41 protein-coding genes and 1 pseudogene (1 of these 42 only partly in view) are annotated in these 40,395 nt (G+C 60.7%); 25 read left to right on the top strand and 17 right to left on the bottom strand.

All coding sequences use genetic code 11. From position 1 onward, the window contains the following. From D2V07_RS13035 to D2V07_RS13000, 6 genes are all read left to right on the top strand, one after another. Window positions 1-2,059, top strand: a 2,059-nt coding sequence (locus tag D2V07_RS13035) for a pilus assembly protein TadG-related protein (RefSeq protein ID WP_325049019.1), incomplete at its 5' end; no start/stop codon positions are given. A gap of 5 nt (window positions 2,060-2,064) precedes the next feature. Continuing rightward, on the top strand, window positions 2,065-2,574 hold the full coding sequence (locus D2V07_RS13030; protein ID WP_119584765.1) for a TadE/TadG family type IV pilus assembly protein: 510 nt from the start codon (window positions 2,065-2,067) through the stop codon (window positions 2,572-2,574). Continuing rightward, window positions 2,571-2,981 (top strand): TadE/TadG family type IV pilus assembly protein, encoded by a 411-nt coding sequence (locus D2V07_RS13025; protein ID WP_119587433.1) that lies wholly within the window; start codon window positions 2,571-2,573, stop codon window positions 2,979-2,981. The genes D2V07_RS13030 and D2V07_RS13025 overlap by 4 nt, the downstream gene beginning before the upstream one ends. A 468-nt stretch (window positions 2,982-3,449) precedes the next feature. Beyond that, window positions 3,450-4,502: a hypothetical protein gene (locus D2V07_RS13015; protein ID WP_119587431.1), complete on the top strand. Its 1,053-nt coding sequence runs from the start codon at window positions 3,450-3,452 to the stop codon at window positions 4,500-4,502. A 1,101-nt stretch (window positions 4,503-5,603) separates the two neighbouring features. After that, window positions 5,604-6,590, top strand: a complete 987-nt coding sequence (locus D2V07_RS13005) for an IS1595 family transposase (protein ID WP_119587429.1) — start codon at window positions 5,604-5,606, stop codon at window positions 6,588-6,590. Continuing rightward, window positions 6,587-7,513 (top strand): IS1595 family transposase, encoded by a 927-nt coding sequence (locus D2V07_RS13000; RefSeq protein WP_119587428.1) that lies wholly within the window; start codon window positions 6,587-6,589, stop codon window positions 7,511-7,513. The genes D2V07_RS13005 and D2V07_RS13000 overlap by 4 nt, the downstream gene beginning before the upstream one ends. 463 nt (window positions 7,514-7,976) lie before the next feature. On the opposite strand, the gene D2V07_RS12995 is transcribed toward D2V07_RS13000, so the two are convergent. Genes D2V07_RS12995 through D2V07_RS12985 form a run of 3 tightly spaced genes read right to left on the bottom strand, consistent with a single transcriptional unit; the run spans window position 7,977 to window position 10,773 of the window. Further along, complete coding sequence (locus D2V07_RS12995; protein ID WP_119587427.1) at window positions 7,977-8,489, bottom strand: hypothetical protein; 513 nt, start codon at window positions 8,487-8,489, stop codon at window positions 7,977-7,979. Further along, window positions 8,486-9,223 carry a hypothetical protein gene (locus D2V07_RS12990; protein ID WP_119587426.1) on the bottom strand — a complete coding sequence of 246 codons (738 nt, stop codon included), beginning with the start codon at window positions 9,221-9,223 and terminating at the stop codon, window positions 8,486-8,488. The genes D2V07_RS12995 and D2V07_RS12990 overlap by 4 nt, the downstream gene beginning before the upstream one ends. Further along, the gene (locus tag D2V07_RS12985) at window positions 9,220-10,773 is read right to left on the bottom strand and encodes a hypothetical protein (RefSeq protein WP_147366974.1); all 1,554 of its coding nucleotides are present in this window, start codon (window positions 10,771-10,773) and stop codon (window positions 9,220-9,222) included. Before D2V07_RS12985 ends, D2V07_RS12990 begins: the two co-directional genes overlap by 4 nt. Window positions 10,774-11,486: 713 nt before the next feature. Between D2V07_RS12985 and D2V07_RS12980 the strand changes: the two genes are divergently transcribed. The 6 genes from D2V07_RS12980 to D2V07_RS18400 all read left to right on the top strand — a co-directional run bounded on the left by D2V07_RS12980 (window position 11,487) and on the right by D2V07_RS18400 (window position 15,711). After that, window positions 11,487-12,380 carry a 3'-5' exonuclease gene (locus tag D2V07_RS12980; RefSeq protein ID WP_158586837.1) on the top strand — a complete coding sequence of 298 codons (894 nt, stop codon included), beginning with the start codon at window positions 11,487-11,489 and terminating at the stop codon, window positions 12,378-12,380. Window positions 12,381-12,444: 64 nt separating this feature from the next. Beyond that, window positions 12,445-12,981 (top strand): hypothetical protein, encoded by a 537-nt coding sequence (locus D2V07_RS18590; protein WP_158586836.1) that lies wholly within the window; start codon window positions 12,445-12,447, stop codon window positions 12,979-12,981. A 208-nt stretch (window positions 12,982-13,189) separates the two neighbouring features. Beyond that, on the top strand, window positions 13,190-13,882 hold the full coding sequence (locus tag D2V07_RS12970) for a hypothetical protein (RefSeq protein WP_147366972.1): 693 nt from the start codon (window positions 13,190-13,192) through the stop codon (window positions 13,880-13,882). A gap of 2 nt (window positions 13,883-13,884) precedes the next feature. After that, window positions 13,885-14,682, top strand: coding sequence for a hypothetical protein (locus tag D2V07_RS12965; protein WP_119587421.1), 798 nt, complete (start codon window positions 13,885-13,887; stop codon window positions 14,680-14,682). A 279-nt stretch (window positions 14,683-14,961) separates the two neighbouring features. Next, window positions 14,962-15,414, top strand: a complete 453-nt coding sequence (locus D2V07_RS12960; RefSeq protein ID WP_147366970.1) for a hypothetical protein — start codon at window positions 14,962-14,964, stop codon at window positions 15,412-15,414. Next, on the top strand, window positions 15,415-15,711 hold the full coding sequence (locus D2V07_RS18400) for a hypothetical protein (RefSeq protein ID WP_147366968.1): 297 nt from the start codon (window positions 15,415-15,417) through the stop codon (window positions 15,709-15,711). Window positions 15,712-15,960: 249 nt separating this feature from the next. On the opposite strand, the gene D2V07_RS12955 is transcribed toward D2V07_RS18400, so the two are convergent. Both D2V07_RS12955 and D2V07_RS12950 read right to left on the bottom strand, forming a co-directional pair. Next, window positions 15,961-17,847 (bottom strand): AAA family ATPase, encoded by a 1,887-nt coding sequence (locus tag D2V07_RS12955; RefSeq protein WP_119587419.1) that lies wholly within the window; start codon window positions 17,845-17,847, stop codon window positions 15,961-15,963. A 270-nt stretch (window positions 17,848-18,117) separates the two neighbouring features. After that, window positions 18,118-18,699, bottom strand: coding sequence for a hypothetical protein (locus D2V07_RS12950; RefSeq protein ID WP_119587418.1), 582 nt, complete (start codon window positions 18,697-18,699; stop codon window positions 18,118-18,120). A 130-nt stretch (window positions 18,700-18,829) separates the two neighbouring features. Between D2V07_RS12950 and D2V07_RS12945 the strand changes: the two genes are divergently transcribed. After that, window positions 18,830-19,162: a hypothetical protein gene (locus tag D2V07_RS12945; protein WP_147366966.1), complete on the top strand. Its 333-nt coding sequence runs from the start codon at window positions 18,830-18,832 to the stop codon at window positions 19,160-19,162. 111 nt (window positions 19,163-19,273) lie between these two features. Here the strand turns inward: D2V07_RS12945 and D2V07_RS12940 are convergent, their stop codons facing one another. Together D2V07_RS12940 and D2V07_RS12935 are read right to left on the bottom strand one after the other, a co-directional pair. Continuing rightward, entirely contained in the window at window positions 19,274-20,914 is a 1,641-nt protein-coding gene (locus D2V07_RS12940) for a recombinase family protein (RefSeq protein ID WP_119587416.1), read from the bottom strand. A 46-nt stretch (window positions 20,915-20,960) separates the two neighbouring features. After that, window positions 20,961-21,599 (bottom strand): annotated as a pseudogene (locus D2V07_RS12935) (magnesium chelatase domain-containing protein); the annotation flags it as partial. Window positions 21,600-21,725: 126 nt separating this feature from the next. On the opposite strand from D2V07_RS12935, the gene D2V07_RS12930 reads away from it, so the two are divergent. The 6 genes from D2V07_RS12930 to yihA all read left to right on the top strand — a co-directional run bounded on the left by D2V07_RS12930 (window position 21,726) and on the right by yihA (window position 25,854). Then, entirely contained in the window at window positions 21,726-22,463 is a 738-nt protein-coding gene (locus tag D2V07_RS12930) for an alpha/beta hydrolase (protein WP_199698793.1), read from the top strand. A gap of 70 nt (window positions 22,464-22,533) precedes the next feature. Further along, window positions 22,534-22,668, top strand: a complete 135-nt coding sequence (gene rpmH / locus D2V07_RS12925) for a 50S ribosomal protein L34 (RefSeq protein ID WP_119587414.1) — start codon at window positions 22,534-22,536, stop codon at window positions 22,666-22,668. Window positions 22,669-22,827: 159 nt separating this feature from the next. After that, window positions 22,828-23,208 carry a ribonuclease P protein component gene (gene rnpA, locus D2V07_RS12920; RefSeq protein ID WP_119587413.1) on the top strand — a complete coding sequence of 127 codons (381 nt, stop codon included), beginning with the start codon at window positions 22,828-22,830 and terminating at the stop codon, window positions 23,206-23,208. Further along, window positions 23,205-23,447 carry a membrane protein insertion efficiency factor YidD gene (yidD, locus tag D2V07_RS12915; RefSeq protein ID WP_119587412.1) on the top strand — a complete coding sequence of 81 codons (243 nt, stop codon included), beginning with the start codon at window positions 23,205-23,207 and terminating at the stop codon, window positions 23,445-23,447. The genes rnpA and yidD overlap by 4 nt, the downstream gene beginning before the upstream one ends. Before the next feature lie 17 nt (window positions 23,448-23,464). Then, the gene (gene yidC / locus D2V07_RS12910) at window positions 23,465-25,216 is read left to right on the top strand and encodes a membrane protein insertase YidC (protein ID WP_119587411.1); all 1,752 of its coding nucleotides are present in this window, start codon (window positions 23,465-23,467) and stop codon (window positions 25,214-25,216) included. Continuing rightward, a complete protein-coding gene (gene yihA / locus D2V07_RS12905; protein ID WP_119587410.1) occupies window positions 25,213-25,854 on the top strand; it encodes a ribosome biogenesis GTP-binding protein YihA/YsxC in 642 nt (213 codons plus the stop codon). Before yidC ends, yihA begins: the two co-directional genes overlap by 4 nt. A gap of 199 nt (window positions 25,855-26,053) precedes the next feature. On the opposite strand, the gene D2V07_RS12900 is transcribed toward yihA, so the two are convergent. Further along, window positions 26,054-28,372 carry an EAL domain-containing protein gene (locus D2V07_RS12900; protein ID WP_119587409.1) on the bottom strand — a complete coding sequence of 773 codons (2,319 nt, stop codon included), beginning with the start codon at window positions 28,370-28,372 and terminating at the stop codon, window positions 26,054-26,056. Between the two features lie 185 nt (window positions 28,373-28,557). Between D2V07_RS12900 and D2V07_RS12895 the strand changes: the two genes are divergently transcribed. The 4 genes from D2V07_RS12895 to D2V07_RS12880 are packed head-to-tail and all read left to right on the top strand — an operon-like array spanning window position 28,558 to window position 32,029. Further along, complete coding sequence (locus D2V07_RS12895; protein ID WP_119587408.1) at window positions 28,558-29,223, top strand: glutathione S-transferase family protein; 666 nt, start codon at window positions 28,558-28,560, stop codon at window positions 29,221-29,223. Beyond that, window positions 29,184-30,389 carry a succinyl-diaminopimelate desuccinylase gene (gene dapE, locus D2V07_RS12890; RefSeq protein WP_119587407.1) on the top strand — a complete coding sequence of 402 codons (1,206 nt, stop codon included), beginning with the start codon at window positions 29,184-29,186 and terminating at the stop codon, window positions 30,387-30,389. The genes D2V07_RS12895 and dapE overlap by 40 nt, the downstream gene beginning before the upstream one ends. Beyond that, window positions 30,386-31,621 (top strand): dicarboxylate/amino acid:cation symporter, encoded by a 1,236-nt coding sequence (locus D2V07_RS12885; protein WP_119587406.1) that lies wholly within the window; start codon window positions 30,386-30,388, stop codon window positions 31,619-31,621. Before dapE ends, D2V07_RS12885 begins: the two co-directional genes overlap by 4 nt. A gap of 9 nt (window positions 31,622-31,630) precedes the next feature. Beyond that, window positions 31,631-32,029 (top strand): GFA family protein, encoded by a 399-nt coding sequence (locus D2V07_RS12880; RefSeq protein WP_233548399.1) that lies wholly within the window; start codon window positions 31,631-31,633, stop codon window positions 32,027-32,029. Here the strand turns inward: D2V07_RS12880 and nth are convergent. The 4 genes from nth to dapB are packed head-to-tail and all read right to left on the bottom strand — an operon-like array spanning window position 32,026 to window position 35,168. Continuing rightward, entirely contained in the window at window positions 32,026-32,676 is a 651-nt protein-coding gene (gene nth, locus D2V07_RS12875; RefSeq protein ID WP_119587404.1) for an endonuclease III, read from the bottom strand. The genes D2V07_RS12880 and nth overlap by 4 nt on opposite strands. A gap of 41 nt (window positions 32,677-32,717) precedes the next feature. Further along, entirely contained in the window at window positions 32,718-33,248 is a 531-nt protein-coding gene (locus tag D2V07_RS12870) for a hypothetical protein (protein ID WP_119587403.1), read from the bottom strand. Further along, a complete protein-coding gene (locus D2V07_RS12865; protein WP_119587402.1) occupies window positions 33,245-34,411 on the bottom strand; it encodes a M48 family metallopeptidase in 1,167 nt (388 codons plus the stop codon). Before D2V07_RS12865 ends, D2V07_RS12870 begins: the two co-directional genes overlap by 4 nt. Before the next feature lie 25 nt (window positions 34,412-34,436). Further along, on the bottom strand, window positions 34,437-35,168 hold the full coding sequence (gene dapB / locus D2V07_RS12860; RefSeq protein WP_119587401.1) for a 4-hydroxy-tetrahydrodipicolinate reductase: 732 nt from the start codon (window positions 35,166-35,168) through the stop codon (window positions 34,437-34,439). Window positions 35,169-35,203: 35 nt separating this feature from the next. On the opposite strand from dapB, the gene D2V07_RS12855 reads away from it, so the two are divergent. Both D2V07_RS12855 and D2V07_RS12850 read left to right on the top strand, forming a co-directional pair. Continuing rightward, complete coding sequence (locus tag D2V07_RS12855) at window positions 35,204-35,905, top strand: NAD-dependent deacylase (protein ID WP_119587460.1); 702 nt, start codon at window positions 35,204-35,206, stop codon at window positions 35,903-35,905. A 37-nt stretch (window positions 35,906-35,942) separates the two neighbouring features. Beyond that, entirely contained in the window at window positions 35,943-36,398 is a 456-nt protein-coding gene (locus D2V07_RS12850; RefSeq protein WP_147366964.1) for a hypothetical protein, read from the top strand. 125 nt (window positions 36,399-36,523) lie between these two features. On the opposite strand, the gene D2V07_RS12845 is transcribed toward D2V07_RS12850, so the two are convergent. From D2V07_RS12845 to rpsT, 5 genes are all read right to left on the bottom strand, one after another. Continuing rightward, a complete protein-coding gene (locus tag D2V07_RS12845; RefSeq protein ID WP_147366963.1) occupies window positions 36,524-36,988 on the bottom strand; it encodes a hypothetical protein in 465 nt (154 codons plus the stop codon). Window positions 36,989-37,124: 136 nt separating this feature from the next. Then, window positions 37,125-37,904 (bottom strand): HesA/MoeB/ThiF family protein, encoded by a 780-nt coding sequence (locus D2V07_RS12840; RefSeq protein WP_119587398.1) that lies wholly within the window; start codon window positions 37,902-37,904, stop codon window positions 37,125-37,127. 63 nt (window positions 37,905-37,967) lie between these two features. Continuing rightward, the gene (locus D2V07_RS12835) at window positions 37,968-38,390 is read right to left on the bottom strand and encodes a DUF1330 domain-containing protein (protein WP_158586834.1); all 423 of its coding nucleotides are present in this window, start codon (window positions 38,388-38,390) and stop codon (window positions 37,968-37,970) included. A 22-nt stretch (window positions 38,391-38,412) separates the two neighbouring features. After that, window positions 38,413-39,873 (bottom strand): chromosomal replication initiator protein DnaA, encoded by a 1,461-nt coding sequence (gene dnaA, locus D2V07_RS12830; protein ID WP_119587396.1) that lies wholly within the window; start codon window positions 39,871-39,873, stop codon window positions 38,413-38,415. A 475-nt stretch (window positions 39,874-40,348) separates the two neighbouring features. After that, window positions 40,349-40,395 carry the 3' portion of a 30S ribosomal protein S20 gene (gene rpsT, locus D2V07_RS12825; protein ID WP_119587395.1) on the bottom strand. It continues 214 nt past the right edge of the window, so the window shows 47 of its 261 coding nt (coding positions 215-261); its start codon lies beyond the right edge, outside the window — the gene reads right to left on this strand; it ends in the stop codon at window positions 40,349-40,351.

Below are 40,395 nucleotides of genomic sequence, written 5' to 3'. Positions count from 1 at the left end.
AAAAGGCGTCAGAATGCGCGCGAGTAACAAGATCAGACAGTTCCTCGGCAAGCTCATCGCTTGTACGCAGGGCGGCGTCACGACGCTTGCCACTCTAGCTCTTCCCGTTCTTATCGGGTCCGCCGGACTGGCCGTCGACCTGAACCGCGGATACCAGCAGCGCATCATCAACCAGCGTGCTGCTGACCTGGGCGCGCTGGCCGCGGCGATTGCTTTCCAGAACACCAGCGATGCCGCGATCCTGACCCCAACGGCTCGCGATGTAGCGGTTGCAAATGGTCTGGTCGGTGCGACTGTTGTCGCAACGCTCGTCAACGATTTGCCCAACGCCGGCGACCAATCCGTGCGCGTCACCGTAAACGAACTGGTGCCTTACACCCTTGCGAGCGTTCTCGGACTGTCGGGTTCCTTCGACGTGGCTGCAGAATCCATGGCAAGCCTTTCGGGCGGCACCAGTTTTGCGGCACCCTGCTACCTCGCTCTCGACGGTGGAAAGGCGGCCATTTCGGTAACCGGCGGCGCCTCGATCGACGCACCGAACTGCTCGATCGCGGCGATTGGCGAGATCGAGAACAAGGGCCAGCTGATCCGCGGCGCCGATATCATCTCTGGCAGCAGTGACATCTACGTGAACCACGGCGAACTCGACGCAGCAACCCTGCGGTTTGCAGGCAGTTTCAACAAGCCGGGCTGGAACAACGCCGTCCCTCCGCCAAAGGATTGGATCAACGAGGCGACCCCTCTTTCAGACCCTTGGGCGAATAATCCCGATCGCGTTGCCGCGATGGCACTGCTCGGCAATTTCAGCAGCCCGCCGGCGCTGAGCGACCCGTCGACCCCCAACGGCAGTGACTGGAAGTTCACCTGGAACCCCAGCAGCGCGGTTTCAGCTTACCGGCAGGGGACCAGCGGCAATTACATCGTCCCTGCCGGGGTCTACAATATCAGGAAGTTCGAGGTCGCAGGCGGAATCAACGTGACGTTCGAGAACGGCTCGATCATCCGGGTGCGCCAGGGCGTTTCCATTGGCGGTGGTTCGAATGTCAATTTCGGCGACAGCGATGTCTATGTGAACGGCGGCTTCGACAGCGGTTCGAACGGCGTCACATTTGGCAACGGTGCGCTCTGGATCGGAAGTGGCCAGGTCCGCTTCCAGGGCACCAACCGCAAGGGTGATGGCGATGTGCTGATCAATGCGGACGTCAGCCTGGGCGGTGGCCAGCACCTCCTCGTCGGAGACGGCAACCACTATTTCGGCGGACTCGATATCGGGGGCGGCGGCACTGCGCGCCTTGGTGCAGGTGATTTCGTTGTTGCCGACGGCATCCGCATCAGCGGAAACAGCGAACTGGCCATTGGCGATGGTGACATCATCGTGGGCCCCGGGAACGGCAATCGCGCCATCTTTCTCAGCGGCAGCGCGCGGTTCTTCATGGGCGACGGGCAATTCAGCGCCAATGGCGATATCGATACAGCGGGCGGCAGCCGCCTTGCTTTTGGCCGAACGCCAAATCATTACATCAACGGCGATATGAAGATCGCGGGTTCCGTGCTTTTCGGTGCAGGCCGCTACACAATCAACGGCGATTTCGAAAACGGCACCGGGGGCACCACCTGGCCCTACACCTCGGGGTTGACGGGCGAAACTTACGGTAGCGTTCTCGAAGGCGAGAGCGTCTCCGGTTTCGACATGGCGGGCATCAATGTCACCTTCGTTCTGGCAGGCACGATCAAGCTTGCTGGCGGGGCAAAGACGAAGCTCGAAGCAGCGAACTACACGCAGGCCGGCGGTTTCATTTCGGAACTGCTGCTGACGACCGAGAACGATGACGATGCAAACTGGACGGGCGGAAGCCTGAGTTCGTTCGCCGGAACACTGCATCTGCCCAATGCGCAGGTCAAAATGGCTGGTGGCAACAGCACCAGCACAACGAAGTGCATGACTCTCATTGCCAACACGATCCGCGTCAACGGTGGCGCCGCGACCGGCTCTGCCTGCACGATGATGGAAGACCTCGGTGGTGGCGGCAACAACACAAGAGTCAGGCTGATAGGATAGATCCCATGCGCAGTTTCTCTCTTTCGACCATACGGCGCAACGAAGATGGCGTGGCCACTGTGGAGTTCGCCCTCTGGGTCACCGGGTTCTTCATGATCGTCATGGTGGCGCTTGATTTCGGAATGTTCTTCATCGAGCGTGGCAAGGTCAACGAAGCCGTTGCGGCATCTGCCGTTGCGTCCTTCGAGGAAGCGGACAACGTCAACTTCGGTGTTCTGCCGAATTATGTCCGCAGTATTGCCGATAACCAGGCCATAACGGTTGCCATGTCCTGCAACGGCGTGGCCAACAGCTGCACGAACCTGAACCGCACGTGCGCGTGCCTGAAAACCGATGGAACCTATGTCGCAGCCGCCTGCGGCAACATCTGCACCGGTCCTGATGTTACCGGGGGATCGACAGCCGGCTATTATCTGACGATCGAAGCGGACCAAGGGTTCAATCCCGTCGTCTTGCCAGCTGGCCTGCTGTCCGACACATCGGTGACGCAGCAAGCCACGGTGCGGCTGCAATGAGCTTCATACGAAGACTTCGCGACGACGCGCGAGGGGTGTCGACCATCGAGTTCGCCCTGCTCGCGCCGGCATTCCTGACGCTGGTATTCGGCACGATCGAGGGCAGCCGGATCGTGTGGACCAAGAACACGCTGGATGAGGTGGCTTTCGCAACAGCGCGGTGCATGTCGGTCAGTCTGGAGTGCGAAACCGAAACGGAGCAACAGGATTTCGCTGTCGACCGCGCGGCCTCCTACGGGATCGCGATCGTGGCGGCAGACGTGACCGCCACAGCCGATGCGGACTGCAACGGATTTCCTGATTCGAGCCGCATCACGATCACGCACGATTTCAATTCGGTGATGGGTGGTTTCATGCCGAGTATGGCCGCCGATCTGGAGGCCGATAGCTGCTTTCCGCAGCTTTAATTGCTCAGGACCAGTTCCCAGCAGACTACGACACGATATTGCGCAACCAAGACATCCGGACTTCGGGCTTGGCCAGATCCCAGCGCCAGAGCTCGCCCATGGTGACGGCAGTATGAACTTGTTCGAGCTTCCGGCCCGATCGTTTCATCGCCGAATCACCGCCAAAATAATGCGGCGATCCGGCGGTGCAAAGGCGCGATTGCCGTCGAGCAGGGCACGCTGCGCATCGGCTCCAACTACTGCCATGGTCTTCTCGAGCCTCTCCATGATCTTAAAAGCATGGTCGCTCCGGCGCGCGAGAATTGCGCGATTGGTTGGCCGCGTACTGCTGTCGCGCGCACGAAAGACGCGCCCGGGGTTCCGCATTTTATGTCAATCTGACCCGCGAAGTAGTGAAGCTTAAAGGATTGTAACCGATAACTCTTTTTCGAAATTTGATGGGTCTCGTCACCTGTTAAGGAGGAAAAGATGTCAGAAGCTCAATACGGTAAATACAGGATCGTACACGGAGATGTAAGGCTCGAGGATCCGACCTACGGACAGGTAGAGCGTAATGCCTATGTCGCTGAAGTCATCGAGCTCGCGAACTTTAGACTATCAGAGCAAGGATGTGATGATCTGAGACCCCTGCAAATGGTGCCAGCACGTGCCGACGACGATTACTTCCACTTCCTGCATATCGGATCATCCAATACGGCCGCTGGGCAAAATGGAGCCTTTCACTTCGGGCTACAGCGAAGGGACCCGAAACTTCCGCCCGAGGAGGTTGCTGAGCGCCTTGCCCAAGCTGCGACAACCTATCTGTCGCGCCGGGATGAAATCGTGATCCAGGCGAACGAGGTTTTCAGCGAGATTTCACAGTACGAATGGCCAGAAGGTTTTATTATTCACGAAGTCGCCGCGCTGATGGATTGCTCCGAAAAGCCACGCTTCTCGGCCGAGCTATCAATGCTCGAGTTCGACCTCGTCGAATCCAGAACTCGCCGTACCGGACATAATGTGCGGTCTCTCCTTCAAAATCTGGAGAGGGCCGCAGAGATGCACGAGCGTCGGCTCGCCGCATTGGCGGAAAAGTTGGAAGCGGGTTGTGACTTGTTCATAGAGGAAACGGCTAAGCACCTACTCGACTATTACGATCTGACGGTCGAGAAGGTACTGGAGGTGCTAAATGGCACGCACTGGATGGACATCTACGACGAGCGCGACGATGCAAAGTATACGGTCGCAACTGTTCACCTTCAGGACGGCACGCTCATGGCTGACATGCGTGACGGCAGCAGCTCATGGGAGCTGCGCGGTGACACATTCGTGCTTGCAGATTCGGTATCGCTTCCCGAGACGGTTCGTCACGGATTGTGCGGCCAGCCGCTGTCGAGGCTTCTACGGACCGGCAACATGCTCGAGCATCTGACGATCGAAAGCCTCGATAGCCAAGAAGGCGAAACCAGGTACATTGAACTGGCAATCCCGAAGAGCGCCGTAGTATTGGAAAAGGGTACCCGTTTGTCCAACGCGGCATAGCGTCGAAAACGGCTCCAGTTCATCTACAGGGGCCGCTTCGAACCACCGGATGGCAGCCAACACCTTCGGCGCTTCTGAAGAGTCAATCGCCGGCGCGTAGGATCCCAAGCACCGGGTCGCTGTAAGCCGAAAGCAATCCTCCTTGGTGACATTCTCCGAGGCCATCGTTCTCACCGGAGGCCCAGAAGTGCCGACCACCTTGGCGCATGCCCGATACGATGGTTTTACGACCGTATCGCAGCACCTGGTCGCTAGCGCCAGCGGCGCGCTAACAAGAACACTACGCACGGCCAGAACACCGTGTTGGCAATATCCCGGATTGGCTCAAAAGCACCTGTCGAAGGACCATACAGCCAGTCGACCAATTCGTTAAGCACTGCGAACGCCGTGACCAGCGCCAGCGGGATCGGTGATCGGAACTTCCTTCTCAGTATCAGTGATGCTGCCACGAAAATGAGTAATCCGGCATGGACGTGGAGCAGTTCCTGGCTTGCGCCTGTCCAAGTTTCGATCGCGCGCTTGGCCTCGCGGTACGATACGCCTACGCTGTCAAGGTGTTGCGTTACTATCATGGCTCTCGCAGCATGTCTCCGGGCTGGTCTGCCTATGCTGGGCGATTTCCACTAGTGCCAGAACAAATCCGCAGGTCGATCTTTCAGATTGTCGAATTTATCCTTGTTAAGCCGAAGGCGGCTTCACAGGCGCCAGTCTTGCGAGTTCCTACGTCGGATAATTTGCCGGTGAGTCACCTCTTACAGCACCCAGCGTTCGCACTGGCCTAGCGGGGAAATACCCGGTCGAGGCCTATCGGCCGATCTGGAGATCAAGCAGGCGGCCTGAGCGACAACCGGGGATTAGTTTAACTCACTCGCCGAACTGATCAGTAAGCGGGTCAACCTCACACCTCAATCTTCCGATGCCGCTACAGCTAACTGGGAAGCATAGCGAGAGCGCCTAGAGATCGTTTCGAGAACTGAAACTGCTGGCGGTGAAGACCTATTGATTGGCGCGGCGTGAGATGGATGCGGTTGCTACTCCATCTTCTGCGAACAGACCGATGACTACTTGACCTCTGCGCCCCCGCAGTGCTCCTTCCGTTTCATGGCTGCGCTGTTCGACCTTGGCTATGAACCATCCGAATACAGGTGCGAGCGCTCGAGTTACCGGGGGACGAGCATCCAAACCTTCCATGCAGCGTTCCCCGACAATGAAGCGTGCCTCGCACACATCTTCAGGACACGCTTTGGCGATAACCCCATCTGCAAGCGATGTTTGAAGCCGAGCCTCTGGTACCGCATCGCAGGAACGAAGCGCTTTCAGCATCCTTGCGGGCAGGGCATCTGGCCGCTCAGCGGGACGATCTTCGAGCGCTCGAACATCCCGCTGCAGCTGTGGTTCTACGCCATGCTGCATTATGCCAATTCGGCCTCCGGCATTCCCACGAATTTCCTAGGTCGCCACCTGGGGGTGAGCCACAAGGCTGCTTACCGCATGGCAGATCGTATTCGTTTGCACATGGCCGCCCTCGACTACAAAGAGCGCGTCGGAGAACAGGGGAAACCGGTCGAGATACGCATCGAATATCTCGCCGGTATGCGGACCACAGGGTACCCTGTCCGTGGCTCAGCCAAAGCGGTGCTCGTCGGAGATCGCCACACAGTGCAATCTACCCTGATTGGACGAGCGCGCCGCCATGTCCTGAAAAAGATCATTGCCGACAAGCTTGCTCACGGGGCTATCCCGGTGACAACCTGTTCCTATACCCATGCGGTGCTAACCGAATTCGGTACCCGGCGGTCCGGCGCGGAACTCGTGGATGAATTTCTCGATCCTTCGACGAAGACGAACTCCATTCGCGGCTTTCTAAACTATGCCAAGCGCCCGATGCATGATGTTTACAGGCGCGTAGATTACACCAACCTGTGGAAGTACCTCAAGGAACTCGAGTTCAGCTTCAATCGCCGTTGGCGATCACAGGAAATCTTCATCGATATTGTCAGCGCTTTTCCGCATTTGACCCCCGATCATTGCCGTGAACTCGAGGTCTGGTCATCACGCTCAGATGTGGCTGCGGGCTCTCCGGCATGACTTTCGCGGGCACCAGTGTCATGGAATTTTTCGAGCGTTTCCCCGACGAGCAAGCCTGCCTCGAGCATGTCTTTAACGTCCGCTTCGGAGACCATTCACCGTGCCCCAACTGCGGCGAGGTTGGGGGCTGGGCTCCCATCAGGGGGACAAAGAAGTACCTGCATCGCTGCCGAAGGCATGTCTCCGTCCTGCAAGGCACGATGTTCTACCGGTCAAATCTCTCTCTCATGGCCTGGTTTTACGCGCTTCTGCTGTTTGCAAATTCTTCGACGGGCATGCGAGCGAGTTTTCTTCGGCGTCATCTCGGAATAGGCGTCAAGAGTTCGCACCGCATGTCCAATGCTATCAGGGCGCACATGGCGGCATTCGAGCCATGTCGTCAGGTCGGTGGGCCGGGTAAGCTAGTTCATATTGATGAAGCCCTGATCAGGCACGTCACGAGCGGAGTCAGACAGACGCCCCACATTGTCCTTGGCATCGAATGCGAGGGGGAAGTCGTAAGCGGTTTGATCGCGGATAGGAGCTTGGCCTCCATCACAGCAGCCATCAACGCCTTAGTGCGCCCAGATTCGATCATCGTGACCGACTGTCATCTCGCCTACAGTTCACTTGCTAGCGGGGGCTGGGAGCATATACCCATCAACCACGCACGTGCGTTTCACAACTTTGCCGGTCTGACGAATAATCCGATCGAGGTTTACTGGAGTGTTTTGAAGCGTACCCTGCGTCTCTACAACCGGATCGCCCCCCATAATCTTTGGCGTTTTCTCGCAGAGATCCAGTTCCGTTATAATCGCCGGAAGGCGAAAAGATCGACCTTTCTCGAGCTTGTCGGGGCCTTTCCGCCAATCGCTGCAGAGCGAGGCGCAGCCGTCCAGGAAACGTTCGACTGGTCACGCTGGAGGAGGGTGGCGGATCGGTGAGGCGGCTATCGTCTGGTGTAAATCAGGCGCTGCACCTTCTGGAAAACTGATCAACCGGCTTCATCGGCGATGGAAACGTCCGAAAGCTCTCAAATTCGCGATATTGCCGTTCAGCCCTATATTATCATGGCTATGGCGGCGGTCGACCGCATTCACCGATCCGTGCCCCAATAGCTCTCGGCGACAGTCGACGCCTTTTCCTCTGCAGCCAGTGCAGGCATCTACCAGCACCAGTAAAGACCTCAGATCACTGAATAGCGCTAGTGCGAGTATCGTCACATGACATCGTCAAAGCCCCAATGCTCCTTCCGCAGATCGGGGCGCGGAAACTCGGCGCTCTCCGTCGACTGTGCAAGGGTGGGTCCGGACCGCGCTTACGATACACGGAAGCATTACTTCACAGCATGAGCGTGTCGGTTGCTTTCATTTTAGGCTCGGCGTCTCCTACAAGCTCTCGTAATCGCTAATGCCCGCCGATGACCATCAATCCGATACCGAAAGCGATCAACCCGCCGAAGATCGAAGAGGCAACGCAAGCAGCACAAAAAATGCGGACGATATCGAGCGATACCGAGTACTCGCTGGCATCGGGAGCCTTGTTGCGCTCGAACACTGTAACTCGGTTATTGCGCTGCCATCTGGCAAAATCCTCCGCCGCGGCCAATGCCTTGTGCGTCTCAAGAGCGTCGTCCTTGAGGCAGCCCGTTATCGAAGTTGCCTTGTCCACGAGCCGGGTCATCCGGGCAGTGTGAGCCTCTAGTTCTGCGAGTACCTTGCCGACCTTGGCCGTCAGTCTGACAGGACTGTCCGGATCCATGATCAAGGTCGAGTACAGGCAGTGAACCGTGACGGCGCTGGCGATAAGCGTGCTCTCATCGCCGTTCGAGCAACGTGCGATATTCTCCATCACGCGGCGCTCGGAAGCAGTCATCTCGCGATCGAACAGCGTTTCCCAAAGTTCGTCGACCGTGTTCACCGCATCCTCCGTTCGATCTCTTCGAAGAAGGCGTCCAGCCTTTCTTCAAACCGCATGGTGGCCACCGGCTGTTCGGAAGCCCTGAGCTGGTAGGCAAAGCTCGAGGGCTGCGATTGCAACCTTGCAGCGATGAAGCCCGGTACACCAGGGATCTGCAGCAGCGGATCGTCGGGCCGCTGCCCGAGGCCGTACTTGCGCAGTCCGACAACGCGCTGGACTTCGAGATTATCGGCAGTCTCGAGCAGCTTGAACTTCACGTCGTTCTTGTCGGCGATGAGGAAGAGCATGGAGAAACCCTCCAGCTTGTTAGCGATGAAGTTTGCCGCGCCGATGGCTTCTGCAGGCAAAGCCTGCTCGTATTCGATGATGGCGATGCGTTCGCCGTGCCTCAGCCTGCTGTCGATGGATGCTGCCAGAACGTCTTCCCTGTCACCTTCCACGTCGATGGGTTTGACATGGATGAAGTGGTTCTCGGGCAGTTCGCGATAGGCCCAGCTCTTCATACCGCCCACCTGGATGACGAGCGGCTGTTCCTTGAGATAGTGCGAGAGCAGAAGAGCAAACATGCTGGCTCCAACGCCCCCATCGACCCGTGCGATGATGAAGGTGGGCGCCATGTTCGTGTGCTTGTTGTAGGAGGCCGGGAGAACCAGCCTTTCTCTGGCGGGCCGGGTCTGGAGCATGTGCTGCAGCCGTGCGTGGAACCCGTCGCCGGGCAGGAGATCGTTGCTCATCTGAAGTCCTCGTCGGTCAGTTTGTCGATGGTCGGACGGGTCATCGGGAGCGGTTTTTGCGCTGCCGATTTCTCTTGGGCCCGGGGCCTGGATGCCTCTTCATGAGGCGCGTCATTGGTCTTCCCATCCCGTTCGAATTCGAACAGCGAGAGACTGGCAGGGGCCTGCGATGCGGTGATCACGGGCAGACTTGCACTGCCAGGAGACGGGGTCTCAGCATCGCCGGATGTGGACGTCGGATCGGCCTTCTCGTCCGCCAGAGGCGGGGTGTCACTAGCCATGCCGGCCGAACCGGCACTCACGGTTCCATCCCCAGTCCCTACTTCGCGCGCAATGCTGGTCAGCTCATCAGCCGGGTCATCATCGCTCTCGCAATCACCAAACAGCGGTCCATGATGGGCCTCCCAGCTTGCCTGGTCCCATGCTTTCGCATCGATCTCCTCGAAGCCCTCGTCCCACTCGAGATGTACCGTGTGCCCTTCGACCTTGAAGCGCTGCGCCGCGCTGCATGCGACACGTATCTCGTCGAGGAAGATGTCATGGCGTTCTTCCTCCCTGCGACGCTCGGCGAGATGCGCCACTTCTTCGTAGGTAGCGGAGAGACGAAAGCCGCTGGCGAGCAGCATCTCGAATGCTTCGGAACCAGGGACTGTATCGGCGAAATCTTCCGCCAGAGAGGAGATCATTTTTGGTACATCACGCGCCCAGTCATCGGTCGAACGGTCATGTGCTCCGAGGCGCTCGAACGCGTTTCTGACTGCGACAAGCTGGATTTCGAGCGCTGTATCGTGGGTCTCATAGGCCCCGCGCCGGGTCACGAAATGCACGACCGTCTGTAGCCGGTCGAGATCGCCTTGCTCGGTCAGCCCAAGTACTTTTCCGAGCAGGCCGACATCGCGGTCATGGACCAATCGGTGGGCCCGCGCATAGGCCCGTGCCTGGCCTTCGGAGACCTCGGCAAGACAGGTCCGCAGGTGATAAAGGCCTTCGAGGAAGGTGGTGCTGAACCCTGCCGGAAGACCGCAGTCTTCACGCGCCTTCTGACCAAATTCCGCTGCTCGCGGATCGTCCTTCAGCGTGTGTTTGGCATAGTCGATTGCGGCCGCTTCTTCTGGTGTCATGCTGCCTGCGAAGGCATCCAGAATGCCTGCCCGCATCATCTGCACCCACAGGTTTTCAGGGTTCTGAAAGTCTGGATCGTCGCGCAGATCTGCAATCAATCTTGTGATCAGATCTTTCGGAAGATCGGTGAGCCGGCCAATGGTCGAGGGCGCAATTCCACGCTCTACAAGGCCTTCGATGAAGGGGCGTGCCATCGCATCGAGCCTGTCCTGATCGGTGCGCTCGCGGCTCGGCGGCACGTCCGCATCGGTGGCGGGATTGTCTTCGTTCAGGATGTCCAGTTCGACCTGGTACTGGTCATAATCGACGAACTTTAGCAGGGCTTCGGCGATCGATTTCTCCGCCGTGGCCTTGCGCTTGCGGGTGGCTTTCTCGTGCTGGCGAGACGTACGATTGAGCGGCATCTGGACGAGCAGGGGGTTGCGCAAAGTCTCGCGCGCCTTGCGGGCGGCGGAGGTAAGCTTGCCGTCCCCGCCACGCTCTTCCGTCTTCGCCTTCATTTCCAGATAGGCGTCGAGCTGCGCCTTTGTCTCCGGGAATGCATCGGACGCACGCCGAAGCATTTCGATCATCAGGATATTGAAGGGTGCATTGTCCATGGCTTCCGCATTGTAGGATGCGGATTCGGCGGGCCAAAGCGGTCGGACATTTTTTTGTCGCAACATTGGGAAAATGCGACAGCGGACTGTCTTTAGCAATTCGTCCGCCGCTTGGCAATTGCGACAAAGCCTGCCGCCGAGACGGCAGCGCTAGCAGTCACCCGAATAAAGCCCATTCTCATGGCAAACGGACCGACTTGCCGTTTTTACCCTTTCTCGTTTTTTAGGCGCAATACCGCAAAATGGGACGCACCTGCGGAGCGGACCATTTTGCTGACATCGTCCGAACTCGCGTTCGCCCGATAAGATGCTCGCTGGCGCTCGCACGTCGGCTCTTGCAAGCCTCCTTCGAGTGCGGCCTGTCGCGGCCTGGGGCGATGTCACCGACATCTTGGGGGGCGGACCCATTGCTGGCAGCTGCGGGCCTTTATCTTTCAAATCTCATCGATCGGGAATGCCGGTGAAACCGGCTGGTGAATGGAAAAGGGATGCGAAGAGCGCGTCCCGCGCCTCGCCGGTTTCGACAAGACCGGAGACCTGAAATGATTAATACCGACCACCTGTCGCCAGACGCTGAGGGGCTGGCTGCAGAACTCGGCCGCTTCGACGACTACCGCGTTCTGCGACGCGTCCCGACACCCTTTCCTTCGATGCCGCATATGGGGCCTGTGCCCGATGGCAGGTGCGTTGCGATTCTGGACACTGAAACCACCGGCCTCTCGGCCGAGAACGATGTCATCATCGAGCTCGCGATCATGCTGTGTTTTGTCGACGACGACGGCGAAGTCATCGGGCACTTGGGACCATTCAGCTGGCTTCAGGATCCGGGCCGCGAACTCGATCCGCGCATCACGCTGGTAACCGGGCTGGGTGCGCAGCACCTGAAGGGTAAGGCGATCAACGACAGATTTGCGTCCGGTTTGCTCGACCGCGCCGACTTGATCGTCGCGCAGAACGCCAGGTTTGATGCAGGGTTCATCGAGCGCCGCTATCCCGATCTTGCAGGCAAGGCCTGGGCCTGTTCGTGCAACGAAATCGATTGGCTGAAACTCGGCTTCGAAGGGCGCTCACAATCGGCGCTTCTTGCGCATGCAGGATGGTTCTCCGACGCACACCGCGCAGCCGCCGATGTCTGGGCCTTGTACTGGCTTCTTCGGCACCGCCAGCGCGATCCCGGCGGAGGTCCGGTCCGCACCCATCTTCAGCGACTGATCGAAGCTGCCGACACGCCAACGGTGATGGTGCAGGCCCAGCGCGCACCGTACGCGAAGAAGGAGATACTCAAAGCGCGGGGTTACCGGTGGAATCCCGATGGTCCCTTCTGGCAGATCGAACTGCCGCCCGAGAAGGTCGAGCACGAGCAGGCCTGGGGATATCGCAGCGGTCTTCCGGCGATGACCACGCGCACCCTCACCGCCAGCGAACGCCATCGCTGATCGCTCCAGTCCTTCCATCCACACTCTGAATGAGAATGCGCGGGGCGCCTCTCGGCGAGCACCTGTGCGCGACAAGGAAAACAATCATGAACAATATCGTACCACTGGGCAGCGAACTCGAGCGCCTGTCCCGCAAACTCGAACACGAAGCGCAGATGTTCCTGTCGCGAAAGCGCGATGGACACACTGGAACTTCGCGCCGCTGGATAATCTTCGATCTGGAGTTTCTGTTCGATCGCTCGCGTCACGCAGGCTACACGGTGGCAGAGGGCATCTGCCTGAACTTGCAGCGGCAGTCGGTGTCCCGGCCAAGCCAACGCCGTCCCAAGAGATCGGCAAGCACTGCGAGGCCGGCAATTGGCCGACCGTGTGCGACCAGGTGCTCGCCGATGTGCTGACGACGGCGGTTCTCACGATACGGCACCTCGCCGCGCATCGCGAGATCGATTGCGACCAACACGCCGCTGCACTCGCGATCGCCGAAGCAGCGCTCGCATCGAACGGCACCAGCGAGTTCGTCCGGCGCAGTTTTGCTCCATGGGCGAGAGGGCAGAAGGCTGCCGGCAGGCTACGCGGCACAGTCTACCGCTGCGCTGCGTGAGGAACACAAAACTGTCTTGCTGAAGACGGGAATAGCGGACCGGAAAGAAGGGAGGAAAAGCAGGATGTAGCAACGCGCAGCACGAGGCAGGCGCTGGCCTCGAAACACACCCATCACGCCACAGCTAATCTGCCGCTGAGCGGATCGAACGATAGCCGCCTATCCGGGAAGGATGCGCGGCATTTTTTATGCCCGAAAGGAATCTGAAATGCCCCGGAAGAAGAATACCACCAGTCGCGCTGTTGCGTCTGCCAGGAACACCAATCTTGCCAAGCTGCCCGAGCGCGTTGCGATTGGCGCGCACGAAGTTCGTCCCGAGCAGCTTTATGTCATCAAGGACCGGCACCCGCGAGGTCGCGGCCCGTGGACGGATGAGCCGTTTGACAAGATCGCCTGGCGTGATGCCGAGACTGGCCTCGATTGCATCCTTTTGCGGCAGCCGTCTGGTGTGTGGGGAGGGTTCGTGGCCGTCGGCCCCGGCCACCCATTCTATGCCCACCGCGAAGATGCTATCCCGGCGGCGGCCGGACTGAGCCCGCACGGCGGTATCGATTATGCCCAAGCGTGCTCGCGCAATGAGGACGAAGCCGTGCGTGTCTGCCATGCCCACACCGGACATCGAGCGGCGCAACGCGACACCCCGACTGCCGAAGATCAGACCATGGATGACGCATGGTGGTTCGGCTTCTTGGCTGACAAGCCCGGCGACCATGTGCCTTCGGGTTCGAAGCCTGTCCTCGCGAGCGAGGAGGGAGAGGTCTACCGCAGCATCGACTTCATGTACGCGGAAACCACAAAGCTGGCCCGCCAGCTTAAGGCGATCGAGGATGGCAGCGCCGTCGGTACCGACCCTGTTCTGCCAGCGAGCCCGCTGCGGCTCGGCAAGCCGGGAGGACGCTGATCATGGACCAGCAGAACATCCCTTACAAACAGCGCCGCAACCCGAACCTGCCTTGGGGCTACTGGTGCATCGCGGACCCGGACGATTATCCGCATCTTGTTGATGAATATGGGCGACGGTGGCCCTCGCTGCGCGAGTACATCTGGTGCGGTAGGCTCGGCATGGCGCGCGGCTCGAATTTCGAGTTCACCGCCATGACCGAATTCCTGCTCGCCGTGCTTGCAGCCATCGACCGGCGCGTGGTCTACATCGAGGAAAAGGTGAACGATCTGTTCTCCGGCTCATGGGACGTCGCGCGGAACTACGGAGCCTGGCTCGAGGGGCAAGAGCTCGCCGAAGGCCTGACCGGAGGCCTGACACCCGAAGGCCGCGCCATCCTTGTAGCGCTCGCCAGCACGCGCGGCGCCGAGGCGGCCACTGTCCCCATCGGTCTCCCGACAATCGCGCCGTGGCGAGGCCTCGATGGCGGAGATACCCGCGAGGAGCGCGAGCGTATCGTGAAGGTCAACGAAGCCTTCGCGGAAAGCCTGCCGGGCCGGTTCAAGCGAGAGGTGATCGCTCGCCGACCGGGGATCAGGCTTGTCGGTGCACCGGAAGGCGCAAACATCCCGCTGGGCCGGGTGCTGTGGACCATGACCTTCGCCGACGAATACGCGCGCGATCGCCTGTTCGCGTGGCTGGTCCAGCGGCTCGACCGCTGGGAAGCCTGGACGCAGCTCGCGATCAAGGACGGGGCGCAGGCCTTCACCGAGCATATCCTGCGCTTACGGTTCGCAGACGAGGTGATGGAAGCCCGCTGAGGGCCCCCCCTGACCTCACGCCAATACAATTCTGCAGTGGGCGGCAGCTTATCGGCATGTCCGCCCACTGCCCCAGTTTCAGGACTTCACATGCGAAATCCCTATCGATCGGTCATGCCCGCGCGCGTGATGGTTCTCTCGCTCCTTCTTCCACCGCGAGCCTACGAACCGCCAGCCCCATTCGGGTTTGGCGCTTTCATAGTCACCCGGGACCTGATGGGCGGAGCGAAGTTCACCACAAATTCCCACGGGTACGGCGCGGGTTACGAGCCGCTACGCATGCGCGACAGGATCGGCAAGTTGCTCACACCAGACACGAAAACGCTGATTTATGCTGCTGCGCCGCAGGATGCGGACCAGCGGGGCGAAAACCTCGAGACAGCCTTCGTACGTGACTTGGACTTTGTCCCGCGCCTGGGCCTCATAACGGTTACGCGCATGATCATCCCGCACAGCGAGTTCGTGATTGCAGCGGGGATGGGCAACATGGGCCAGCTGCCGGCGAACATGGTGACCCCTATCCAGCGACTGCGCTATGTTGGCCTGGAAGCGCAAGCCGCTTGGCTATGGTGGTTATTCGCAACCTCTTCGCCGATGAAGCGCCGAAGTCTCCTGGCGGCGTATCGAGCTTGGTCGGCTCTCCGACGAGCGCAGGTCCATTCGTCGTCTCTTTTCTCTGATCAAAGGGCCGAAGCGCTTTGGCCACCAGGGTATTCATCCTATAATTTGTGAATGAGCAAACCTATTGATCCTACCCAGATCGCCCCGCCAGGCTCGATGCCACGAGCGATATTTTTTCCTGAAGGAGAAGGGAAGAACAGCCGGGTAATTTTATCGGTCGTAAAAGAAAACCAACCTGAGGAAATACCTTGGCAACGCTACTGCACGAACAGCGAAACGATGATCCAGTTGTGGGGATTTCTCTACCAACATCCGGGTTTCGCGCTTTTTGCCGAGAAGTACATCGATCGTCATGGTCCCGCTGCATTCGATAAGCTTCTTGAACGGGTCGGAGCGCCGACTTCGTGATAGAAGAGAAGATATCCAGTTGCCCACCGACCCGAGGGGATCGACTGGCGCTCTCGGGAAAGCGTATATAGCGCGCTCTGATAGGACCCCTTCGTAACATCAGTAAGATAAAGTACGAGCGCGGAGCCTCATGAGAGCCGCGCTCGTACATATATTTATATATGGTGTGTGTGTTCTCCGCAGTTGCCCGCAATAAAAACAAGCAGTTATTCACTTATCGGTGCCATTCCCCGCAGGTGTGTGCCGCACCTAATCTTCTCCATGGCAGACCGTTTCCCGCAGGCCGAACTTGCGATGGCGGTCGGAGCCCCTAGCGAGTTCGGCGCGTTCGATCTTACCCTGACGAAAAAGCAGGCTCATCGCCTTTTCAAGGCGTGCTTTTTTTATCCCCTTCGCTTCGGGCATGTCTGCGAAAACGTGCGGCGCGTAAGTCTTGCAGGACCGATCGGAGACAATTCTTCCTTCGCGCGTAATCTGCCGAAGGCAGTCGAGGAAGAGAAGGCTGTCCTTGACCACCCGCTGCGATTGCATCAGGTCGTTGGCGTCGCGCGGTTCCATCTCGCATTCACCGACGAATGCTCCATTCCGCCAGAAGAAGCGGACCTGGTAACCGTTCCGCGTATAGTTCGCCTTCGATATGGTCAGCGTTCTCATGTCGGTATCATGGTCATGTTCGACGAAGAAGTGCGACCGCACCTGGTTGAGCCACGCGGTTGAACCGGAATAGCTGTCACCGATTTTGTTGGGGTGTCCCAGCAAGACTATGGCCGCGTTCGTTTCGCCAGCCAGACGGTTGAGCAAGTTGACGAATGAGGCGACCTGGTGGCGGTCGTTCTCATTACCGGGGAAGAGGTGGGCGACGTTGTCGAGAAAGACTATGCCCGCGCCTGTCTCGATCAAGGTCGCGCGAAGTCGATCATACGCCGCAGTGGGCTTTATAGCGCCTTCGACCGAGAAAGTGGCCAGTTCGTTGTGCAACTCTCCGCGTAAGGACGCGAGGTGCAATTTGTGCGCCAGGCTTGCCATTGGCAGGCCCAAGGATTCGCAGATGTGTTCCTGACGCCAGTGAAGCTCATTAGCGTCGTCCTCGCAGGTAATGTAAAGCGTGTTCATGACGGGCGGAGTCAAACCAAGCGTCCCGCTGCCCAGCGCTGCAGCGGTCGCAAGCTGCTGACCCAATAAACTTTTGCCTACCGAACCCTTACCGGTGAAGAATGTGACCTCACCAGCAGGTGCAAGCGGAGCAATGGCGAACTCCTTGGGTTTGGCTCTGCATTCAGCAAGGGTGACGAGATCGAGCGTCGGTATGGTCCCTTGCTTCGCGAGATTGCGGACCAGTGTCTGAAGGTCATCTGCGGTCCCTTCCCAGTCTAGAATGTCTCCCCCTTCTGGAAGCCCCGGCAGTTCGACGACGATAGTCTCGCCGCCGGCTCGCTGTATCTTTTGGCAGACGTTATCACACTGGGCGCGGCCAGCTTTATCGTTGTCAGGCAAGATGTAAATCCGGCGCCCGCTGATAATCTGCCCGAACTCGTCAGCTTTCCAGTCCTTGAAAGAAGTCGCGAGCAGACCCCAACCCGCCAGCTTGTCGGCTTTCGCCTCACCTTCGGTCATGTAAAGAGGAGCGTCCGCGGAAGCCGCCAGCAGATCAGGCAGTCTATACGGAACACGCCTTTCACCGGCCCCGCTTGTCCATTTCCCGCTTTCATCGACATGATCATAGCTGAAGCATTTCGGTTTCCCGTTTTCCCCGGGTTCGATGCGATGCTTTCGGTACAGCGTCACGCCAGTTTCATCGACGTATTCGAAAGTGGCAGCGAGCCGCTGACCGTCCCCGAGATACACAGCAGGCTTGGCGGTCACTCTATTTTCCCGCGCCGGGGGATTCCAGGGCACGCCTCCGGATCGCGCGCCCGGAGGAGGAAGAACGCCTGCGTCGCGCAGTATGTTCTTTATAGCTATCGGGTCACCGCCATTTGCGGAATGGATCAACACCCCGTCAGGGGCATCGGGCACGATGCTGGCCCAACTGCCTCTATCTTTCTCGCTATGTCCGGGAGTGGGGAAGCAGGCCCGTGTACCACGTACCTCTCCGCCGAGGATATGGGCGATCGCTTGCAGGGACGGCGCGTTCATTCCCCAGTCTCCCCACCGCTCGTGAGGAGCCTCTCTTGGGATCGCAGGATTTCTCTTGGCGGCAGCCGGTCGCTTGCTGGCCGCGTATCAAGAAGGGCATGGGCGTCGAAGAGGCGCCGGATTGCCCCGGATAGGGAATTGGATTTCATGCCTTTTTCTCCGTTGCCGCGATCGGAATGATTCGCGAACGGAGAGGGAATTGACGCCCATTTGGCGGGTGAGCTGAATGTCTGGAGGGGAGGAAGGTGCGCAAATGATGCACAATTCGTTTTAGTCGGTTTCGGCCACCAGATCTTCGAGCTGAGAAGCGGTGGGCTCAACAACCTGTCTGTAAAGGATTGCTGAAAGCGGCTTGATTGTCTGTTCGTCCAAAGTCGCTCCCATCATCACGTGAAGTCGTTCGTAGAGTGACTTCTGCGTGGGGAAATGCCCGGGATTTAGCCTTCCGGCCTTCGCCAACTGCGCCGCGGCGATCCAGAACGGGGTCCATTCATCCTGGATACGTTTCCTGCCTCGTTTAGGCTTCGCTGGCCTGCGTTCCTCGACGAACTTTTCAACGGCTTCGTCATCGAACTCGAGATCGGTCAGTTTTACAGCCCGCTTCTCGTGCTGGCCTGGTAAGGTCGCTGCCCCAAAGGTCCATACGGACGCTTGCTGAGCTTCCTGCTCGATGCGCCGCCAGTATTGCTTTATCCTCGCGTTCTCGCCCTCTTGGCCTGTGTCTAGGTAGGTAACCGTCGCGGTTCCGGAAATACGACCTCTGGAAATGGCGTCCCCAAACTCTCGCAAGGCTTGTTCGGGAGCCTGGCATGTGAGCAGGAGCGAATGTGTAGCTGAAGCCTTCATGCGCATAACGTTTGGCCGAATCTGATTATCATTTCGTTAGAAATCAGTGCGGTGAAGCTGCTGATGGCGTGCGTGAAATATTTACCACTGTGATTCGATAAGCCCGCTCCTTCATTGAAATTGAATGGATCGGCTAATGCGTGCGATTAAGGTTGATGTGGATGGAACGGTTACCGCCTACGATGGCGAAGAAGACTTTTGGATGGACGAGGATACCGTCTGGGCCGAAGGGCCTTACAAGGGAGAAATAAACCACGCCGTCTATTACGATGACGAGGCGATGTTTGCCGATGTTCAGGTCCGCGCGACCCTGTCTGGTGTCGACTACCCTCTTCCATGCTGGATCGTGGGAATTTTCGGTGAAGATACTGCTGACGCTACTCTCAGCCTAGAGAAGGTCATCGCCGACCTGGGGCCCAGGCGATACCCATTACTGGACCATCCTAAGGGAGCCAGCGCCGTAGCCTGAACGATTGCACGTTCGGTTTCGATCGTTCGCCGCTGTGACATGTATCGCATGGCCATATCGCGAGTTGGGCGAGGCACCACTTTCCGCTCACTCGGCAAGAAGTGATTTCGCTCAATCTTCTGCAGCTTCGTCCTCGATGTTTAGATAATGTTCTGCATTCAGGCGGCACATTGACCATTCGGTTCCGCCAAGAAGATCATGGTAGTAAATTGAGACCGATCTCTCATAAGCGATGACCATATCGACACCCATGGGTGAGGGGCCGTAGAAAACGAGGCGGTTCACCAAGGCATGGACTGCTGACATGACCTTGGATCGGGCATCGAATCTCAACGTCTCGTTCTCGTGGTCAAGTTGTGAACGTAGCTGATGGATCCTGGCCCACTGTTCCTCCAGACTAGGTGCATGCGCAAGCAGTTGTAGTCGTCCCCGTGCTTCGTCGAGGGCGGACATTGCGACATCGCTTTCTGCCACGAGGTCGGTCCAGATGGCCTGAGCTTCGGGTCGACCGGTGTCTACTGCGATGCGTAGTGCCGAGTCCGAACGCGCTTTGGCGATCTCCCAGGTCCTTTCAAGCGTTGCAATCTCTATTTCCAAGTCACGAACTTCTGAATGTGAACCTGAACGGTCTCCTGAAAGAGCCTCGAAGATGATGGGATCAAGTATTCCTTCCTCCCAGACCGCGTAATTGAAGTGGACGCCGTTGGTACAGCCTTTGCCGCGCTGATAGCCGTCGCATATAAGGTAATCTTCGCTGACCCAGGTGCCGTCCGCACGCTGCTTGCGTCCCTTGCTCCGAAAGGTCATCTTGTTTCCGCAACTGCCGCATGTAGCAAGTCCCGAAAAGAGGTTGACCAGTTTTCGGCCCCGACCGGTGAACTTGCGCGATCGCTCGGCGATCGCCGTTAAAGCCCGTCGATGGAGATCGGCGTCGACCACCGCCGGATAGTAGTCCTCCACGATGTCGCCCGTCATCGTGCGCTTTGCCCCGCGCGCCTTTCGGGCCGGGTGGAGTTCGCCAATCACCGCGGGGTTCCGAAGCACCTTCTGGATGGAGGAGGCATGCCAGCCATCTGCCCGACCGAAGGTGGGCACATTTTCGAGATTGAGGTTACGGGCGATGTGGTGTTTCCCGTAACCAGCAACCGTTTCCTCGAAGATCCGGCGGACGACCGCCGCGCGTTCGGGGATCGGTATGAAGGTCGCAGGGTTGCCCACGACCTGCAGCCACGCGGGTGCGCGGCGCGTCATCACGAATTTCTCGCCGCTATTGAGCCGGCGTCGTTTCACCGCCCAGGCCGAACTGAGCCGCTGGCTCTTCTTCTCGGACTCTTCATGACTGAGCTGGGCTTTCACCACGACCTCAATGATCGAGGCCATGTCGAAATTGCCTTGGGAGTAACGACGACCACCATCAACCGTGGCCACCATGACGCCGGCCTCGGTGAGGTTCATCATCCACATGAAGACCCGCCCGGGCTCCTGTCGCGACAAGCGGTCGAGCTTCTCACAAAGGAGGACTACCCCGTCAGGAAAGCGCCCGTCTTCTACATCTTGCACGAAGCGACCGAGAGCTCCAGACGTCGTGTGCTGCCCCTTGAAAGCACTGATACCGTCGTCAACGAGCTCGTCTACGACCCGCCAACCTGCTTCTGTTGCATGCCGACGGCAATCTTCGCGCTGGCGCTCCAGACTGGAACCCTTGCTCTGCTCAGCGCTCGACCAGCGCATATAGATGACGCAATCCATCATGGCGGATTATCGATTCTTTCGATTAGAGTGTAGGGGTATCTTATCTGAGGAGGTTGTGACCGCCAGCCGCCGCGATCTCCAGCGCGCGCTTGGCGGTTTCCTGGCCCTTGACCTGCTTGAGGTCCGGCCCGTGACGGTCGCTTTCCACTTCGCCTGGCTGCGGCTCCGGGAGTTCGGACTTTCCTGAAAGGTGGGCCAGCAGGTCCACCAGGTTCGGCGCCGCACACACCCGCACGCCGCTGGCCCAGCGCGCTTCCGGCCCCTGCGCGGCGGGGCAGATCAAGCCCAGGTCGCTCTCGCTGGCGTGAAGCGCGGCCAGCAGGACACCGGGGGAAGGCACCACGCGCCCGTCCAGCGACAGTTCCCCCACTGCCAGCCATTCGCTCAGTTCCTCGGCGTCCACCACGCCCATCGCACCCAGCAGGGCGAGCGCGATAGGCAGGTCGTAATGGCTGCCTTCCTTGGGAAGGTCTGCGGGGGACAGGTTGATGGTAATGCGCTTGGGCGGCAGCGACAGGCCCATGGCCGCAAGCGCCGACTGTACCCGTTCACGACTTTCGGCCACGGCCTTGTCTGGCAGCCCCACCACGGTGAAGCGCGGCATCCCGGCGGCGAGTTGGCACTGCACCTCCACCTTGCGCGCGTCTAGGCCAAGGTAGGCAACCGTCTGAACTAATGCGACCACTCAAAAATCCTTAATTTCGCAACGTGATAGCGCTCTTCGCCGACATGTCGAGGGGACATGTCGTTAACCCGTTCGCAACCTTTTCCGTTGGCAAATAAGCAGGGCGGGATCGTCAGATTGGCGGGGATGAAACGCGCGCTATCCCTTCTTGCCTCTCTCGCTGTCCTCGGTTCGGTACCCGCCGCCGCGCAGCGCATGACGGTTGTGGAGGAATGGGTGACCGCGGAGACGACCGCTTCGCGCTACGTCTCTCCCTTGCAGCAACGCACGGAAGCAGAGGCGATTGCAACCTTCGGCCCGTTCCGCGTGGTCGACGAGCGAACCGTGGCACTGGTGGATATCACCGATGCGTCCTCGCCCGCCTGGTTCGAGGCGGCCTTGCGTGTTTTCCCGCAGATCGACACGCTGGAATTTGTCGAAGCACCCGGCACGCATGACGACCGCGCCAACCTGGCACTGGGCCGGGCGATCCGCGCGCGCGGCATTGCAACTCGCGCGGGCGAGGGCGGTTCGGTGCGGTCTGGTGCGGTCGAGCTGTTTCTTGCCGGGGCCACGCGCGAGATTGCACCGGGCAGCGAATTTGCCGTGCACGGCTGGCTGGACGACTGGGGCCGCGGGGCCGAGGACTATCCCGCCGATGCGCCGGAACACCGGCGCTACCTCGACTATTACATGGAAATGGGTATGGACGAGGTGCAGGCGCGCCGCTTCTATGCCATGACCAATTCGGTGCCGTTCGAGGATGCACGGTGGCTGACCGGCCGCGAGATGCGTGAATGGATGGGCGACATGGTGGCAGGGCAGGCGGAAGACGGGGCGAGTTCCGGACTCGCCTATCTTGACTTCGAGCCAGTCCTTCAGTAAGCGCCCGCAGCATGTGAGGCCGCCTCTCGATTGGCGGCCGTTTTTGTTCTGATATCTGAAGGTTTGTACCATGAAGCGCACTTTCCAGCCGAGCAACCTCGTGCGTGCCCGTCGCCACGGCTTCTTCGCCCGCAAGGCTACCGTTGGTGGCCGCAAGGTCCTGCGTAACCGCCGTCGTCGCGGTCGCAAGAAACTGTCTGCTTGATTCGCTTTCCGCTCGCCCCTCCGGGCGAGCGTCCTCGCTAGGCGCGCAGGCAAGCTGCGCCCGCTGCGGGCGGCCATTCGGCCTTGCGGGCTCCTTTTGGAGCCCGTTTTCGTGCCTGCTATCTTCCCGAGAGCGGGTGTTATCCCTATCTAATACACCATGACGCCCACGGTCCTCACCAAGCGCGCCGATTTTCTTGCGGCGAATCGCGGGCTTCGCAATGCGCGGCCGGGCTTCGTGCTGCTGACGCGTCCGAACGATGGGCGTGGCGTGCGTTATGGAATCACCGTCACCAAGAAGATCGGCAATGCCGTTGTGCGCAACCGGATGAAGCGGCGCTTCCGCGAATTGCTCCGCGTCGCGCTGGCCGAGCACGGGCTGGCGGACCACGATCACGTGCTGATCGGGCGCGAGGGCGGCGTGGAGCGCGACTTTGCGCGGATGGGCCAGGAACTCGTCTACGCTCTTGACGCGGCGCGGGATGGCAAGGGTGACCCGGCCCGTCGCCCCCGGCGCGGCAACAAGAAGAACCCGCGGTGAAGCGCGTTTTCATCCTGATCGCGCGCGGTTGGCAGCTTGGTCCCAGCCGCATTCTGCCACCCACCTGCCGCTACCAGCCATCGTGCAGCCAGTACGCGATAGAGGCGCTGGAAAAACATGGTGCAATCAGGGGTGGATGGTTGGCCATCAAGCGTATATTGCGCTGCCAACCTTGGGGGGGACACGGTTACGACCCTGTTCCTGATCGCGGTGGGCCCGATGCACCGCTTAACGATTAGACGCGACGGAAAATCACTTGGACAACCAGCGTAATCTTATCATCGCCGTCGTGCTGAGCGCGGTCTTGCTGTTCGGCTTCGATTTCGTGATGCGGACCTATTATCCGGATCCGGAAGAGGACGTGCCTGCCAACATGGCCAGCCGCGAGGATGCGCCAGTGGTGCGCGCCGAAGGTTCGATCGAGACCGATGCGCCGGTGGTGCGCGATCTCGACACCGAATTGGCCTCGACCGGGCGCGTCGTCATCGATGCGCCGGAAATCGCCGGGTCGATCAACCCGGTGGGCGCCCGCGTGGACGATATCCTGCTCAAGACCCACCGCCAGACGGTGGAAGAGGATAGCGGTCCGATTCGCCTGTTTGCCCCTGCCGGCACCGACGCGCAGCAGTTTGTCCAGTTCGGCTGGGTGGGCGAAGGGGTTTCCGTTCCCGACGCACAGACGCCGTGGCAGGTGGTCCAGGGCGGCACGCTGTCGCAGGATTCGCCGGTCGTGCTGCAGTGGGACAACGGCCAGGGCCAGACCTTCCGCCTCACATTCCGGGTGGACGCGCATTACATGTTCGATGTGACCCAGAGCGTCACGAACACGGCCGATGGTTCCATTGCTTTGCGTCCCTATGCTTTCGTGAACCGCACCAGCGCAACCGCCAGCAAGTCCACATGGAACGTGCACTCCGGCCCCATCGCCGAGGGCGACGGCGAAGTGAACTTCGACTGGGACTACGACGAGGTGGCCGAGGAAGGCCCGGTCGAACTGGCCGGCAGGACCCAATGGCTGGGCTTCACCGATATCTACTGGATGAGCGCGCTGGTGGCGGATGATGCCAGCGCTGCTGAGGGCACCTTTCGTCAGACCAATGGCGACATCTACCGCGCCGACCTGATCTACGATGCCGTCACCGTCCCGGCGGGCGAGACCGTCTCCCGCACGACCCGCCTGTTCGCGGGCGCCAAGGAAAGTTCGGTTCTGGACATGTACCAGGATCAGGGCGTCGAGCGGTTCGGCCTCGCCATCGACTGGGGCTGGTTCCGTTTCATCGCCTGGCCCATGTGGCAGGTGCTGATCTTCCTGTTCGGGCTGGTGGGCAATTTCGGACTGGCGATCATCTGCCTGACGCTGATCATTCGCCTGATCCTGTTCCCGGTGGCGCAGAAGCAGTTCCATTCGATGGCGCAGATGCGCGCCGTGCAGCCCAAGATGAAAGCGCTGCAGGAACGCTACAAGGACGACAAGCAGCAACTGCAGCAGGAAATGGCCAAGCTGTACAAGGAAGAGAAGGTCAATCCGCTGGCGGGCTGCCTGCCGATCTTCATCCAGATCCCCATTTTCTTTGCCTTGTACAAGACGCTGCTGCTGGCAATCGAGATGCGGCACGAGCCGTTTTTCGGCTGGATCCGCGACCTTTCCGCGCCCGATCCCGCCACGGTCCTGAACCTGTTCGGCCTGTTGCCGTTCGATCCTCCCGGTTTCCTCGCTATCGGCGTGCTGGCCGTGCTGTTGGGCATTACCATGTGGCTGCAATTCAAGCTGAACCCGGCCGCCATGGATCCGATGCAGCAACAGATCTTCATGCTGATGCCGTGGATCCTGATGTTCGTGATGGCACCGTTTGCGGCGGGTCTGCTGCTTTACTGGATCAGCAACAACGTGCTGACGCTGGCGCAGCAGAGATACCTCTACGCACGCAACCCGGAACTGAAGGCACAGATGGCGAAGGAGCGCGAGGAGAAGGCGCGCGAAGCCGAGCGAAAGAAGGCAGCGGAGTGACCCCCGAAGAGCAACATCTGGCGAAGGAGGCGAGTAAGCTGTTCTCCGGGCGGGTGGAATTCCTGCTGTCCGCTCCGCAGCTGAAGCACCTGCCCGATCCCGACTATCCGGAGATCGCTTTTGCCGGGCGCTCCAACGTCGGCAAGAGCTCGCTGATCAATGCGCTGGTGCAGAGGAAGGCGATTGCGCGTACCTCGGTAACGCCGGGCCGCACGCAGGAACTGAACTTCTTCGAGGTAGGCGATCCCACCCAGTTCCGGCTCGTCGACATGCCGGGCTATGGCTTTGCCAAGGCGCCGCTGAAGGTGGTGGACAATTGGCGCAAGCTGGTGCGCACTTTCCTGCGCGGCCGGGTGCCGCTCAAGCGCACCATGGTGCTGGTCGACAGCCGCCACGGACTGAAGGACACCGACCGCGAGATGATGACCATGCTGGACGAGGCAGCGGTGGGCTATCGCATCGTGCTGACCAAGGCCGACAAGGTGAAGGCCAGCGAACTGGAGGCGGTGCGGAGCAAGGTCGAGGAAGAGGTTCGCAAGCACCCCGCAGCCTATCCGCAGATGCACGTCACCAGTTCTGAAAAGGGCATGGGCCTGGAAGAATTGCGCGCGGCTATCCTGAGCGACATTCGGGAGTAGTCCGGGCGCGAGCGAACCGCTCGCAGGGCACCTGATTTCAGACATAAAAAAAGGCGCCGGTGAGGGCGCCTTTTTTGATTCATGTCTGACTTTCGGATCAGTTACGACCGCCGAAAAGCCAGTCCCAGATACTACGACCCATGGCAAATCTCCTGTTGCGTCAGGAGGTTCGTGCATTAACCAACAATCTTTGTAAAGTCTAAACTATGTTTTTTAACGCTCCGATTTCCTTAGCCTTATGATATTGCAGGATTTTCTCGAATCTGACGGGTCGGGAAATGGCGAAGCCCTGGGCCACGATGCAGCCCGAATCACGCAACAAGGTTAACGTTCCGGCGTCCTCGACCCCCTCCGCAACAACGATGATTCGCAGGTCGCGGCCCATCTGGAGGATGTTCTTCACAATGCCCTGCGCCTTGGTGTCGCCGACCATCGGCGCGATGAACATCCGGTCGATCTTGAGCTCGGAGAAAGGCAGTTTCAGAAGCGCTTCGAGGCTTGCGGCACCCACCCCGAAATCGTCCATCGAGATTTTCGTACCCAGTGCCTTCAACTCGCCGAGGATCTCGGCTGCGAGATCGAGGTTCGAAATGCGGAAGGTCTCGGTGATTTCCAGCGTCAGGCGACGCGGATCGTAGCAATGCCGGTCAAGGACATCCGAAACCATGGCGACGATGGAGCGCTCGTGCAGCAGCGTGGCGGAAATGTTTACCGCGATCGGCAGATGCAGCCCCTCGCGCTCGAAGGCATTGCCGGCCTTGCAGGCTTCTTCCAGCACGAACCGGGTCAATTGGCTCATGCGTCCGGCAGTTTCGCACTGGCGAATGAAGTAGTCTGGGGGGATGTGGCCCTTGACCGGGTCCTTCCAGCGTACCAGCGCTTCAGCCCCGACGATCTCCCCTGATTGCACCATGACCTTGGGCTGGAACGCCAGATAGATCTCGCCATTGCTGAGCGCTGCATCGATCCGCGCTTGCAGCGAAATATTCCAGATAAGGTCTTCCTGCGATGCGGAATCGGCGATCGCAATCGGTTCGAAAGTCTCGTTGGTCTTTTCCGCGACAGCCACCGCTGCGGCCAAGCGCCGCGCCACGTTGGGGCTGGGGGTGATGTCGATGCCAAAGGTAATGCCGACATCGACCTGCTGCTCGCCAACCACCAGGGGCGATGCGAACAGTGCCCGCAGGCCTTCCAGGTGCTCGCGCAGGAGAGCGGGGTCCTTTTCGGCCATCGTCCAGCCCAGAAGGTGGCCCTGTCCGATGTAGATCGTAGCCTCCTGCGTGGCGGCATTCAGTCGTCCGGTGATGGCCAGCAGGTATTCGGCATGCAGGTCGAGCGGGAGGCTGCGACGCACTTCCTCGAACCTGTGGATCCTAGCTACGATGATTGCAGGAACGTTTTCGGCTATGCTCTTGTCGGCCTCCAGTGCGGCAAATGTCGGCAGGTTTGTGTCCGAATCGACCAGTCGCAGCTTGCGCCGCATCGACGTTCGCATCCGGTAAAACGCGAAGACGGCCAGCAAGACCAGCGAATCGGCAACGCTCACCCGCGTCGCGGCAAAGGCTGCGGCCAGGAGACTGATGGGGATTGCACAGGCAATTGCGGCATATGCAGCGTAGCGGATTGTTTGCCTCGTGCAGGTGCTTGCCAACAGCAAGGCGGCAAAGACCGCAATGAGGACCAGCAATCCGTTGATGAATTGCGTGTGCCCGGCCTTCAGCGTTTCTGCCCCGTAGATCGAGATGATCGACTGCGGAACCGCAACGTGGCCCGGGATCTTGCGCCCGGCCGACTGTTCCAGCCCTGCGTCCCCGATGACGACGGTCTTGCCGGAAAACTGGTCAAGATCCGCGCCGGCGCGCTGCAGGTCGGCGAAACGGTATGTGGGGATGGAGGAACGCGAGAAGACATAGCTGATAGGGAACCTGTCCCCCTCGATCTCGACATCGCCAGCAAGTTGAGCAGCAACATTGGGCAGGGCGCGCTCGCCCGAAGACACCTGGTAGGGAAGGTCCCATGTAAAGCCGAGGAAGTTCATCCAGTTGTCGGCGGCGACTTCGGGAATTCCGGCACCGACTTCCGGCGCGTTGCTGACAAGTATGGGGTCGCCGTCGAGGCCCGTCCGGATCGGCAGCACCATGTAACTTTCGCCTGCGAAGGCGCGAAGACTTTCGTTGAGGCTTCGATCGGCGGCCGGGTCGGAGGCGCGTTCGAATGGCAGGTCGATATACACCGCCTTTGCCCCTGCGGCATCCAGCCTGTCGACAAGGTCGGCCAGTTGCCGCCGCCCCGCGGGCTGATCGGGATCGGCGAGATCGGTCCTGGTGCCGACGAAGACAATGTCGCCGGAAGCAGGCTGCGAGGCTGCGCGCGACTGGATTACCCAGCCCAGTTGGTCGAGCGGTACGAATACTGTCAGCGTGTGCAGCACGAGCGCGATCAGGCCCGCCATCGCGACATGGCGAACCCTTTCGAGCCAGTTGGCTTCGCGTTTGGTTGCAGGGGCCTTGCCGACCACTCTTTACCTTTCGTTTCGCCAGCGCATTCTGCGGCATCTCGTCTCGTGCCAGAGGATGGTTAACAAACCGGCAATAAGGTGAACGCTCGTTCAGCAAGTTCTTACCGGCACGGCGCGGTTGTTCATGCTCGACAGTATCAGCCTGAACGGTTAGGCCTCGCGTCAAACAGGGAACCGCGCCACACATGAAGCTCATCATCGGTAACAAGAATTATTCCAGCTGGTCGCTGCGCGGCTGGCTTGCCGCAAAGCAGAGCGGGCTCTCGTTCGAGGAGCTGACGGTCCATATCGATGGCGACGACTGGCAGGCGATGAAGGCGCAGGATGGCGATTTCCAGCCATCTGCCGGAAAGGTGCCGGTGCTGTGGGACGGCGATGTCGTCGTGTGGGACAGCCTGGCCATCCTCGAATACCTGGCAGACAAGGTCGGGCGCGACCGTTTCTGGCCGAAGAACGATGCCGCGCGCGGCATGGCGCGGGCCATGGTGGCGGAAATGCATTCTTCCTACCTGCCGCTGCGGCGCAATTGCCCGATGAACATCCGCGCTCGCGTGGACGTGGACCTGTCCGACGAATGCAAGGGCAACATCGTGCGCATCCTCGGTCTGTGGGCCGAAGCGCGCGCGCGCTTCGGCAAGGGCGGACCTTTCCTTTTCGGTACCTTCAGTGCAGCGGATATCTTTTATGCACCGATCGTCAGCCGCTTCCTCACCTACGGCATCGGAGTGCCGGGTTTCGCGCAGGCCTACATGCAGGCCCTGTGGGAACATGACTGGATGCAGCAATGGGTAGAGGCCGCGATGGCTGAGGAATGGACCATTTCGCAGTTCGAGGTGGGCACCAGCTCGTGAGCAACGACCCGCTTGCCAATGCCCGACACCTGATCGCGTGCAAAAGCGTGACGCCCGCGCGCGGCCCGGTGTTCGACATGCTGCAAGAAATGCTCGCCGACCTTGGTTTCGAGGTGGATCGTTTCACCCGTGGCGATGGCCCGGAAGGCACCGACGAAGAGCCTGTCGAAAACCTCTTTGCCATTCGGCGCGGTCCCGCAGGTTCGCCGCACTTTGCCTTTGCCGGCCATGTCGACGTGGTGCCGCCCGGCGATGGCTGGTCCAGCGGGCCCTTCGCCCCGGAGGTGCGCAACGAGCCGGGTGGAGACCTGCTCTATGGGCGCGGTGCCGTCGACATGAAGGGCTCCATCGCTTGCATGGTCGCCGCCGTCGCCGAAATCCCGGCAGAAGCGGGCACGCTCAGCTTCATCATCACCGGGGACGAGGAAGGCCCCGCGCTGCATGGCACGCGTGCGCTGATCGACCGGATGAGGGCGCGCGGCGATATTCCCGATCTGTGCTTGGTGGGGGAGCCCACCAGCGTGAACCGGCTGGGCGACATGATGAAGATCGGTCGGCGCGGCTCAGTCAACATCTGGCTGGAAGTTACTGGCACGCAAGGCCACGTTGCCTATCCGCACCTGGCCGACAACCCGATGCCGACAATGGTCGCCATCCTAGCCGAGCTGGACGCGCTGGTGCTGGATGAAGGGACCGACTGGTTCCAACCCAGCAACCTTGAAATCACCGAATTCGACGTTCCCAACCGCGCGCACAATGTCATCCCCGGCAAGGCCACGGCGCGGATTTCCATCCGCTTCAACGACCTGCATTCGGGCGCATCGCTGTCAGATAAAGTCATCGCCATCGCCGAAAAGCACGGCGGCACCGCGCGCCCTGTCATCAGCGGGGAACCGTTCCTGACGCCGCCCGGCGCGTTCTCGCAAATGATTGCCGACGCGGTGAAGGCGGAGACGGGTATCGATCCCGAACGCTCCACCACCGGCGGCACATCCGACGCGCGCTTCCTGAAAGACCTGTGCCCGGTCATCGAGTTCGGGCTGGTCAACGCCACCATGCACAAGACCGACGAGGCCGTGGCGGTTGACGACCTTGCCACGTTGACTGCAATCTACCGCCGGGTCGCGCTGGCCGCCCTATCGGCCAAGGAGAAATCGCTTTCATGAAACGCTGGTTAGCCATTCCGCTGTGGCAGCGGGTTATCGCTGCCCTGATCCTTGGCATCATCCTGGGCCGGTTGTGGGGACCGGGGGCGGAAAGCATCAAGATCATCGGCGATATCTTCGTCGCCTTCATCAAGATGCTGGTGGTGCCGCTGATCTTCTTCAGCCTGGTCGCGGGCGTTGCCTCCATCGGCGACATTCGCAAGCTGGGCCGCATCGGATGGCGCGCGCTGCTGCTGTTCGTGGTGACCGGCCAGCTGGCGGTGTGGCTGGGGCTGTTCCTTGGCACGGTGGTCGCGCCGGGCGCCGGGGTCGACACCTCCTCTATCGAGATGGGTGCGATACCCGAACCCAATGAGACGACCTGGCGCGAAATGCTGCTGGGCATGGTGCCGCAAAGCCCCGTGCAGGTAATGGCGGATGTGAATGTCCTGCCGCTGATCATCTTCTCGCTGCTGCTGGGTATCGGCATCCTCATGGCGAAGGAAGACGGCGAGCCGGTGCTCAAGATTTTCGACAGCGGCTCTGTCGTCATGCAAAAGGTTACGATGGTGGTGATGGAACTCACCCCCTTTGGCGTCTTCGCGCTGATGGCCTGGGTAGCGGGCACGCTGGGGCTGGAAGCGCTGGCCGCATTGGGCAAGCTGGTGTTCCTCAACTACCTTGGCTGCCTGCTGATTATCGGGGTAATCTATTCGGGCATGATCAAGTTCATCGCCCGCCTGCCAGTGCGCGATTTCTTCCGTGGCATCGTCGATGCCATCGCGGTCAGCTACTCCACCGCCAGTTCCAATGCGACGCTGCCAGTCACCCTGCGCTGCGCCGAGCGGAACCTGGGCATCAGCAACTCGGTCGCCAGTTTCGTCATTTCGCTGGGCGCAACGATCAATATGAACGGCACGGCGATGTACCTGGGCCTTGCCACCTTGTTCGGTGCGCAGATCTTCGGCGTGGACCTGTCGTGGGGCGACTACTTCATGATCTCGATCCTCGGCACGCTGGGTGCCGTGGGCGCGGCGGGCATTCCGGGCGCGGGCCTGATCATGATGGCGCTGGTATTCGGCGCGGTTGGCGTGCCGCTGGAAACGATTGCCTTCGTGGCTGGCGTGGACCGGATCATGGACATGATGCGCACCACCACCAACGTTTCCGGGGATGCCGCCGTGGCAACTACCGTGGCCAGCCTGACCGGCGACATCGATCGCGCGGAAATGATCTCGGCAGACGATGTGTAGGAGGCGCTGATGACTTTCGATTGCCTGTGCGGCGAAGTGTCCATCGCGCTTTCGCAAAAGCCGGAGTTCGTTCACGCGTGCAACTGCACCCTGTGCGCCAAATCCGGCGCGCGGTGGAGCTATTTTCATCCCGACCAGGTCGAGATTGCAGGAGCAACGACAGGCTTCAGGCGCTCCGACAAGGAAAGCCCCGCAGCGGAGGTGCATTCCTGCATCAAGTGCGGGGCGACTACGCATTTCGTGCTGACCGAGGCTGCGGTCGCAGTCCACGGCAACACCATGATGGGCGTGAACATGCTTCTGGCAGATCCCGCCGATCTTTCGGGTGTGGAACTGCGTTATCCCGATGGCCGCAACTGGGCAGGCGAGGGTGAATTCGGATACGTGCGCGAGGCGGAAACGCTTTAACGCCCCTTCGGCTTTTCAAGCACCTTCTTGCGGAAACTGCACAGGTCCACCACCGGGCAGCGCCAGCATTCAGGCGTGCGCGCCTTGCAGACGTAGCGCCCGTGCAGGATCAACCAGTGATGGGCGTGGAGGCGGAACGGTTGCGGCACGCGCTTTTCCAGTTTGGCCTCCACCTGTTCGGGCGTCTTGCCCTTGGCAAGGCCTGTGCGATTGCCGACCCGCAGGATATGGGTGTCGACCGCGAAGGTTTCTTGCCCGAACCAGCAGTTGAGCACCACGTTCGCCGTCTTGCGGCCCACGCCCGGCAGCCGGACAAGGTCTTCGCGCGTGCTTGGTACCTCTCCGCCGTATTCGTCCACCAGCAACTGGCTTAGCGCGATCACGTTCTTCGCCTTGGAGTTGAACAGGCCGATGGTCTTGATGTGCTGGATCAGGCTGTCCTCGCCGAGGTCCAGCATCTGCGCGGGCGTTTCGACCTTGGCGAACAGCGCGCGGGTCGCCTTGTTCACGCCGACATCGGTGGCTTGCGCCGATAGGGCCACGGCAACGACAAGCTGGTAGGCATTGCCATATTCCAGCTCTGTTTCGGGTGCGGGATTGTCCTCTGCCAGGCGGCGGAAGAATTCGAAGATCTGGTCTTTCGTCATGCGCTGCTGGCTAGCCGCAAAGGGGTGTGCAGGCCAACAGTCTAGCGCAGCCAGCGCAGCATGTTGGGATAGGTGCCCACGCCCTGCGCCAGGGCGGTGGGCAGGTCGATCACGGTCATCCCATGGGCGGCAAGCCCGTCGGAACCGGCAAAGCCGCCGATGGCGTAGGTGGAAGCGGCAAATTCGCTGCGTCCGCGATAGCCGGCCGGGTGGAACAGCTGGCGCAGGCCGATGTCACACACCTTAGCCGCGGCGTAAGACCATGCGATTGCCATCAGTTCCTCGTCGCGGTTGGCCTCGATCTCCCCCAGGTTGGGACGAATATCGGCGGGCATCACGGCGATATGGCCCGCCTCGTGCAGCAGGTCTCCCGGCCAGATCGTGACATCGGGATCGACGACCAGCGCACCGTCGCGAATGGCTAGCCCGTCGATCAGCTGGTCCAGTTCCTCCGCAGCGCGCAGCCGCACCGGGATGCCAACCTCTGTCAGGAAATCGAGGCACCGTGCTGCCGCGGCCTCTCCGCCGCCTTCCTCCTGCCAGTTGCACTGGCTGGCCAGCGTGCCGCTCATGGCTTCGTCTCCTGTGCCACCTTCCACGCCATCGCGGCGCGCACGCGGCTCTTCACGGTGGGGTGGGTGTAGAACAGCGCTTCCTCCACCGGTCCCGCCAGTGGATAGCGATATTCGGCGGTCTTTATCAGCGCGCCGGACAGGGCATCGGGCAGGCCGACGTGAGTCAGCGAATAGGCGTCCGCCTCGCTTTCGCCCATGCGCGTCATGGTGTTGGTGATCGGCTGGGCGAGAACGAACAGCAATCCGATGACGAATGAGAATACGGGCAGCCCGCGCGGGTCGGCCAGTTCCGCATCGGTGCCGAACAGCCGCGCAAACCACGGATACAGCCGCGCCGTCAGCCAGAAAATCGCCACCGCCAGCAGGCTGATCACGGCGATGGAGCGCCAGACGTGGCCCAGCACATAGTGGCCGATCTCGTGTCCGGTGACGGCCTTCACCTCGTCCAGCGATGCCTCGTCCATCGCCACGTCCGATATGGCGATGCGGGCATTGCTGCCCACGCCCGAGACATTGGCGGTGAAATTGTTAGACTGGCGAGATCCGTCGTACATGAACACGCGGTCCTCCGGCACGCCGGCTTCTGCGGCCAGCACCAGCACGGCATCGCGCACTTCGCCTTCGGGAATGGGCTGGTAATCGTTGAACAGCGGTTCGATCAGCACCGGGCTCAGCAGCAGCATGAAGGAAATGCCTGCGGCCACCAGCGCGCCGGCCCAGGCCCACCACCAGCGCCCCGCCTTGCGGATCAGGGCGTAGACACCCAGCAGGAACAGGCCGCCGATAAGCGCGGAGAGAAGCAGCGAAATGCCGCCCTGCGCCAGGAAGTCCGCCAGCGACTGGCTGGTGCGATGGTACTGCGTTTCGCGCCACCAGTCAGTGTAGATAGTGAAGGGCAGAGCCAGCAGCGAGCTGACGACGAGATAGGCGACCGCCACCAGGAAGGTGCGCAGCGCAAAACCTCGCCTGCCCAGTTTTGCCGCCACCTTGTCCAGCACCCCGCTGCGCACGATGATCCACGTGACGATGGCGGACACGAACAGCCCTGCCAGGATCAGCCAGTGGTTGCCGGTAGTGTAATCGCGCGCCAGCGCCAGTTCCTGCGAACTCAGCGTGTCGATCCACGCACGGGTTTCCGCCTCGACCCTGCTTGCCGTCATGTCACTCCCTCCCCGATGCGGGCTGTCAGGCCAGCCCGAGCACATCCTTCATGCCGTAACGGCCCGGAGCCATGCCAATCAGCCAGGCAGCACCCTTTACCGCGCCGCGTGCGAAGATCATGCGATTTTCTGCCGAGTGGCTGAGCGTGATGCGCTCCTGCTCTCCGGCAAAGATCACCGAGTGTTCGCCAGCCACCGTGCCGCCGCGCAGCGCGGCAAAGCCGATGGCACCCTTGGCCCGCTGGCCCGTATGTCCGTCGCGCCCGCTTTCGCTGTTGTCGGCCAGGGCGATCCCGCGCGCATCCGCTGCCGCTTCGCCCAGCAGCAGCGCGGTGCCCGATGGCGCATCCACTTTCATCCGGTGATGCATTTCCAGCACCTCGATATCCCAGTCCGGGCCGAGCCGCGCGGCGGCCTCGTGAACAAGGTGCGCTAGCAGAGTAACCCCCAGCGAAGTATTGCCGGTTTGCAGTATGGGAATGCTGCGTGCGGCGGCATCGATGGCGCCATGTTCCCTTTCGCCAAGGCCCGTCGTGCCGATCAGCATCGGGATGCCCGCAGCCTGCGCAGCGGAGAGATTTTCGGCCAGAGCGACGGGAGCGGAAAAGTCCACCAGCGCATCGCATTCCTGCGCCAGCTGGGCAGGGTTCTGGCCCTTGTCTACGCCGCCCGCGCATTCATGCTCGCCCTCTGCCAGCACCTGCGCGATGGCCTGTCCCATGCGCCCCTCGCTGCCGATGATCCCGATACGTGCCATTGATACTCCTGTTCTTTGTGTGCTTCATGCGCGTCATGACTGGCATCCGCAATATCGTGATCCTGACGGGCGCGGGAATATCCGCCGAAAGCGGGCTGAAGACCTTTCGCGCCGAGGACGGGCTATGGGAAAACCACCCCGTAGAAGAGGTCGCCACGCCCGAAGGGTTCGCCCGCGATCCAGCGCTGGTCCAGCGCTTTTACGATGAGCGGCGCGCGCAGATCAGCGCCGCCCAGCCCAATCCCGCGCACGAAGCGCTGGGACGGCTGGATCGGGAGTGGAGCGGCGACTTCCTGCTCGTCACCCAGAATATCGACGACCTGCACGAACGCGGCGGCGCGCGGCGCGTGCTGCACATGCACGGGGAGGGACTGTCGGCGTGGTGCCGCGCCTGCGATGCCCGGCACCGGTGGGAGGAGCCCCTGAGCCACGGTCCTGCCTGCCCGTCCTGCGGTGAGGCAGCTATGCGGCCCGACATCGTGTGGTTTGGGGAAATGCCTTACCAGATGGACCGCATCTTCGATGCGCTGGCGCGCGCGGACCTGTTCGTTTCCATCGGCACTTCCGGAGCGGTCTATCCTGCAGCCGGGTTCGTCCAGCAGGCCGCTGCGAACGGCGCACGGACGCTGGAACTGAACCTCGAAGAGAGTCTTGGCAGTCGCAATTTCGATGAGACCCGGCTGGGCGCGGCGAGCGAACTCGTGCCCGCATGGGTAGCCGAGGTCCTGCGCGCCTAGAACCTGATCTTAACCATCACGCAGCATGGTAGCCGCCATGACGCGCGTGCTGACAATACTGGGTCTGCTGTTGCTGCTGCCCTATGCCTATGCAGCGTATTTCTGGTTTGTCTGCGATGACTGCACGACCACGGGCCACAGCTTCCTGTATACACTGGTCCTGCTGGTGGCAGCGCCGTTCCTGCTGGCCGGTTTCGCGGTTGCCTCTGCTATTTCCAGCGCGCGAGCGATGCGGAACAGCCTTTCAGAATCCAGACCGGCCCGGGCAGCAATAAACGGCGGGTTCGTATGGCTGGCGATTGCCGTGGCGGTACCGACGCTGCTTGTCTCCTACAAGATGTACGACATCCTGTTTCCGGAGATCGAGGAAGGAAGAGACCGATTGGGCCGGATTTGCGAGCGGGACGGTAACAGCACGGTTTGCCGCCCCGATCCCGAAACGCGCGAGGCCATGCAGAACGCGTACAACCAGAGGAAGTGGCGGCAGCCTTAATCTCGAGGTCACGAGGCTCGATAGCGGATGATAGCCCGCATGGCTGGCGGAAGCGCTAAACAGGCAATCGCCCGTTCCGCAGGCCTGAAAAGTACCGCCGGGCCGCTGGCCCGGCGGCACAACGATCAATCCATCTTCATCATGATCTCGCGGGTCAGGTACACGCCCTGGATTTCGCGGATCTCGTTGTAGATGTTCACCACGGTCTCGTTCGAGTTCTGCATGTTCGCCTCGCCCCAGGCATCCATGAACGCGTCGTAACGTTCGCGAGAGGGCTGCATGTTCTCGCCTGGGAACTCGATCACCAGCAGCAGGTGGAAGTCGCCGCTGCTCGGTGCCATGTTGGCGTAGATGCCATAGTCCTCGATATGGCCGAGCTGCTTGGCAACTTCGTTGCTGGCGACCCAGGTCTGCCGCAGACCCTCCAGGTACGTATCCAGCTGGCCGGGATCGACGCGCACGGTGGTCAATTCCACCACCGAGTCGGAATATTCGTAATCTTCGTACTCGCTAAGCTGTGCCGAGGCAGGAGCCGACACGGTTGCCAGCGCCAATGCGGCAGCGAGACTGCCAAGCATAAGTTTTTTCATGAGATTCCCCCGTTGGTAATCGGCGCACGCCACCATGGCGTGCGCGACAAAGGGGCGGGCGACCCTGCGACCAACAACAAAGCCGTCCCTCAGTGGCAAAACTGTCTGCCTGCAGGACGGCAAAGTCAAATCTGGTCTAGCCGCATGCGCTGCAGGCGGGGTCCTTGGCGATCGTGAGCATGCGCATGCCGGGCTTAAGGCCATCCATCAGGTGCAGCTTGCCGAACTGAGGGTCGCCCATTCCGCCGGTGGCGCTCACGAGCAGGCGAATGGCCTGCATCGCGGCGAATGTGCCGACCCAGCCGACCATCGCGCCAAGGACGCCGTCCTCCGCGCAGGTGTCGCAATCCTCAGCGTCGAAGGCATCGCCAACGAAGCAGCGGTAACACGGCTGGTCCGCCCGGTGTCCGGCAAAGGCACCGACCTGTCCCTGAAAGCGCCCTACGGCGGCAGACAGCAACGGCACGCCCGCCGCAACGCATGCGTCGGACACGGCGAGGCGGGTGGCGAAGTTATCGGTACCATCGATCACCAGGTCCACGCCCTCGATCAGCGCGCCCACGTTATCGGGCGTTATCCGGCGGTCATGGATCGCGACACTCAGCTTATCGTCGAAGTTCGCAAGCCAGCGGCGCGCGGATACCGCCTTGCCGTGGCCGATATCGCGGGTAGTGTAGATGGTCTGGCGTTGCAGGTTGCTGGCCGAGACCTTGTCGTCATCGATCAGGGTCAGTTGCCCCACGCCGGCCCCGGCAAGGTATTGCAGCGCGGGTGCGCCAATGCCGCCAAGTCCCACCAGCACTACATGCGCGCGAGAGATCGCCGCCTGCCCGGCGCCGCCGACTTCGGGCAGCACTATGTGGCGGGCAAACCGGTCCAGCCGTTCTTCGGTGAGGGGGTGGGGCGTATCGCTCATTACGCCGCCATAGGTCAGCACGAATGGCGCCGCAAAGGCTATGTCGCCGAAGGGCGGATGTGGCTAGCCGGGCCTGCCGGGAACGACCGGTATCAGCCGGCTGTCAGCCAGTGCGGCTTGCCGGTGATGGATCGTGTCGCGCGTATCGGCGCTCTGGGTATGGGTAAAGAATGCCTCGATCGAAGGATATTCGACCAGCAGCATCAGGTCCCATTTTTCATCCTGCGGACCGATCAACGTTTCCATCGGCTGGCCGATGAATGACAGCTTCGCTCCGGCCCGTTCGATCATTGGCCGCGTTGCCTGCATGTATGCCTGATAAGCCTGCGCCCCGCTGATCGGCTGATCGGGCGCATGCTGCGGGGCATGCGAATAGTCCGCCATCTCGCGGAAGCGCAGCAGGTTGAGCAGGACGACAGGTCCCTCGCTGCCGCGTTCCATGATCGCGGCAGCGGCGTCTGTGTCGGCTTCGATATATCCCGTCATCGCTTCACCTATTGTGCGCGGCTCAGCTTTCGAGCTGGCGCAGCAGGCTGCGCACGTCGCCGTCCATGTCGGCATCGCGCTGGCGCAGGTCCTCGATCAGGCGCACGGCATGGATCACGGTCGAGTGATCGCGGCCACCGAACTTGCGACCGATCTCGGGGTAGCTGCGCGGGGTGAGTACCTTGGCGAGATACATGGCCACCTGGCGCGGACGAACCACGGCGCGGGCGCGGCGCTTGGAAGACATCTCGGCACGGTCGATGCGGTAGAACTGGCACACTGTGCGCTGGATCTCGTCGATGGTGATGCGGCGGCGATTGGCCGACAGGATATCGGTCAGCTGCTCTTCGGCGAGCTGGAGCGATACTTCCTGGCCGGTCAGCTGGGCGTAGGCGATCAGCTTGTTGAGGCCGCCCACCAGTTCGCGCACGTTCCGCGACACGGTGCGGGCGAGGAAGTCGATCACGTCGCCGGGCACTTCCAGCGGGGCGAACTTGGTCAGTTTCGATTCGAGAATCGCGCGGCGCAGCTCGATATCGGCGGGCTGGATGTCGGCGACGAGGCCCATCGAAAGGCGCGAGAGGAGGCGCGGTTCGACACCGTCCAGCGCCTGCGGCGCGCGGTCGGCGGCAAAGACCAGCCGCTTGCCCTCGGCCAGCAGCGCGTCAATCGTGTAGAGCAGTTCTTCCTGCGCGGAGGCCTTGCCGATGATGAACTGGATATCGTCCACCAGCAGCAGATCGAAACCACGCAGCCGCGCCTTGAACTCGATCATCTCGTTCGATTTCAGCGCCTGCACGAACTCCACCATGAACCGCTCTGCGCTGCAGTAGAAGATACGGGCCCGCGGGTGCGTCTGCAGGTAGGAGTGGCCGATGGCGTGCAGCAGGTGCGTCTTACCCTGGCCGGTGGCGGCTTTCAGGTAGAGCGGGCTGAACTGCGGCTTCTCCGCCTTCGCCATGCGTTCCGCCGCGTTCTTGGCGAGCACGTTGGTGCTGCCGGTCACGAAGGAGGCGAAGGTCTGGCTGGGATCGAGGCCCACGCTGGCGGTAAAGCCGTCGTCGCCGATCGATTCCATCGCCAAGCTGGCGTCGTTGGCGGCGCGGTGGCCGAAGCCGTCGTGGCCGCGCAGGTCAAGGTCGGCGATCTTGCGGCGGCCGGGGTGCACCTTGATGGCGATGTGGCGCACTTCGCTGCTGGCGATCTTCCACGCTAGCGACAGGCGGTCGTGATAGCGGTCTTCTACCCAGCTGGCGGAAAATTCCGTGGGCAGGAACAGATCCAGCGTGCCGGTTTCGTGATCCAGCTTGCCCAGCTGGATCGGCTTGATCCACTGCGTGAAGAGCTGGTGCCCGAGATCCTTTCGCAGGCCCTGGCTAATGTCAGCCCAGTCCGCTGCGAGATCGATCGCTTCCTGCTCTTCCATATTGTTTTCTGAACCCTCGTTCTTCGCACTGTTGTTGCGCCCGCTATGCGGTCCCATCCGAATCATTTTTTTCCAAATCCCACAAACCCGAATGCCGGCCTGCCCGACGTCACAAATCGATACCGAAACCGGTGACAAAACTCCCCCGTCCGGTGAACGCAGGTTGCGCGCACCGATGCCCCCGTTGATAACTCGGTTGTTGATGGCTGCGACGGTAATCGTCGCGACCGGAAGTCTGTTATGAAGGACTGCCGGGGAACCTCAAGACCATCCCCTGAAATATTTTCAAAAAATGGTCATTGACAGGTCGGGAGTCCGCGGACTTGCGTTCATCCATCGGAAAAACAACGATAGTTTTGTGACAATCCCGCGAATCGCGAGATTCCTTACGTTTACGCGCAGCCGGGCTCAGCTTCTCTCGCACATGCAAAAAGGGCCGGTGGAAAAACCACCAGCCCCTGCTGAAATCTGTTCCGATTTCGTTCCGCAAATCGCCGTCAATCGCACCCGACTCGGGTACGAGAAAAGCGAATCAGAGAGCGGAGACGCGCTTGCTCAGTCGGCTCATCTTGCGAGCGG

It is taken from the genome of Aurantiacibacter zhengii, from assembly GCF_003584125.1.
Lineage (GTDB): Bacteria > Pseudomonadota > Alphaproteobacteria > Sphingomonadales > Sphingomonadaceae > Alteraurantiacibacter > Alteraurantiacibacter zhengii.
Note: the sequence above shows the minus strand (reverse complement) of the source record. Positions and strands in the feature narration are given on the sequence as shown.

Excerpts from the sequence above, each read along its gene's own strand:
- D2V07_RS12970 (WP_147366972.1), top strand. The coding sequence starts at position 13,190 with ATGCCCCGGAAGAAGAATACCACCAGTCGCGCTGTTGCGTCTGCCAGG.
- D2V07_RS12885 (WP_119587406.1), top strand. The coding sequence starts at position 30,386 with ATGAAACGCTGGTTAGCCATTCCGCTGTGGCAGCGGGTTATCGCTGCC.
- dnaA (WP_119587396.1), bottom strand. The coding sequence starts at position 39,873 with ATGGGACCGCATAGCGGGCGCAACAACAGTGCGAAGAACGAGGGTTCA.
- D2V07_RS12955 (WP_119587419.1), bottom strand. The coding sequence starts at position 17,847 with ATGAACGCGCCGTCCCTGCAAGCGATCGCCCATATCCTCGGCGGAGAG.
- D2V07_RS12870 (WP_119587403.1), bottom strand. The coding sequence starts at position 33,248 with ATGAGCGGCACGCTGGCCAGCCAGTGCAACTGGCAGGAGGAAGGCGGC.
- D2V07_RS12865 (WP_119587402.1), bottom strand. The coding sequence starts at position 34,411 with ATGACGGCAAGCAGGGTCGAGGCGGAAACCCGTGCGTGGATCGACACG.
- D2V07_RS12965 (WP_119587421.1), top strand. The coding sequence starts at position 13,885 with ATGGACCAGCAGAACATCCCTTACAAACAGCGCCGCAACCCGAACCTG.
- D2V07_RS13005 (WP_119587429.1), top strand. The coding sequence starts at position 5,604 with ATGGCTGCGCTGTTCGACCTTGGCTATGAACCATCCGAATACAGGTGC.
- D2V07_RS12945 (WP_147366966.1), top strand. The coding sequence starts at position 18,830 with ATGCGTGCGATTAAGGTTGATGTGGATGGAACGGTTACCGCCTACGAT.
- D2V07_RS12850 (WP_147366964.1), top strand. The coding sequence starts at position 35,943 with ATGACGCGCGTGCTGACAATACTGGGTCTGCTGTTGCTGCTGCCCTAT.
- D2V07_RS12940 (WP_119587416.1), bottom strand. The coding sequence starts at position 20,914 with ATGATGGATTGCGTCATCTATATGCGCTGGTCGAGCGCTGAGCAGAGC.
- D2V07_RS12930 (WP_199698793.1), top strand. The coding sequence starts at position 21,726 with ATGAAACGCGCGCTATCCCTTCTTGCCTCTCTCGCTGTCCTCGGTTCG.
- dapE (WP_119587407.1), top strand. The coding sequence starts at position 29,184 with ATGGACCATTTCGCAGTTCGAGGTGGGCACCAGCTCGTGAGCAACGAC.
- D2V07_RS13025 (WP_119587433.1), top strand. The coding sequence starts at position 2,571 with ATGAGCTTCATACGAAGACTTCGCGACGACGCGCGAGGGGTGTCGACC.
- dapB (WP_119587401.1), bottom strand. The coding sequence starts at position 35,168 with ATGGCACGTATCGGGATCATCGGCAGCGAGGGGCGCATGGGACAGGCC.
- D2V07_RS12845 (WP_147366963.1), bottom strand. The coding sequence starts at position 36,988 with ATGAAAAAACTTATGCTTGGCAGTCTCGCTGCCGCATTGGCGCTGGCA.
- D2V07_RS12880 (WP_233548399.1), top strand. The coding sequence starts at position 31,631 with ATGACTTTCGATTGCCTGTGCGGCGAAGTGTCCATCGCGCTTTCGCAA.
- rpmH (WP_119587414.1), top strand. The coding sequence starts at position 22,534 with ATGAAGCGCACTTTCCAGCCGAGCAACCTCGTGCGTGCCCGTCGCCAC.
- D2V07_RS12835 (WP_158586834.1), bottom strand. The coding sequence starts at position 38,390 with ATGACGGGATATATCGAAGCCGACACAGACGCCGCTGCCGCGATCATG.
- rnpA (WP_119587413.1), top strand. The coding sequence starts at position 22,828 with ATGACGCCCACGGTCCTCACCAAGCGCGCCGATTTTCTTGCGGCGAAT.
- D2V07_RS13000 (WP_119587428.1), top strand. The coding sequence starts at position 6,587 with ATGACTTTCGCGGGCACCAGTGTCATGGAATTTTTCGAGCGTTTCCCC.
- D2V07_RS12990 (WP_119587426.1), bottom strand. The coding sequence starts at position 9,223 with ATGAGCAACGATCTCCTGCCCGGCGACGGGTTCCACGCACGGCTGCAG.
- nth (WP_119587404.1), bottom strand. The coding sequence starts at position 32,676 with ATGACGAAAGACCAGATCTTCGAATTCTTCCGCCGCCTGGCAGAGGAC.
- D2V07_RS12895 (WP_119587408.1), top strand. The coding sequence starts at position 28,558 with ATGAAGCTCATCATCGGTAACAAGAATTATTCCAGCTGGTCGCTGCGC.
- D2V07_RS13015 (WP_119587431.1), top strand. The coding sequence starts at position 3,450 with ATGTCAGAAGCTCAATACGGTAAATACAGGATCGTACACGGAGATGTA.
- D2V07_RS12980 (WP_158586837.1), top strand. The coding sequence starts at position 11,487 with ATGATTAATACCGACCACCTGTCGCCAGACGCTGAGGGGCTGGCTGCA.
- D2V07_RS13030 (WP_119584765.1), top strand. The coding sequence starts at position 2,065 with ATGCGCAGTTTCTCTCTTTCGACCATACGGCGCAACGAAGATGGCGTG.
- D2V07_RS12840 (WP_119587398.1), bottom strand. The coding sequence starts at position 37,904 with ATGAGCGATACGCCCCACCCCCTCACCGAAGAACGGCTGGACCGGTTT.
- D2V07_RS12855 (WP_119587460.1), top strand. The coding sequence starts at position 35,204 with ATGACTGGCATCCGCAATATCGTGATCCTGACGGGCGCGGGAATATCC.
- D2V07_RS12950 (WP_119587418.1), bottom strand. The coding sequence starts at position 18,699 with ATGCGCATGAAGGCTTCAGCTACACATTCGCTCCTGCTCACATGCCAG.
- D2V07_RS12960 (WP_147366970.1), top strand. The coding sequence starts at position 14,962 with ATGCGCGACAGGATCGGCAAGTTGCTCACACCAGACACGAAAACGCTG.
- D2V07_RS18400 (WP_147366968.1), top strand. The coding sequence starts at position 15,415 with ATGAGCAAACCTATTGATCCTACCCAGATCGCCCCGCCAGGCTCGATG.